At 72.1% G+C, this 56,577-nt stretch carries 54 protein-coding genes and 1 pseudogene (2 of these 55 running past the window's edge); 16 read left to right on the forward strand and 39 right to left on the reverse strand.

Annotated features, from left to right (window positions below):
- The 11 genes from ACIBG4_RS35815 to ACIBG4_RS35865 all read right to left on the reverse strand — a co-directional run.
- A protein-coding gene (locus ACIBG4_RS35815) for a DEAD/DEAH box helicase (protein WP_397206181.1) crosses the window boundary here: on the reverse strand, positions 1-1,760 show its 5' portion. Its footprint begins 307 nt before the window's first position; only the first 1,760 of its 2,067 coding nucleotides appear in the window; the start codon lies at positions 1,758-1,760; its stop codon lies beyond the left edge, outside the window.
- Positions 1,761-2,164: 404 nt separating this feature from the next.
- Positions 2,165-2,524, reverse strand: coding sequence for a metal-sulfur cluster assembly factor (locus ACIBG4_RS35820; protein WP_397206183.1), 360 nt, complete (start codon positions 2,522-2,524; stop codon positions 2,165-2,167).
- Complete coding sequence (gene sufU, locus ACIBG4_RS35825; protein ID WP_310708949.1) at positions 2,521-2,961, reverse strand: Fe-S cluster assembly sulfur transfer protein SufU; 441 nt, start codon at positions 2,959-2,961, stop codon at positions 2,521-2,523. The genes ACIBG4_RS35820 and sufU overlap by 4 nt, the downstream gene beginning before the upstream one ends.
- Positions 2,962-2,963: 2 nt before the next feature.
- Entirely contained in the window at positions 2,964-4,259 is a 1,296-nt protein-coding gene (locus ACIBG4_RS35830; protein WP_397206185.1) for a cysteine desulfurase, read from the reverse strand.
- The gene (gene sufC, locus ACIBG4_RS35835) at positions 4,256-5,002 is read right to left on the reverse strand and encodes a Fe-S cluster assembly ATPase SufC (protein ID WP_310708947.1); all 747 of its coding nucleotides are present in this window, start codon (positions 5,000-5,002) and stop codon (positions 4,256-4,258) included. Before sufC ends, ACIBG4_RS35830 begins: the two co-directional genes overlap by 4 nt.
- A 3-nt stretch (positions 5,003-5,005) precedes the next feature.
- A complete protein-coding gene (locus ACIBG4_RS35840; protein WP_310708946.1) occupies positions 5,006-5,323 on the reverse strand; it encodes a non-heme iron oxygenase ferredoxin subunit in 318 nt (105 codons plus the stop codon).
- Entirely contained in the window at positions 5,320-6,444 is a 1,125-nt protein-coding gene (gene sufD / locus ACIBG4_RS35845; protein ID WP_397206188.1) for a Fe-S cluster assembly protein SufD, read from the reverse strand. The genes ACIBG4_RS35840 and sufD overlap by 4 nt, the downstream gene beginning before the upstream one ends.
- A complete protein-coding gene (gene sufB / locus ACIBG4_RS35850; protein WP_397206190.1) occupies positions 6,444-7,856 on the reverse strand; it encodes a Fe-S cluster assembly protein SufB in 1,413 nt (470 codons plus the stop codon). The genes sufD and sufB overlap by 1 nt, the downstream gene beginning before the upstream one ends.
- Positions 7,853-8,563 (reverse strand): helix-turn-helix transcriptional regulator, encoded by a 711-nt coding sequence (locus tag ACIBG4_RS35855; protein ID WP_397206192.1) that lies wholly within the window; start codon positions 8,561-8,563, stop codon positions 7,853-7,855. The genes sufB and ACIBG4_RS35855 overlap by 4 nt, the downstream gene beginning before the upstream one ends.
- Positions 8,564-8,645: 82 nt before the next feature.
- Positions 8,646-9,947 carry a multidrug effflux MFS transporter gene (locus ACIBG4_RS35860; protein WP_397206194.1) on the reverse strand — a complete coding sequence of 434 codons (1,302 nt, stop codon included), beginning with the start codon at positions 9,945-9,947 and terminating at the stop codon, positions 8,646-8,648.
- A gap of 149 nt (positions 9,948-10,096) precedes the next feature.
- Positions 10,097-10,873 (reverse strand): VOC family protein, encoded by a 777-nt coding sequence (locus tag ACIBG4_RS35865; RefSeq protein ID WP_310708942.1) that lies wholly within the window; start codon positions 10,871-10,873, stop codon positions 10,097-10,099.
- Between the two features lie 221 nt (positions 10,874-11,094).
- Between ACIBG4_RS35865 and ACIBG4_RS35870 the strand changes: the two genes are divergently transcribed.
- Positions 11,095-12,003: an ABC transporter ATP-binding protein gene (locus ACIBG4_RS35870; protein WP_310708941.1), complete on the forward strand. Its 909-nt coding sequence runs from the start codon at positions 11,095-11,097 to the stop codon at positions 12,001-12,003.
- A complete protein-coding gene (locus tag ACIBG4_RS35875; protein ID WP_310708940.1) occupies positions 12,000-12,779 on the forward strand; it encodes an ABC transporter permease in 780 nt (259 codons plus the stop codon). Before ACIBG4_RS35870 ends, ACIBG4_RS35875 begins: the two co-directional genes overlap by 4 nt.
- Before the next feature lie 47 nt (positions 12,780-12,826).
- On the opposite strand, the gene ACIBG4_RS35880 is transcribed toward ACIBG4_RS35875, so the two are convergent.
- Positions 12,827-14,020 (reverse strand): MFS transporter, encoded by a 1,194-nt coding sequence (locus ACIBG4_RS35880; protein WP_397206197.1) that lies wholly within the window; start codon positions 14,018-14,020, stop codon positions 12,827-12,829.
- Positions 14,021-14,161: 141 nt separating this feature from the next.
- Here ACIBG4_RS35880 and ACIBG4_RS35885 point away from each other — a divergent pair, with 141 nt between their 5' ends.
- Positions 14,162-15,070, forward strand: coding sequence for an EamA family transporter (locus ACIBG4_RS35885; RefSeq protein ID WP_397206199.1), 909 nt, complete (start codon positions 14,162-14,164; stop codon positions 15,068-15,070).
- Positions 15,071-15,112: 42 nt separating this feature from the next.
- Here ACIBG4_RS35885 and ACIBG4_RS35890 read toward each other — a convergent pair whose 3' ends face one another.
- From ACIBG4_RS35890 to ACIBG4_RS35900, 3 genes are read right to left on the reverse strand one after another with little or no spacing between them, the layout of a single operon-like run.
- Positions 15,113-15,808, reverse strand: a complete 696-nt coding sequence (locus ACIBG4_RS35890) for a GntR family transcriptional regulator (RefSeq protein WP_397206201.1) — start codon at positions 15,806-15,808, stop codon at positions 15,113-15,115.
- Positions 15,809-15,812: 4 nt separating this feature from the next.
- A complete protein-coding gene (locus ACIBG4_RS35895; protein ID WP_397206203.1) occupies positions 15,813-16,826 on the reverse strand; it encodes an ornithine cyclodeaminase family protein in 1,014 nt (337 codons plus the stop codon).
- Between the two features lie 21 nt (positions 16,827-16,847).
- Positions 16,848-17,858 carry a proline racemase family protein gene (locus tag ACIBG4_RS35900; protein WP_397206205.1) on the reverse strand — a complete coding sequence of 337 codons (1,011 nt, stop codon included), beginning with the start codon at positions 17,856-17,858 and terminating at the stop codon, positions 16,848-16,850.
- Between the two features lie 138 nt (positions 17,859-17,996).
- Between ACIBG4_RS35900 and ACIBG4_RS35905 the strand changes: the two genes are divergently transcribed.
- Positions 17,997-18,983 carry a heme A synthase gene (locus tag ACIBG4_RS35905; RefSeq protein WP_397206207.1) on the forward strand — a complete coding sequence of 329 codons (987 nt, stop codon included), beginning with the start codon at positions 17,997-17,999 and terminating at the stop codon, positions 18,981-18,983.
- Between the two features lie 62 nt (positions 18,984-19,045).
- Positions 19,046-19,771, forward strand: a complete 726-nt coding sequence (locus ACIBG4_RS35910; RefSeq protein WP_397206209.1) for a vancomycin high temperature exclusion protein — start codon at positions 19,046-19,048, stop codon at positions 19,769-19,771.
- Here the strand turns inward: ACIBG4_RS35910 and ACIBG4_RS35915 are convergent.
- Both ACIBG4_RS35915 and ACIBG4_RS35920 read right to left on the reverse strand, forming a co-directional pair.
- Entirely contained in the window at positions 19,743-20,894 is a 1,152-nt protein-coding gene (locus ACIBG4_RS35915; protein WP_310708932.1) for a PrsW family intramembrane metalloprotease, read from the reverse strand. The genes ACIBG4_RS35910 and ACIBG4_RS35915 overlap by 29 nt on opposite strands.
- A 76-nt stretch (positions 20,895-20,970) precedes the next feature.
- Positions 20,971-21,927: a heme o synthase gene (locus ACIBG4_RS35920; RefSeq protein ID WP_397206211.1), complete on the reverse strand. Its 957-nt coding sequence runs from the start codon at positions 21,925-21,927 to the stop codon at positions 20,971-20,973.
- A 381-nt stretch (positions 21,928-22,308) separates the two neighbouring features.
- On the opposite strand from ACIBG4_RS35920, the gene tkt reads away from it, so the two are divergent.
- From tkt to pgl, 5 genes are all read left to right on the forward strand, one after another.
- The gene (tkt, locus tag ACIBG4_RS35925) at positions 22,309-24,339 is read left to right on the forward strand and encodes a transketolase (RefSeq protein WP_397206276.1); all 2,031 of its coding nucleotides are present in this window, start codon (positions 22,309-22,311) and stop codon (positions 24,337-24,339) included.
- Positions 24,340-24,341: 2 nt separating this feature from the next.
- Positions 24,342-25,433, forward strand: a complete 1,092-nt coding sequence (gene tal, locus ACIBG4_RS35930) for a transaldolase (protein WP_397206213.1) — start codon at positions 24,342-24,344, stop codon at positions 25,431-25,433.
- Positions 25,434-25,533: 100 nt separating this feature from the next.
- Positions 25,534-27,213: a glucose-6-phosphate dehydrogenase gene (gene zwf, locus ACIBG4_RS35935; protein ID WP_310708929.1), complete on the forward strand. Its 1,680-nt coding sequence runs from the start codon at positions 25,534-25,536 to the stop codon at positions 27,211-27,213.
- Complete coding sequence (locus ACIBG4_RS35940) at positions 27,213-28,127, forward strand: glucose-6-phosphate dehydrogenase assembly protein OpcA (RefSeq protein WP_355446077.1); 915 nt, start codon at positions 27,213-27,215, stop codon at positions 28,125-28,127. The genes zwf and ACIBG4_RS35940 overlap by 1 nt, the downstream gene beginning before the upstream one ends.
- A gap of 202 nt (positions 28,128-28,329) precedes the next feature.
- The gene (gene pgl / locus ACIBG4_RS35945) at positions 28,330-29,103 is read left to right on the forward strand and encodes a 6-phosphogluconolactonase (RefSeq protein ID WP_310708927.1); all 774 of its coding nucleotides are present in this window, start codon (positions 28,330-28,332) and stop codon (positions 29,101-29,103) included.
- A 15-nt stretch (positions 29,104-29,118) separates the two neighbouring features.
- On the opposite strand, the gene add is transcribed toward pgl, so the two are convergent.
- The 4 genes from add to ACIBG4_RS35965 form a co-directional block, all read right to left on the reverse strand.
- On the reverse strand, positions 29,119-30,243 hold the full coding sequence (gene add, locus ACIBG4_RS35950; protein WP_397206216.1) for an adenosine deaminase: 1,125 nt from the start codon (positions 30,241-30,243) through the stop codon (positions 29,119-29,121).
- Positions 30,244-30,315: 72 nt separating this feature from the next.
- Positions 30,316-30,936 (reverse strand): TetR/AcrR family transcriptional regulator, encoded by a 621-nt coding sequence (locus ACIBG4_RS35955; RefSeq protein WP_397206218.1) that lies wholly within the window; start codon positions 30,934-30,936, stop codon positions 30,316-30,318.
- A 65-nt stretch (positions 30,937-31,001) separates the two neighbouring features.
- A complete protein-coding gene (locus tag ACIBG4_RS35960) occupies positions 31,002-31,871 on the reverse strand; it encodes an oxidoreductase (RefSeq protein ID WP_397206220.1) in 870 nt (289 codons plus the stop codon).
- A 97-nt stretch (positions 31,872-31,968) separates the two neighbouring features.
- Entirely contained in the window at positions 31,969-32,871 is a 903-nt protein-coding gene (locus ACIBG4_RS35965; RefSeq protein ID WP_397206222.1) for a hypothetical protein, read from the reverse strand.
- A gap of 73 nt (positions 32,872-32,944) precedes the next feature.
- Between ACIBG4_RS35965 and ACIBG4_RS35970 the strand changes: the two are divergent.
- Positions 32,945-33,370, forward strand: a pseudogene (locus ACIBG4_RS35970) (Clp protease N-terminal domain-containing protein); the annotation flags it as partial.
- Between the two features lie 213 nt (positions 33,371-33,583).
- Here the strand turns inward: ACIBG4_RS35970 and ACIBG4_RS35975 are convergent.
- Positions 33,584-34,606 (reverse strand): GNAT family N-acetyltransferase, encoded by a 1,023-nt coding sequence (locus ACIBG4_RS35975; RefSeq protein WP_310708922.1) that lies wholly within the window; start codon positions 34,604-34,606, stop codon positions 33,584-33,586.
- Positions 34,607-34,777: 171 nt separating this feature from the next.
- Here ACIBG4_RS35975 and ACIBG4_RS35980 point away from each other — a divergent pair, with 171 nt between their 5' ends.
- The gene (locus ACIBG4_RS35980; protein ID WP_397206225.1) at positions 34,778-36,391 is read left to right on the forward strand and encodes an amidohydrolase; all 1,614 of its coding nucleotides are present in this window, start codon (positions 34,778-34,780) and stop codon (positions 36,389-36,391) included.
- A gap of 128 nt (positions 36,392-36,519) precedes the next feature.
- Here the strand turns inward: ACIBG4_RS35980 and ACIBG4_RS35985 are convergent, their stop codons facing one another.
- From ACIBG4_RS35985 to gap, 5 genes are all read right to left on the reverse strand, one after another.
- Positions 36,520-36,864, reverse strand: a complete 345-nt coding sequence (locus tag ACIBG4_RS35985) for an RNA polymerase-binding protein RbpA (protein WP_310708920.1) — start codon at positions 36,862-36,864, stop codon at positions 36,520-36,522.
- A 66-nt stretch (positions 36,865-36,930) separates the two neighbouring features.
- Entirely contained in the window at positions 36,931-37,161 is a 231-nt protein-coding gene (secG, locus tag ACIBG4_RS35990; RefSeq protein WP_310708919.1) for a preprotein translocase subunit SecG, read from the reverse strand.
- Positions 37,162-37,260: 99 nt separating this feature from the next.
- The gene (gene tpiA / locus ACIBG4_RS35995; protein WP_397206227.1) at positions 37,261-38,070 is read right to left on the reverse strand and encodes a triose-phosphate isomerase; all 810 of its coding nucleotides are present in this window, start codon (positions 38,068-38,070) and stop codon (positions 37,261-37,263) included.
- On the reverse strand, positions 38,067-39,260 hold the full coding sequence (locus tag ACIBG4_RS36000; RefSeq protein WP_397206229.1) for a phosphoglycerate kinase: 1,194 nt from the start codon (positions 39,258-39,260) through the stop codon (positions 38,067-38,069). The genes tpiA and ACIBG4_RS36000 overlap by 4 nt, the downstream gene beginning before the upstream one ends.
- A 69-nt stretch (positions 39,261-39,329) precedes the next feature.
- Positions 39,330-40,334, reverse strand: a complete 1,005-nt coding sequence (gap, locus tag ACIBG4_RS36005) for a type I glyceraldehyde-3-phosphate dehydrogenase (RefSeq protein WP_310708916.1) — start codon at positions 40,332-40,334, stop codon at positions 39,330-39,332.
- Positions 40,335-40,518: 184 nt separating this feature from the next.
- On the opposite strand from gap, the gene ACIBG4_RS36010 reads away from it, so the two are divergent.
- Positions 40,519-41,169, forward strand: coding sequence for a hypothetical protein (locus ACIBG4_RS36010; RefSeq protein WP_397206231.1), 651 nt, complete (start codon positions 40,519-40,521; stop codon positions 41,167-41,169).
- A gap of 272 nt (positions 41,170-41,441) precedes the next feature.
- On the opposite strand, the gene whiA is transcribed toward ACIBG4_RS36010, so the two are convergent.
- The 7 genes from whiA to ACIBG4_RS36045 all read right to left on the reverse strand — a co-directional run bounded on the left by whiA (position 41,442) and on the right by ACIBG4_RS36045 (position 48,595).
- Entirely contained in the window at positions 41,442-42,422 is a 981-nt protein-coding gene (whiA, locus tag ACIBG4_RS36015) for a DNA-binding protein WhiA (RefSeq protein ID WP_310708914.1), read from the reverse strand.
- A 71-nt stretch (positions 42,423-42,493) separates the two neighbouring features.
- The gene (gene yvcK, locus ACIBG4_RS36020; protein ID WP_355446103.1) at positions 42,494-43,408 is read right to left on the reverse strand and encodes a uridine diphosphate-N-acetylglucosamine-binding protein YvcK; all 915 of its coding nucleotides are present in this window, start codon (positions 43,406-43,408) and stop codon (positions 42,494-42,496) included.
- 350 nt (positions 43,409-43,758) lie between these two features.
- Entirely contained in the window at positions 43,759-44,643 is an 885-nt protein-coding gene (gene rapZ, locus ACIBG4_RS36025; protein ID WP_397206278.1) for an RNase adapter RapZ, read from the reverse strand.
- Between the two features lie 118 nt (positions 44,644-44,761).
- A complete protein-coding gene (uvrC, locus tag ACIBG4_RS36030; RefSeq protein ID WP_397206280.1) occupies positions 44,762-46,837 on the reverse strand; it encodes an excinuclease ABC subunit UvrC in 2,076 nt (691 codons plus the stop codon).
- Between the two features lie 178 nt (positions 46,838-47,015).
- The gene (locus tag ACIBG4_RS36035) at positions 47,016-47,480 is read right to left on the reverse strand and encodes a Rieske 2Fe-2S domain-containing protein (RefSeq protein ID WP_397206234.1); all 465 of its coding nucleotides are present in this window, start codon (positions 47,478-47,480) and stop codon (positions 47,016-47,018) included.
- Positions 47,481-47,526: 46 nt separating this feature from the next.
- Positions 47,527-48,009, reverse strand: coding sequence for a Rieske (2Fe-2S) protein (locus tag ACIBG4_RS36040; RefSeq protein ID WP_397206236.1), 483 nt, complete (start codon positions 48,007-48,009; stop codon positions 47,527-47,529).
- Positions 48,010-48,139: 130 nt separating this feature from the next.
- Positions 48,140-48,595: a Rieske (2Fe-2S) protein gene (locus ACIBG4_RS36045; protein WP_397206238.1), complete on the reverse strand. Its 456-nt coding sequence runs from the start codon at positions 48,593-48,595 to the stop codon at positions 48,140-48,142.
- Between the two features lie 154 nt (positions 48,596-48,749).
- Between ACIBG4_RS36045 and ACIBG4_RS36050 the strand changes: the two genes are divergently transcribed.
- On the forward strand, positions 48,750-49,535 hold the full coding sequence (locus ACIBG4_RS36050) for a DUF2306 domain-containing protein (RefSeq protein ID WP_397206240.1): 786 nt from the start codon (positions 48,750-48,752) through the stop codon (positions 49,533-49,535).
- 50 nt (positions 49,536-49,585) lie between these two features.
- Here the strand turns inward: ACIBG4_RS36050 and uvrA are convergent, their stop codons facing one another.
- The gene (gene uvrA / locus ACIBG4_RS36055) at positions 49,586-52,426 is read right to left on the reverse strand and encodes an excinuclease ABC subunit UvrA (RefSeq protein WP_397206242.1); all 2,841 of its coding nucleotides are present in this window, start codon (positions 52,424-52,426) and stop codon (positions 49,586-49,588) included.
- Positions 52,427-52,641: 215 nt separating this feature from the next.
- Between uvrA and ACIBG4_RS36060 the strand changes: the two genes are divergently transcribed.
- A complete protein-coding gene (locus ACIBG4_RS36060) occupies positions 52,642-53,457 on the forward strand; it encodes a maleylpyruvate isomerase family mycothiol-dependent enzyme (RefSeq protein ID WP_397206244.1) in 816 nt (271 codons plus the stop codon).
- Positions 53,454-54,122, forward strand: coding sequence for an MBL fold metallo-hydrolase (locus ACIBG4_RS36065; RefSeq protein WP_397206246.1), 669 nt, complete (start codon positions 53,454-53,456; stop codon positions 54,120-54,122). Before ACIBG4_RS36060 ends, ACIBG4_RS36065 begins: the two co-directional genes overlap by 4 nt.
- Positions 54,123-54,153: 31 nt before the next feature.
- Here the strand turns inward: ACIBG4_RS36065 and ACIBG4_RS36070 are convergent, their stop codons facing one another.
- From ACIBG4_RS36070 to ACIBG4_RS36085, 4 genes are all read right to left on the reverse strand, one after another.
- The gene (locus ACIBG4_RS36070; protein ID WP_310708904.1) at positions 54,154-54,426 is read right to left on the reverse strand and encodes a hypothetical protein; all 273 of its coding nucleotides are present in this window, start codon (positions 54,424-54,426) and stop codon (positions 54,154-54,156) included.
- 43 nt (positions 54,427-54,469) lie between these two features.
- Positions 54,470-55,288: a CDP-diacylglycerol--serine O-phosphatidyltransferase gene (gene pssA, locus ACIBG4_RS36075; RefSeq protein ID WP_310708903.1), complete on the reverse strand. Its 819-nt coding sequence runs from the start codon at positions 55,286-55,288 to the stop codon at positions 54,470-54,472.
- Complete coding sequence (locus tag ACIBG4_RS36080; RefSeq protein ID WP_310708902.1) at positions 55,275-55,916, reverse strand: phosphatidylserine decarboxylase; 642 nt, start codon at positions 55,914-55,916, stop codon at positions 55,275-55,277. The genes pssA and ACIBG4_RS36080 overlap by 14 nt, the downstream gene beginning before the upstream one ends.
- Before the next feature lie 105 nt (positions 55,917-56,021).
- Positions 56,022-56,577, reverse strand: the 3' portion of a protein-coding gene (locus ACIBG4_RS36085) for a TerC family protein (protein WP_310709216.1). Its footprint extends 431 nt past the window's final position; the window shows 556 of its 987 coding nt (coding positions 432-987); its start codon lies beyond the right edge, outside the window; the stop codon is at positions 56,022-56,024.

Below are 56,577 nucleotides of genomic sequence, written 5' to 3' on the forward strand. Positions count from 1 at the left end.
CCGCCGTCGCGCGAGCCCTGGCCGTCGCCGCGGTAGCCGCCGCCGCGCGGACCGCGGTCGTCGGAGCGGTAACCGCCGTCCCTGGGACCACGGTCGTCGGAGCGGAAGCCGCCGTCCCTGGGACCACGGTCGTCGGAGCGGAAGCCGCCGTCCCTCGGACCGCGGTCGTCGGAGCGGAAGCCGCCATCCCTCGGACCACGGTCGTCGGAGCGGAAGCCGTCCGTGCGCCGGCCACGGTCGTCGCGGCGGAAGCCGCCGGAGCGGCGGTCATCGCCGAACGAGCGCGGGCCGGAGCCCTGCTCGCCGCCGGAGGCCGGAGCGCCGTCGTCGTGGCGGCGGGGCCGCCGGTCGCCGTCGAAGTCACGGCGCCCACGACGGCCGCCACGACGGTCGCCGCCCTGCCCGCCACCGTTGCCGTGCTCGCGGCGCGGCCGCAGCGGCTTGCGGACGTCGGGCTCCCACACCGGGATGGACTCGCCACTCGGGACGCGGGCGCCCGTCACCTCGGCGACCCGCGGGTGCCCGGGGGTGGCCTTGAGGCGGAACGGCTGGATGCCGGCCCGGCGGGTGAGCTGGTCGGTGGAGCGGCGCTCGTTGGGCAGCACCAGCGTGACGACGGTGCCCTTCTCGCCCGCGCGGGCCGTGCGGCCGCCGCGGTGGAGGTAGCTCTTGTGGTCCTGCGGCGGGTCGACGTGCAGCACGAGGCTGATGTTGTCGACGTGGATGCCGCGGGCCGCGACGTCGGTGCAGACGAGCACGTTGACGGAGCCCTCGCGGAACTCGGCCAGGATGCGGGTGCGCTGGTTCTGGCGCTTGCCGCCGTGCAGGCCGCCCGACTTGACGCCGACCCGGGCCAGCTGCTTGCACAGCCGGTCCACGCCGTGCTGGGTGCGGACGAAGATGATCGTGCGGCCCTCGCGGTTGGCGATCTCGGCCGTGATGTCGAACTTGTCGTCACGCGTGACCTGCATCACGTGGTGCTCCATGGTGTCGACCGGGGAGGTCGCGGGGGCCACGGAGTGCGTGATCGGGTCCTTGAGGAAGCGCCGCACGAGCTTGTCGACGTCGCCGTCGAGCGTGGCGGAGAACAGCAGCCGCTGCCCGCCGGCCGGGGTCTGCGCGAGCAGCTCGGTGACGACGGGGAAGAAGCCGAGGTCGCACATGTGGTCGGCCTCGTCGAGGACGCTCACCTCGATGTCGGACAGCGAGCACTCGCCCTGGCGGATGAGGTCGCCGAGCCGGCCGGGCGTGGCGATGACGATGTCGACGCCGCGCCGCAGCGCCTCGATCTGCTTGCCCATGGACATGCCGCCGACGATGACCTTCATCCGCAGGCCGAGGCCACGGCCGAGCGGCTCCAGCGCGTCGTGGACCTGAAGGGCCAGCTCGCGGGTGGGGACGAGGATCATCGCGCGGGGACGGCCCGGCGCGGGCCGGACGCCGGCCAGGCGGGCCATGGTGGGCAGGCCGAAGGCGAGCGTCTTGCCGGAGCCGGTCTGGCCGCGGCCGAGGACGTCGGCGCCGGTGAGGACGTCGGGGATGGTCGCGGTCTGGATGGGGAAGGGGCTGTCGATGCCCTGGCGGGCCAGGCCGGTCACGAGCGGCTTGGGAAGACCCAGCAGCTCGAACTCGGAGATGCCCTGCTCGGAGGCGAGCTTGGCCAGGCCCTGCTCGGGGGCGAGCTCGGGCAGGCCCTGCTCGGAGGCGAGCTCAGGCAGGCCCTGCTCGGGGGCGAGCTCGGGCAGGACAGCGTCAAGCATGGTCACGAACGTCGTGCCTTTCAGTCGAAGTGGCGCGTCACTTCTGCGAAAGGACGAGCCAGGACGTGCGGCGCCGTGCCGCACTCATTGCCAGGCGCGGGTGATCGGCACCCGCTGGGGTGGGGACAGGCCCGGCCGGTGATCTCACCGGCACGCATCAGGGCCGTCTACGCGCACCCGCTTGCCGGCCGCAGGCGGCGAACGCACGCGATGGTGCGTTAGGTGCACGTGGTGCCAACGCGGGGAAGACCTCGGGTATTCCCCGGCCGGTCCGACTCTCGGACCGTGGCACGGACGCGGCCGGCACCGGGGTGCCGGCCGTACTGCTCAGAACGTACTGCTGGAACTGCTCAGAACGTGGTGCTGAAAGTTGATACTGCTGACTGATGCTGAAGGTCAGGAGATCAGACGTTGAAGCCTAGCATACGCAGCTGCTCACGGCCCTCGTCAGTGATCTTGTCGGGGCCCCACGGCGGGAGCCACACCCAGTTGATCTTCACATCGGAGACCATACCATCGAGCGCGGAGTGCGCCTGATCCTCGATCACGTCCGTGAGCGGGCAGGCCGCACTGGTGAGCGTCATGTCGATGGTGGCCACGGGGCGGCCGTCCTCGACGGGGTCGAGGTTGAGGCCGTAGATCAGGCCCAGGTCGACGACGTTGATGCCGAGCTCCGGGTCGACGACGTCCTTGAGCGCCTCCATGACCTCCTCGACGGTGGCCTCACCGTCGAACGTGGTCGGTGTCTCCACCGGCTTGCTCATCTGCTGGCACTCCTCACTACAGCGTCCTTGTAGGCCATCCACGACAGCAGCGCGCATTTGACCCTGGCCGGGAACTTCGCGACCCCGGAGAACGCCACAGCGTCGCCGAGGACGTCCTCGTCGGCCTCCACCTGGCCCCTGCCCTGCATGAGCCGGGTGAACTCGTCGACGACCGACAGGGTCTCCTCCACCGTGGAGCCGGCGGTCAGCTCGTGCAGGACCGACGCGGCGGCCTGGCTGATGGAGCAGCCCTGGCCGTCGTAGGAGACGTCCTCGATCCGGCCGGCATCGCCGAGCTTCACCCGGAGCGTGATCTCGTCGCCGCACGTCGGGTTCACGTGGTGGACCTCGGCGTCGTACGGGTCACGCAGCCCCCGCCCCTGCGGGTGCTTGTAGTGCTCCAGGATCAGCTCCTGGTACATCGACTCGCCGATCATGGCTATGCGAACACTTTCTGGACGTGGTGGAGGCCGCGCACCAGGGCGTCGATCTCGCCCGTGGTGTTGTACAGGTAGAACGACGCCCGCGTGGTCGCCGGTATTCCGAACCTGAGGTGCAGGGGGCGGGCGCAGTGGTGGCCGACGCGCACGGCGACGCCGAAGCTGTCGTCGAGGATCTGCCCCACGTCGTGCGGGTGGATGCCCTCCAGCGTGAAGGACAGGGTGGCGCCCCGCCGGTCCAGCGAGTCGGGCCCGATGAGCCGCAGCGTGGGCACCTCGCGCAGCGCGTCCAGCGCGTACGCCGTCAGCGTGCGCTCGTGCGCCTCGATGGCGTCCAGGCCGACGGCCTGGAGGTAGTCGACGGCCGCGCCGAGGCCGATGGCCTCGACGATCGGCGGGGTGCCCGCCTCGAACTTGTGCGGGATCGGCGCGTACGTCGAGTGGTCCATCCAGACCGCCTCGATCATCTCGCCGCCGCCCATGAACGGGGGCATGGCGTCGAGCAGCTCGCCGCGTCCCCACAGCACGCCGATACCGGAGGGGCCGAGCATCTTGTGACCGGTGAAGGCCACGAAGTCGACGCCCAGCTCGGCGACGTTCACGGGGTGGTGGGGCACGGACTGGGAGGCGTCGAGCATCACCAGGGCGCCCACCTCGCGGGCGCGCCGCAGCACGTCGGCGACCGGGTTGACGGTGCCGAGCACGTTGGACTGGTGGGCGATCGACACGATCTTCGTCCGCTCGGTGACCAGCTCGTCGAGGTTCGACAGGTCGAGCCGGCCCTCGTCGGTGACGCCGAACCACTTGAGCGTCGCGCCGGTGCGCTGGACGAGCATCTGCCACGGCACGATGTTGGAGTGGTGCTCCATCTCGGAGATGACGATCTCGTCGCCGGGGCCGAGCGCGAAGCGCGGGTCGGCGTCCTGGCCGGCGCCCTCGCCGCCCGGGGCCCACAGGTGGGGCCCGAAGGCGTGGGCGACCAGGTTGAGCGCCTCGGACGCGTTCTTGGTGAAGATCACCTCGTCGCGTGAGGGCGCGCCGACGAACGCGGCCACCTTGTCGCGCGCGCCCTCGTACGCCTCGGTCGACTCGGCGCCGAGCACGTGCATGGCGCGCCCGACGTTGCTGTAGTGCATCGCCAGGTGCTCGCGCACCGTCTCGACGACCGGCGTGGGCTTCTGCGATGAGTTGCCCGAGTCGAGGTAGACGAGCGGGCGCCCGCCGGGCAGCTCGCGGGAGAGAACCGGGAAGTCCTTCCTGATCCTCTCCACGTCGAAGCTGGTGGGATAAGTCATGCAGTCGCCTTCGTGTACTGCTCGTAGCCCTCGGACTCGAGCTTGTCGGCCAGCTCCGGCCCACCCTCCTCGACGATCCGGCCGGCCGCGAAGACGTGGACGAAGTCCGGCTTCACGTAGCGCAGGATGCGGGTGTAGTGGGTGATGAGCAGCACGCCCGTCTCGCCGGAGGCGCGGAAGCGGTTGATGCCCTCCGACACCACGCGCAGCGCGTCGACGTCGAGGCCGGAGTCGGTCTCGTCGAGCACCGCGATCTTGGGCTTGAGCAGCTCGAGCTGGAGGATCTCGTGGCGCTTCTTCTCACCGCCGGAGAAGCCCTCGTTGAGGTTGCGCTGGGCGAAGGCCGCGTCGATGGACAGGGCGTCCATGCCGCCCTTGAGGTCCTTGGCGAACTCGCGCAGCTTGGGCGCCTCGCCGCGCACCGCGGTGACGGCCGAGCGCAGGAAGTTGGACACCGAGACGCCGGGGACCTCGACGGGGTACTGCATGGCGAGGAACAGGCCGGCGCGGGCGCGCTCGTCGACCGACAGCTCCAGCAGGTCGACGCCGTCGAGCAGCACCTGACCGCCGGTGATCGTGTACTTGGGGTGGCCGGCGATGGCGTAGGCCAGGGTGGACTTGCCGGAGCCGTTGGGGCCCATGATGGCGTGGGTCTCGCCGGAGCTCACGGTGAGGTTGACGCCGCGCAGGATCGCCTTGTCGTCGACGGCGACCTGGAGGTCACGGATCTCAAGGGTGGACATTGTTTATGACTCCTTCGAGAGCGAGACGAGGACGTCGTCGCCGTCGATCTTGACTGTGTAGGTGTTCACGGGCCTGGTGGCGGGGGGGCCGGTGGGCTTGCCGGTCCGGACGTCGAAGCACGAGCCGTGCAGCCAGCACTCCAGCGTGCCGTCGTAGACCTCTCCCTCGCTGAGCTTGACCTCGGCGTGGGAGCAGATGTCGTGCAGGGCGAAGACCTCCTCGCCCTTGCGGACGAGCGCGACCGGGGTGTCGTCCACCTCGACGCCGATCACCCCGCCGTCGGGGATGTCGGTGACGCTGCACACCTTCTCGAAACTCATCGGGCCAGCTCCGCCTCCACCGCGCTCATCACGCGCTCGCGGATCTCGTCGATCTGGATGCGCTCGATGAGCTGGCCGAGGAAGCCCCGGATGACCAGGCGGCGCGCCTCGTCGAAGGGGATGCCGCGGGCCTGCAGGTAGAAGATGTGCTCGTCGTCGAGGCGGCCCGACGTCGAGGCGTGACCCGCGCCGGCGACCTCGCCGGTGAGGATCTCCAGGTTGGGCACCGAGTCGGCGCGGGCGCCGTCGGTGAGGATGAGGTTGCGGTTGAGCTCGTAGGTGTCGGTGCCCTCGGCCTCGACCCTGATGATCACGTCGCCGATCCAGACGGCGTGGGCGTTCTCGCCCTGCAGGGCGCCGCGGTAGTCGACGTTGCTCTTGCAGTTGGGCTGCGAGTGGTCGACCAGGAGGCGGTGCTCCAGGTGCTGGCCCGCGTCGGCGAAGTACACGCCGGACAGGTCGGCGTCGCCGCCCGGGCCGGTGTAGGACACGCTGGGCGACAGCCGGACGAGGTCGCCGCCGAGGGTCACCGCGAAGCTGCGGAAGGTGGCGTCCTTGGCCAGCTGGGCGTGGTGGTGCGACACGTGGACCGCGTCGTCCTCCCAGTCCTGGAGGCTGACGACCTTGAGGGAGGCGCCGTCGCCGACGACGAACTCGATGTTGTCGGCGTAGACCGCGCCGCCCTGGTGCTCGATGACGACCACGGCCTCGGCCAGCGGCTCCACCTTGACCACGGTGTGGCCGTAGGAGGCGCCGTCGGTGCCGCCGCCGCGCACCTCGACGCGGATCGGCTCCTGCGGGGTGGCCTCTTTCGGCACCGTGATGACCAGGGCCTTCTCGAAGGCGTTGTAGGCCTGGGCGCTGACCCGGTCGGCCGGCACGTACGCCTGGCCGATGCGCGGGTCGTCGCGGCCGACCCACTCGGCGCTCACGCCGGCCGGGGTGTAGGCCTGGACGACCACCTGCCCGGTGGCCTCGGCCTTGCCGTTGTGCAGGCCCTTGAGGCGCGACAGCGGGGTGAAGCGCCATGCCTCCTCGCGCCCGGTGGGCACGTCGAAGTCGCCCAGGTCGTACGACGCCTTCTCGTGCAGGGTCGACAGGGGCTTCTCGTTCAGGCCCATCAGCCGACGGCTCCTTCCATCTGCAGCTCGATCAGCCGGTTGAGCTCGAGCGCGTACTCCATCGGCAGCTCACGCGCGATCGGCTCGACGAAGCCGCGCACGATCATCGCCATCGCCTCGTCCTCGCCGAGCCCGCGGCTCATGAGGTAGAACAGCTGGTCCTCGCTGACCTTGGAGACCGTGGCCTCGTGCCCCATCGACACGTCGTCCTCGCGGACGTCGACGTAGGGGTAGGTGTCGGAGCGGCTGATCTGGTCGACGAGCAGCGCGTCGCACTTGACGGTGCTGGCGCTGCCGTGGGCGCCCTCCTCGATCTGCACGAGACCGCGGTAGGAGGTGCGGCCGCCGCCGCGCGCCACCGACTTGGAGATGACGCTGGAGCTGGTGTGGGGCGCCAGGTGCACCATCTTGGAGCCGGCGTCCTGGTGCTGGCCCTCGCCGGCGAACGCGACGCTCAGGGTCTCGCCCTTGGCGTGCTCGCCCATGAGGTAGACGGCCGGGTACTTCATCGTGACCTTGGAGCCGATGTTGCCGTCGATCCACTCCATGGTGGCGCCCTCGTAGGCGACGGCGCGCTTGGTCACCAGGTTGTAGACGTTGTTCGACCAGTTCTGGATGGTCGTGTAACGGCAGCGGGCGTTCTTCTTCACGATGATCTCGACGACCGCGGAGTGCAGCGAGTCGGACGAGTAGATCGGCGCGGTGCAGCCCTCGACGTAGTGGACGTAGGAGTTCTCGTCCACGATGATCAGGGTCCGCTCGAACTGGCCCATGTTCTCGGTGTTGATCCGGAAGTACGCCTGGAGCGGGATCTCGACCTCGACGTTCGGCGGCACGTAGATGAACGAGCCACCGGACCACACGGAGGTGTTGAGAGCGGCGAACTTGTTGTCGCCGACCGGGATGACCGAGCCGAAGTACTCCTTGAAGAGCTCCTCGTGCTCCTTCAGGCCCGTGTCGGTGTCGACGAAGATGACACCCTTCTCCTCGAGGTCCTCACGGATCTTGTGGTAGACGACCTCGGACTCGTACTGGGCGGCGACGCCGGCGATGAGGCGCTGCTTCTCCGCCTCGGGGATGCCCAGCTTGTCGTAGGTGTTCTTGATGTCCGCGGGCAGCTCGTCCCAGGAGGCGGCCTGCTTCTCCGTCGAGCGGACGAAGTACTTGATGTTGTCGAAGTCGATGCCGGTGAGGTCGGAACCCCAGGTGGGCAGCGGCTTCTTGTCGAACAGACGGAGGCCCTTCAGGCGAAGGTCGAGCATCCACTCCGGCTCGTTCTTGAGCCCGGAGATGTTGCGCACGACTTCCTCGGACAGGCCGCGCTTGGCTGCCGCCCCGGCGGCATCCGAGTCGGCCCAGCCGAACTTGTAACTTCCGAGGCCTTCCAGCTCCGGGCGGTCGGTGACAGTCACCTTCCGGTCTCCTTGCTCTTGTCTCTATGTACGGGATCACCCAGCGATTGCGGGCTGACGTGCGTGGTGCAGACCCCGTCGCCATGGGCGATCGTGGCCAGGCGCTGCACGGGGGTGCCGAGGAGTCGCGCGAACGCCTCCGTCTCGGCCTCGCAGAGCTGCGGGAACTCCGCCGCCACGTGCGCCACGGGGCAGTGGTGCTGGCAGAGCTGGTCACCGCCCGACTTGGCCTTGGTGGAGGAGGCGGCGTAGCCCTCCGCGGAGAGCGCCTGCGCCAGCACCTCGACGCGCCGCTCCGGGGGCACCGAGCTCATGACCGGCTCCAGCCGCCGCAGCAGGCCGGAGACCTGTGTGCGGGCGAAGTCGGTCACCGCTTCGTCCCCCATGCGCTCGGCCAGGAAGCGCAGGGCGCTCCCGGCCAGGTCGTCATAGGCGTGCTCGAAGGCACTGCGCCCCGCGTCGGTGATGGCGAACAGCTTGGCCGGTCGCCCTCGCCCGCGCTGGCCGCGTGGCCGTACCGTGCGAGGCTCTATCATCCCGTCGGACAGCAGCGCGTCGAGATGGCGGCGGACGGCGGCCGGGGTCAGCCCGAGCCGTTCGCCCAGCGCGGCGGCCGCGATGGGACCGTGCTCCAGGATGAGCCGGGCCACGCGCGCACGGGTGCTGCGCTCACTGCCTGGCTCGATCGTGGTGGGCACGTTTTTCACAACATCAGTGTGCCGTAATTCCTTCCCGCCCCACAAATGGATCCGTGGAATGGGTCAATGCAATTTCTCACTCAGGTAAGGCTTACCTAATCCCCTGCTCGGCGGCCTGGAGGGACCCACGGGGCCGTCCCCGCAGAACGGTGAAGACGAGGGCAGCGAGAACGAGCAGCACCAGCATGACGGCGGCCATCGGCGTCGCCGAGCCGGACCCCACGAGACCCACCAGCGGGGCCGCCAGCGCGCCCAGCGCGAACTGCAGCACCCCGAGCAGGGCGGAGGCGCTGCCCGCGACCTGCGGCGGCTGCCCGGCCAGGGCGAGCGCGCCGGTGCCCGGCAGGACGAGGCCCTGCCCGCACATGATGACGAACAGCCCCGCCACGATCCCGGCCAGCCCGAGCCCGGTGGCCGCGGCCACCAGCAGCAGCGCGGCGCCCGCGACGGCGACGGCCAGGCCGGTGAAGACCAGCCGCGCCGGCGCCACCCGGCCCGCGAGCCGCCCGCCGACCTGCGCCATGACGGTCAGGCCGAGCGCGTTGAGCCCGAAGATGAGGGAGTACTGCGAGGGCGTGGCGTGGTACACCTCCTGGATCACGAACGGCGATCCGGAGATGTAGGCGAACATCGCGGCGAACCCCAGCCCGGCCGTCAGGGCGGAGCCCATGAACGGGCGGTCGCGCAGCAGCCGGCCGAAGGTGCGCAGGGTGTGCCGCAGGCCGCCGCTCTCCCGGCTTCCCGCCGGCAGCGTCTCGCGCACCCCGAAGACCACGGCCAGCAGCAGCACCACCCCGGCGACGCTGAGCGCGACGAACACGCCCCGCCACGAGGTGAACTCCAGCAGCTGGGCGCCGGCCACGGGCGCGAGGATCGGCGCGAGGCCGCTGACGAGCATGAGCGTGGCGAAGATGCGGGCGATCGCGGGGCCGTCGTACAGGTCGCGCACCACGGCGCGGACGATCACCAGGGCCGCGCCGCCGAGCACGCCCTGCAGCAGCCGCAGCCCGATGAGCACGGGCACGGACGGGGCGAACGCGCACAGCAGCGAGGACAGCGCGAATCCGGCGACCCCGACCAACAGCGGCATCCTGCGCCCGCGCACGTCGCTCACGGGCCCGGCGACCACCTGGCCGGCGGAGACGCCGATGAGGCAGGCCGTCAGCGTGAGCTGGACCTGGGCGGGCGTGCTGAGCAGCTCGCCGGTGATGGCGGGCAGCGCGGGCAGGTACATGTCGATGGACAGCGGGCCGATGGCCGACAGCGCGCCGAGCACGAACAGGAGCAGGGCGGTGCCCCGCTTCGCCCGGCGGTCGTCCCCCTCGGTCCCCGCCGGTTCGGCTGCCGTCGGCGACCCTGATACGGACGGCCCGTTCACGGACGACCCGGTCACGGACGACCCCGTTACGGACGACGCTGATGCGGACGATGCCGCCGGCGCCACGGACATGCGTGTACCCCTCTCCCTCGCAGGCTGCGGCCCACGAGGGCCGAGGGAGTCCAACAGCGGTAAAGTCCTCCTAATTCCCGGTTATCTGATTTTTACTGATTCTCGGTGAGCTGGATCACCGACAGGGCCGCCCCCTGCGGGTCCGTGAGCATCCCGAACCGGCCCGGCGGCGCGTCCATGGAGTCCACGAGGATCTGCGCGCCGCCGCGCCGGGCCGCCGCGATGGTCGCGTCGAGGTCGGCGACCGCGAAGTAGACCATCCAGTGCGACGGCGTCTCCGGCGGGTACATGGGGCTCATCTCGATCATGCCGGCGACGCCCCGGCCGCCGGAGTGCCACTCGGTGTAGGTGACGCCGTCCATCTGCTGCGGCTGCGGGGTCCAGCCGAACACCGTCCGGTAGAACCGCTCCGCCGCCCCGGGGTCGCGGGTGACCAGCTCGGCCCAGCAGAACGAGACCGGCTCGTTGACCAGCTCGGCGCCGGGGTGGCGGCCCGCCTGCCAGATCGACGCGTACGCGCCGTCGGGGCTCTGCAGGACCGCCATCCGGCCCTCCTCCATGACCTGCATCGGCCCGGCGACGACGGCCCCGCCGGCGTTCTTGACCCGGTCGACGGTCGCGTCGGCGTCCTCGACGGCCACGTAGGTGTTCCAGTGGGGCGGCATGCCCTCGCCGTACAGGGGGCCCACGCCGGCGACCCGCTTGTCACCGTGGAAGAACTGGCCGTAGCCCCCGGCCGCGGGGTCGTCGGCCATCTCGGCCCGCCAGCCGAAGACCTCGCCGTAGAAGCGCACCGACGCGCCGACGTCGGAACTCGACAGATCCACCCAGCACGGGACACCCGGCTCGTAGGCGCTGCGCTCTGACATGGGAACCCTCCTTGCCGTCCTCGCCGGCCGCCGTCGCCGTCGACGGCCGCCCGGCTCTCCCCCGTCATCAGGCTTTCACCCGGTCCGTGCCCCTGCCGGGAAACGCCGGGCAAACAGGTGGCCATATCCGGCCAGGGGCCGGGGCGGGTGATCCGGCGGGTGATCCGGCAGCGGCCGGGCTGCGCACGAGACCGCCGCCCGCAGTCCTTAGACTCGTGGCCATGGACTCCCCAGCCGTCGAGATCATCGGCCTGGTCAAGCGCTACGACGGCACGACCGCGGTCGACGGCCTGTCGCTGCGCGCCGGCCGCGGCGCGGTGACGGCCGTGCTCGGCCCCAACGGCGCGGGCAAGACGTCCACGGTGGAGATCTGCGAGGGGTTCCGCAAAGCCGACGGGGGGACCGTGCGGGTGCTGGGCCTGCCGCCCGACGCCCCCGCGCTGCGGCCCCGGGTGGGGGTCATGCTCCAGTCGGGCGGCGTGCCGCCCGCGACGCGCTGCGGCGAGTGGCTGCGCCTGGTGTCCCGCTTCTACGCCCGTCCCCTCGACGTCGAGGCCCTGCTCGTACGGCTCGGCCTGGCCGCCCACGCCCGCACCCCGTACCGCCGGCTGTCAGGCGGGCAGCAGCAGCGGCTGTCGCTGGCCGCGGCGGTCGTCGGGCGGCCGGAGCTGGTGTTCCTCGACGAGCCGACGGCCGGGCTCGACCCGCAGGCCCGGCACGCCTGCTGGGACCTCGTGGCCGACCTGCGCGCGGCGGGCGTCTCGGTGGTGCTCACCACGCACCACATGGACGAGGCCGAGCGGCTGGCCGACCACGTCGTGATCATCGACGGCGGACGGGTGGTGGCCGAGGGCAGCCCGGCCACGCTGACCGGCGCCGAGCGGCAGCTCCGCTTCCGCGCCCGCCCCGGGCTGGCGCTGGAGGAGCTGCTCAACGCCCTGCCGTCGGGCAGCGCGGCCAAGGAGTCGCCGGCCGGCCACTACATCGTCGAGGGGCAGGTGGGCCCCGAGCTGCTGGCCACCGTGACCGCCTGGTGCGCGGCCGAGGGCGTCACGGCCGACGACCTGCGCATCGAGCGCCGCACGCTGGAGGACGTCTTCCTGGAACTGACGGGCAGGGAGCTGCGATGACGGCGCCGCACACGACCACGCTGGACCTCACGCCCGCGCCGGGGGCGGCGCCGTTCCCGCGCATGGTGCTCGCCCAGGCGGGCGCGGAGGTGCGCGCGACGCTGCGCAACGGCGAGCAACTCCTGCTCACCCTCGTCATCCCGGTGCTGCTGCTCGCCGGGTTCACGGTGGCGCCGCTCATCGACGTGGGCGGGGGCAGCCGGGTGGCGTTCCTGGCCCCTGGCGTGCTCGCGCTGGCGGTCATGTCCACGGCGTTCACCGGGCAGGCGATCGCGACCGGGTTCGAGCGGCGCTACGGCGTGCTGAAGCGGCTCGGCGCGACCCCGCTGTCGCGGGCCGGGCTCATGCTGGCCAAGACGGCGGCGGTGCTCGTGGTGGAGCTCCTCCAGGTGGTGGTGGTCACGGCGGTGGGGCTGGCGCTCGGCTGGCGGCCGCACGGGTCGTTCGCGGCGGCGGCGCTGCTCGTGGTGCTGGGCACGGCGGCCTTCAGCGGGCTCGCGCTGCTCATGGCCGGCACGCTGCGGGCCGAGGCGACGCTGGCCGCGGCCAACCTCGTCTACCTGGTGCTGCTGGGGGCGGGCGGGGTGATGTTCCCGCTGTCGAAGCTGCCGGAGGCGGTGCGGCCGGCGCTGGAGGTGCTGCCCATCTCGGCGCTCACCGGGGGGCTGCGGACGGTGCTGTCGGGCGGGGCGCTCCCGCTGGGCGCGCTGGGGGTGCTGGCCGCGTGGGCGGTGCTGTCCCTCGGGCTGGCCTCGCGCACGTTCCGCTGGGAGTGACGCCCGGCACCGGTGACGCCCGCACGTCCCGCGGCCGGTGCGAACGGTCAGGCCGGTGGCGGCGGGGCGTCCGGCGGGGGCGTGCCGTACCTGTGGCGCCCCACGACGGCGACGGCCGTGAGCGGCAGCGCCACCGCCGCAGCCACCCCGAACAGCAGCCCGTACGACCCGTCGCCGGCGAGCGGCCCGCCCGCCCAGGACGAGGCCGCCCCGCCGATGAACAGCGCCGCCGCGAAGAACGCCACGGCCGTCCCCCTGGCGCGGGGCGCGACGCTGGTCGCCCAGTTCTGCAGTGACGAGTGCATGAACGACCAGCCGCCCCCGAACAGCAGCGCGGCCGCCATCACCGTCACCAGGCTCACGTGGACGGCGACGAGCGCGTGCCCGAGGCAGAGCTGCGTGCCGCCGACCGCGATGAGCAGCGGCGCCGGCCAGGTCCGCGACAGCCGCTTGACCAGCCGGCTCAGCAGCCACAGCCCCACCCCGTACACCGCCGTGGCCAGGCCCGCCACGGCGGCCGTGACCCCGTGGTGCTGGAGCGCGGTGGCCAGGAACGGCAGCAGCCCCAGCAGGACGGCCCCCTCCACGAACGCCAGCCCGAACACCAGCAGCGCCCACCGCTCCCGCAGCACCGCGCCCACGTGCGCGCCGAGCCCGCCGACGGCGCCCCGGGACGGCTCCGGCACCGAGCGGAGGCCCAGCGCGCACGCCAGGGCGCACAGGGCGGCCGTGACGAAGACGACGCGCCAGCTCACCAGGTCGGCGAGCACGCCGCCGAAGCCGGTCGCCACGGCGGTGCCGAGCGCGGCCGTGCCCATGAGGTCCGTCAGGGCGCGCTGGCGGATCGGCGCCGCGACGGTGTCGCCGACGTACGTGAGCGAGGTGGGGATCACGGCGCCGAAGCAGGCGCCCGCCACGACGCGGAGCGCGACCAGCGGGACGAGCGAGGGCATCAGCGCGGAGGCCAGGCCCGCCGCGGTGGCGCCCAGCAGCGCGGCCCGCATCACCGGCATGCGCCCGAACCGGTCGGACAGCACCCCCCACAGCGGCTGGGACAGGCCGTAGGCGAGGTAGTAGCCGCTGGCCGCCGCGACGGCCGCGGCGAGCGTGACGCGGAGGTCCAGGGCGATCAGCACCAGCATGGGGCCGACGGCGAAGCGGTCGAAGCTGCTGACGAAGGACGCCGCGGACAGCGCGAACGGCGGCCGCACCAGGCTGACGGGCGGAGCGGGTGCGGTCATGTCTCCATCGCGGGACGGGGAGGTGTTCGGGTGACGGACATTCGTCCTACCACCCCAAGTGGGGAAATGTCGAGGTCGGCGACTATCCTCAGCTATCGCCCTGTTCCGGCCGCGCGCCTGACCAGCTCCCCGAGGAGTACCGTGACCGCCTTCGCCCTCGACGACCCCTTCGACCGCAGGTCAGGAGTACCGCGGCCGGGAAGTCTCCTGCGCTCGGCGGCCGACTCCATGCCGCCGTCGGGGCTCGTCCTGCTGGCGATCTTCTCCGTGCAGCTCGGCGCGGGGTTCGCCAAGGAGCTGTTCGCGGCGCTGCCGCCGAGCGCGGTGGTGTTCCTGCGGATCACGGCGGGCGCGATCATCATGGGCGCGGTGGCCCGGCCGAAGCTCCGGGGGATGTCCTGGCGCCACTGGGCGGTCGGGCTCGGCTTCGGCGCGACGCTCGGCCTGATGAACCTGTCGTTCTACGAGGCGCTGTCGCGGCTGCCGATGGGGATCGCGGTGGCGATCGAGTTCCTCGGCCCGCTCGGCGTGGCCGTGGCCGCCTCGCGGCGGCGGCTGGACCTGCTGTGGGTCGGGCTGGCCGGGCTGGGCGTGGTGCTGCTCGCGCCGTGGGGCCAGTCGCAGAGCGTGAGCTGGGCCGGCATCGGGTTCGCCCTGGTGGCCGGCGTCTGCTGGGCGGCCTACATCGTGCTGTCGGCCGCGGCGGGGCGGCGCTTCCCCGGGACGTCGGGGCTGTCGTTCGCGATGATCGTCTCGGCCGTGGTGGTGGCGCCGGTGGGCGTCGTGACGGGCGGTGCCGACCTGCTCCAGCCCGAGCTGGTGCTCATCGGGCTCGGGGTGGGGCTGCTGTCGTCGGTGATCCCGTACTCGCTGGAGCTGCAGGCGCTGCGCCGGATGCCCAAGCACGTGTTCGGCATCCTCATGAGCCTGGAGCCGGCCGTGGCGGCGATGATCGGGCTGGTGGTGCTGGGCGAGGTGCTGCACATGCAGCAGTGGGCGGCCATCGCCTGCATCGTGGCGGCGAGCCTGGGCGCGACCCGCTCCCGCTGAGCCCGCCCTCCCGGACACTCCAGGGCCTTCCAGGGCGTTGTTCTAGGCGCCGGCAGGCTCGGGCCCGGTCTGCTCGGGGCCGGCCCAGATGCCGCGGACGTGGCCGATGTGCTCGGCCATGATGTGCCCCACCGCGTCGCGGTCGCCGGCCTCCAGCGCGTCGAGCAGGGCCAGGTGCTCGCGCGCCGACCCGGCCAGCTTGTCGCCCGGCAGCGTCGACAGCCCGTACAGGCGGGCGCGGGTGCGCAGGTCCGTGACGATCGACACCAGGCGAGAGTTGCCCGACAGGGCCAGCAGCTCCACGTGGAAGCGCAGGTCCGCGTCCACGTACGCGAGCAGGTCGCCCCGCTCGGCGGCCGCGACGATCTCCTCGGCCAGCGGCCGGAGCCGGGCGAAGCCCGTGGCGGGGGCGCCGCCGGCCAGCCGCGTCACGGTCGGCACCTCGATCAGCCGCCGCAGCTCGGTCAGCTCGTCCAGGTCACGGGCGGACAGCTCGGCGACGCGGAAGCCCTTGTTGCGCACGGCCTCGACGAGGCCCTCCTTGGCCAGGTCGAGCATCGCCTCGCGGACGGGCGTGGCCGAGACGCCGAACTGCTGCGCCAGCGCGGGCGCGGAGTAGACCACCCCGGGGCGCATCTCGCCCGTGACCAGCGCCGCGCGCAGCGCGTGGGCCACCTGCTCGCGCAGGCTCTGCCGCTCTCCGACGGCCGGCAGGTCGAGCCGGTGCTCCGCGCCCATGCGCTCATCCCTTCGCTACGTCCCACGCCTCGTACGCGGCGGCCGCCACCACCAGGTCCTCCCACGCCATGCCCGTGCTCTTGAAGACGCGGGGCCCGGGACCCGGGGCGACCCGGCCGGCGATCAGCTCGGCGAGGTTTCCGGCGAGATGACCAGTGGTGATCGTACCGTGGCGGATCGGCGCCATCACGTCCCCCGCCTCGGCCAGGGCGGAGGAGCGGGCCTCGACGACCACGGTGGCGCGGGCGACGAGCTCGTCGTCGAGCTCGCGGGCGTCGGGCTCGTGGGAGCCGACGGCGACGACGGTGGCGCCGTCGCGGGGCAGGGCGCCGGGGAACAGCGGCAGCCTGGCGGTGGTGCAGCAGGCGACGAGGTCGGCCCGGCAGAGCGCCTCGCGCAGCGCGCCCGGCTCCGGGCCGGAGCCCGTCACGGGCAGCGCGCGGGCGCGCAGGCCCAGCTCACGGCAGTGGGCGGCCAGCGCCTCGGCGCGGGCGGGGTCGCGGCCGGCGACGGTGACGGTCTCGACGGGGCGTACCGCGGCGAACGCCTCGACGTGCCCGTACGCCTGCGGCCCCGTGCCGAACACCAGCAGGTCGCGCGCGTCCGGCTCGGCCAGATGGCGCACGGCCAGCGCGGAGACGGCCGGGGTGCGCAGCGAGGTGAGCGCGACCCCGTCGAGGGCGGCCAGCGGCGTCAGGGTGCCGCCCTCGAACAGCAGGTACGTCCCCTGGATGCGGGGCAGCCCGCGCTCCGCGTTGCCCGGGGCGACGGTGACGGCCTTGACCCCCGCGTACCGCCCCGCGGCGGCGGGCATCAGCAGAAGCTGGCCGCCGGGCAGGTCCGCGGCGGTGCGCAGGGGCGTGTCCTCGGGGTCCAGCCCCGCCCGCAGCGCGTCCTCCAGGATGCCCACCGCCCGCGCGACGGGCACCAGCCGTCGCAGCGTGCCGGCGTCGAGGTAGGGCAGCGCCGCAGCGGACGGGCCCGGACTCCGCGGGGCGGGACCGGGCCGGGGGTCCATGCTCGGATCATCCTGCACGCGTCACCTCAGCACGAACCCGGTGCCGAGCGGGTCGTCCGGATCCAGCTCGAAGGCGTGCCGGCCGGTGCGGTACGCCATTCCCTCGACCTCCGGCACCACCCCCTCCCCCGTGACCCGGGCGACGCGGGCCCGGAAGGTGGAGCCCACGACGCTGTCGTGGATCAGCGGCTCGCGGACGCCGTCGTCGTGCAGCAGCGCCAGGCGCGCGGCCGTGCCGGAGCCGCACGGCGAGCGGTCCACCTCGCCGTCGGCGAAGACGGTGACGTTGCGCTGGCGGACGTGGCCGTCCTCGCCGGGCAGGTCGTCATGGAAGATCACGCCGTAGACGCCGGACAGCCGCTGGTCCTCGGGGTGCCGCGTGGCCGGGTGCCCCTCCAGCGCCCGCTTGATCCGGCGGGCGCGGGCGATCAGCTCGGTCAGGTGCTCGGGCCGCGCCTCCAGCCCGGCGGCGCGGGCCGGCAGGCTGGCGTAGACGGCGCCGCCGTAGGCGAGGTCCACGCGGGTGCCGTCCGCGGGGACGCCGCGGGCGAGCACGAACGACGGGACGCCGACGAACGTGACGGCCACGATCCGCCCGGCCGCGCGGCGGACCCGGGCGGTGACGCGCCCCGACGGCACGTCCACCACGACGTCGGTCTCCCCGTCGGGCGCGGCGGGCACCAGGCCCTCGCGGACGGCGTGGACGCCGAGCGCGATCGTGCCGTGCCCGCAGGCGGTGGAGAAGCCGTCCTTGTGCCAGAACAGCGCCCCGAGGTGGGCCCCCGGGTCGTCCGGAGGGACGAGGAAGCAGCCGTACATGTCGGCGTGGCCGCGCGGCTCGTGGCAGAGCAGCCGCCGCAGCCGGTCGGCCTCGCCGCCGGGGCGGCGCGCGTGCTCGCGGCGGTCGAGCACGGTCGCGCCGGGGATCTCCGGCCCGCCGCCGGTGACGACGCGGAACGGCTCGCCGCCGGTGTGGTAGTCGACCGTGGTGACCACGCCGTTCTCGCCCTGCCCTGGCCGGCGATGGGTCATGACCAGTCCTCCAGACCGGGGCTCGGAGCGCTCCTGCGCGGGCTGCTGCGTCGTCAGTAATGTGTCACATACCGCCCGGCTTGAGAAGGGCGTTCCCCGGTGACGGGACCGGCCGGTACGGCCCATACCATCGATGACGTGAAGGTACCCACGGACCACCCGAACCCCCTCGTCCGGAGCCTGCTGTCGCCCTGGGCGCCCACGGCGGCGTCGTTCCGGGCGTGGGCGCTGGCGTCCGTGGCGGCCAACGCCGGCATCACCGTGAGCGGCGCCGCGGTGCGCGTCACCGGCTCCGGCCTCGGCTGCCCGACCTGGCCGAGGTGCACACCCGACAGCTTCGTGCCGGTGCCGCATCCCGAGGTCGCGATGGCCAACATGCTCGTCGAGTTCGGCAACCGGCTGGTCACGTTCCTCGTGCTGGCCGTGGGGGTGGCCTGCGTGCTGTCGGCGCTGCGGCTGGCGCCGCGCCGCCGCTCGCTGCTCGGGCTGGCCCTGCTCCAGCCGCTGGGCGTGCTGGCGCAGGCCCTGTGGGGCGGCCTGGTGGTCAGGTCCATGCTCAACCCGTTCACGGTGGCCGTGCACTTCCTCATCTCGATCGCGCTGGTCGCCGCGTGCTGGATGCTCTACCAGCGCACCCGCGAGGGCGACGGCCCGATCCGGCGGGTGGTCCACCGCGACATCCGCCGGCTCGGCCACGTCCTGATCGCCGCGGTGTCCGTCCTCCTGCTGGCCGGGGTGGTCGTGACCGGCACGGGCCCGCACTCGGGCGACGTCCTGGCCTCGCGCTTCGACCTCGACATCGAGAGCGTGGTGCGGCTGCACGCGGACATCGCCTACCTGGTGGTGGGGCTCTCCTTCGCGCTGGCGTTCGCGCTGCACGTCACCGACGCGCCTCGCACGGCCCGCCGGGCGGCGCTGGCCCTGCTCGGCATCGAGCTGCTCCAGGGCGTGATCGGCTACGTCCAGTACTTCCTCGCCGTGCCCGCGTTCCTGGTGGGGCTGCACGTCCTCGGCGCTACCCTGGTGTGGATCTTCGCGCTGCGTGCCGTCACCGCCCTGCGCGTGCGCGGCCCGGTCGAGAAGGCGCCCGCCCCCTCCCCCACCGAAGTGGCCGCCGTCCACTGATCGGTTATGCCAGGGTATGGGGTGAGAAGTCGGCCACTCCCCCACCGATGTGAGGTTCCGTTTTGCGGCAGTTCGTCCGCTCCTTCTGGAAGTCCTCGCGACTGCGCCGCCCCTCCCGGAAGACGCTGCGGCGGGCCTACCAGGGGTCGGTGCTGGCCAGCGTGCTCGCGCTGGCCCCGATGACCTGGGCCTGGCACGGCAGCGCGCCGCACCGCGCGGTGGCCGGCGCCCCGGGCTGGGAGGCGCGGGTGCCCGCCGCCGAGACCGCGCTCGTGCTCGGCGCCGGCCTGTACCAGGGCAGGCCCACCGGCATGCTGGCCGGCCGGCTCGACATCGCCGCCCGGCTGTACCGCACGGGCAAGGTCAAGGCCGTCCTGCTGTCGGGCGACAACAGCAGGAAGGACTACGACGAGCCGTCGGCGATGGCCGCCTACCTGCGCGCCCACGGGGTGCCGGACGACGTCATGGTGCTGGACTACGCCGGCTTCGACACCTGGGACTCCTGCGTACGGGCCCGCCGGGTGTTCGGCGCCGCCCGGGTGACCGTGGTGACCCAGGCCTTCCACCTGCCCCGCGCGGTCTCGCTGTGCCGGGCGGCGGGCCTGGAGACGTTCGGCGTGGGCGAGGACTCGACCCGCCAGTGGGCCGCCACCACCTACGTCTACGCCACCCGGGAGCTCGCGGCGACCGCCAAGGGGCTCGCCGACGCCCTGCTGCTCCACTCCGACCCGGTCTTCCCCGGGCCGCGGGAGACGTCGCTCACCACGATCCTGGCGCGCTCCCGCTGACCGACGGGAAGCGCGCGCGGGACATGCTCATGATCTCCAGCAGGGCCCGCTGCTCCTCGTGGAAGGCCTGCTCGTCGACGACGTGGCGGGCGGCCCGCTCGTGCAGCAGGCCCAGCTCGGTGGCGGCGAGCTGGTAGTCGCGCATGGCCCGCAGCCCCCGCTTGCCGCCGTAGGCCCTGGCCCACTGCCGGGCCTTGCGCCGGCGGGGCAGCGCGGACAGCATGCGGATGTCGGCCGCGTCGACCAGCCGCGTCGGCTCGTACGGCGGCAGGTAGCGCTGCAGGAGCGCGACGATGCGCCGCCGGTCGCGGAAGACCACCGCGATCAGCACGGCCAGCACCACCAGCAGCGTCGCGTACGCGACGACCAGGCCGGCCAGCCCGCCGTAGGACACCATCCCGTTCCACAGGCCGTGCAGGACCATGGCCCCGGTCCAGCCGGCCAGGATGTAGAACACCCGCTCGGGCCCGTGCCGCTGGGCGGCGTAGGCGACCGCGACCCCGATCATCGAGGTGAACAAGGGGTGCGCGAACGGCGACAGCACCCCGCGCAGCACCACGGTGACGGCCAGGCCGACGCCGCCGGCCTCGGAGTTGAGCGCCTGGACGTAGTAGCTGACGTTCTCGCTCATCGCGAAGCCGAGGCCCACCATGCTGGCGTAGATGACGCCGTCGGTGGGCCCGTCGAGCTCGGCCCGCCGGAACCTGAGCAGCCCGAGCAGCACCAGGCCCTTCATGGTCTCCTCGACCACGGGGGCGCCGAAGGTGGCGGTGAGGTTGCGGGCGCTGGCCGCGGACAGGTTGGCCGTGTCGATGATGTAGTGCAGGTTGAGCGAGTTGATCAGGCCGGCGACCAGCACGGCGACGCCGGCGCCCCAGGCGAAGGCGAAGACCAGGTTGCTGCGCGGCTCGGGCTCCATCCGGTCGAGCGCCAGCACGGCGGCCAGCAGCAGCGGCACGGGCGCGAGGGCCAGCACGAGCGCGATGAAGAACTGCACGGGCGCCCCGTTGATCACGTCGAAGGAGAACGAGACGAGGGCGCAGATGCCGGTGACGACCAGCCCGGTGATCAACGCGAACGACGGGCGGTCCTTCAACACCCAGCGTGGATCACGGGACGTCATACGGTGACTTTAACGGATCACAGGGCAGGTGTCCCGCGCGGGGACCTGCCCCGGGACGGCCCCGCACGACCGTCGCTCAGGACAGCAGCGGGTCGATCGCGACGGCGAGGAAGAGCAGCGCGAGGTAGGCGTTGGACCAGTGGAAGAAGCGCATGGGCCGCAGCGCCACCCCCGTCTTGCCGGCGTTGAGCCGGGCCAGCAGGCGGTGCACCTCCCACAGGCACATGACGCCGAGGACGGCGGCCACGACGGGGTAGAACAGCGTGGTGCCGGCCACCGGCCACAGCGCCAGCGAGCACAGCACGGTCGCCCAGGTGTAGGCGATCGACTCCAGGATCACCCGGCGCTCGGTGGCCACGACGGGCAGCATGGGCACCTCGGCCGCCGCGTAGTCCTCCTTGTAGCGCATGGCCAGCGTCCAGGTGTGCGGCGGCGTCCAGAAGAACACCACGCCGAACAGCACCAGCGGCGCCCAGTCGAGCCGGTCGGTGATGCCGGACCAGCCGATCAGCACGGGCATGCAGCCGGCGATGCCGCCCCACACGATGTTCTGGGCGGTGCGCCGCTTGAGGATCATCGAGTAGACGAGCACGTAGAACAGGATCGCGCCCGTGTTCAGTGCGGCGGCCAGCAAGTTGGTCGACAGCCACAGCCCCAGCGTGGACAGGATGCCGAGCACGATGCCGAAGATCAGGGCGCCCCGTGGGGAGACCTGGTGACGGGCCAGCGGGCGGCGCCGGGTGCGGCGCATCTTCTGGTCGATGTCACGGTCGACGTAGCAGTTCAGGGCGTTGGCGCTGCCCGCCGACAGGGTGCCGAACACCATCACCGCGACCGACGTCCACAGCGGTGGCAGCCCTCCGGCGGCCAGGAACATCACCGGCAGCGTGGTGATGAGCAGCAGCTCGATGATCCGCGGCTTGGTCAAGGCGATGTAGGCCTTGACGATCATGCCGATCGAGCGGCCGCTCGGGCGCGGCGCATCCTCCGCCGGAGCGGGGGCCGTCGCCTGCCTGTTCGTCAGCACCGTCAAGGCGCTTCCAGCACGTGCGGAGTCAACGCGTAACCTCTGATTAGAGCGGATCCGTGGACGGGGCGCCGTGGCGGCCCTGCGGACAACAACCAAAACTGTAGTCGCAGGGTCGGCCGGTCCGGCCAATGGGGGGCTCGGGCCACGCGCCGCCGGCGCACGGATCACTGACGGAACATGTACGGAGCATGCATGGGAGGGAGTGGGGAAGCTTCGCCTCCCCCACTCGGTTAGGGTCCGGTGTGGGCGGGATATGCCAGACCGGCACCATCCACCAATGACAACTAGATTCCGGAGATCGAGCACTTGAGCACCGAACTCGTGCCAGCCCTCGAATGGACCGACCTCGACAAGAAGGCGGTCGACGTCGTTCGAGCCCTGGCCATGGACGCAGTGGAGAAGGCGGGCTCGGGCCACCCCGGCACCGCCATGAGCCTGGCACCCGCCGCATACCTGCTTTTCCAGCGTACGATGCGCCACGACCCGACGGACCCGAGCTGGATCGGTCGTGACCGATTCGTGCTGTCCTGCGGTCATTCGAGCCTGACGCTGTACATCCAGCTCTACCTGTCGGGTTACGGTCTCTCGCTGGGCGACCTGGAGCGGCTGCGCCAGTGGGACAGCCTCACCCCCGGCCACCCGGAGCACGGCCACACGCTCGGCGTGGAGACCACGACGGGCCCGCTGGGCCAGGGCCTCGGCAACGCCGTGGGCATGGCCATGGCCGCCCGCCGCGAGCGCGGCCTGTTCGACCCGGACGCCGCCCCCGGCGCCTCGCCGTTCGACCACCACATCTGGTGCTTCGTCAGCGACGGCGACATCGAGGAGGGCATCAGCCACGAGGTCAGCGCGCTCGCCGGTCACCAGAAGCTGGGCAACCTGACGGTCGTCTACGACGACAACCACATCTCGATCGAGGACGACACCCTCATCGCCAAGTCCGAGGACGTCGTCAAGCGTTACGAGGCGTACGGCTGGCAGACGCTGAGCGTCGACTGGACCGAGACCGGCGACTACGTCGAGGACGTGCAGGCGCTGCACGCGGCGCTGGAGGCCTCCCGCGCCGAGACGGACCGGCCGACGTTCATCCGGCTGCGCACGATCATCGGCTGGCCCGCGCCCAACAAGCAGAACACCGGCAAGATCCACGGCTCCGCGCTCGGCGCCGAGGAGGTCGCCGCCACCAAGCGGGTGCTGGGCATGGACCCCGACAAGAGCTTCGACGTGCCCGCCGAGGTGCTGGAGCACGCCCGCGGGGTGGCCCGGCGCGGTCACGAGGCGCGCGCCGCCTGGCAGAAGTCCTACGACGCCTGGCGCGAGGCCAACCCGGAGCGCGCGGCCGAGCTCGACCGCATCTCCGCCCGCGAGCTGCCCGCCGGCTGGGCGCAGGCGCTGCCGCAGTTCGAGAAGGGCGCCTCGATGGCGACCCGCAAGGCGTCCGGCGAGGTGCTGAGCTCGCTGGCGCCGGTGCTGCCGGAGCTGTGGGGCGGCTCGGCCGACCTGGCCGAGTCCAACCTCACCACGATGAAGGGCGAGCCGTCGTTCATCCCGGAGGAGTACCAGACCAAGGACTTCCCCGGTAACCGCTACGGCCGCACGCTGCACTTCGGCATCCGCGAGCACGGCATGGGCGCCATCCTCAACGGCATCGCCCTGCACGGCGGCACCCGCCCCTACGGCGGCACGTTCCTCGTCTTCTCCGACTACATGCGCCCGTCGGTGCGGCTCGCCGCGCTGATGAAGCTGCCGGTCACGTACGTGTGGACGCACGACTCGATCGGCCTCGGCGAGGACGGCCCGACGCACCAGCCGATCGAGCACCTGTGGGCGCTGCGCGCGATCCCCGGCCTCGACGTGGTCCGTCCCGGCGACGCCAACGAGACGGCCTACGCCTGGAAGGCGGTGCTGGAGCACACCGACCGGCCGGCCGCGCTGGCGCTGACCCGGCAGAACCTCCCCGTCTTCGAGGGCACCAGCGCCGACGGCGTCGCCCGCGGCGGCTACGTCCTGCGTGAGGCGTCCGACGGGCAGCCGAGGGTGATCCTCATCGCCACCGGCAGCGAGGTCGAGGTGGCCATGGGCGGCCGCGACCTGCTGGAGTCCCAGGGCATCCCGACGCGGGTCGTGTCGATGCCGTGTGTCGAATGGTTCCACGGGCAGGACTCCGCGTACAGGCAGAGCGTGCTGCCGTCGGACGTCAAGGCCCGCGTCGCGGTCGAGGCGGGCGTCGCCCTGGGCTGGCGCGAGTTCGTCGGCGAGGCGGGGGAAGTGGTGAGCCTCGAACACTTCGGCGCCTCCGCGCCGTACAGGACGCTGTACGAGCAGTTCGGGCTGACGGCCGAGCGTGTGGCGGCGGCGGCCAAGTCCAGCCTGGCCAAGCTGGGCCAGGACAAGGGTGAGACGACGGGAAACTGAAGATGAGCGAGATCCTCAACAAGCTGTCGGGCCAGGGCGTGTCCATCTGGCTCGACGACATCAGCCGCGAGCGGCTGCGCACGGGCAACCTCGAGCAGGTGATCCGCGAGAAGAACGTGGTCGGCGTGACCTCCAACCCCACGATCTTCGCCAGCGCCCTCAGCAAGGGCGACGCCTATGACACACAGATGCACGACCTGGCCGTGCGCGGCGTCGACGTGGGCGAGGCCGTCCGCGCCATCACCACGTACGACATCCGCTGGGCGGCCGACGTGCTGCGCCCCGTCTACGACGCCACGGGCGGCTCCGACGGGCGCGTCTCGCTGGAGGTGGACCCGCGCCTGGCGCGTGACACCGACAAGACCGTCGCCGAGGCGCGCGCGCTGTGGTGGCTGGTGGACCGGCCCAACCTGTTCATCAAGATCCCGGCGACGCTGGAGGGCCTGCCCGCGATCACGCAGGCCATCGGCGAGGGCATCAGCGTCAACGTCACGCTGATCTTCTCGCTGGAGCGCTACCGCGCCGTCATGGAGGCCTGGCTGGCCGGCCTGGAGGCCGCGCAGGCCAAGGGCCTCAACCTGGCCACGATCGAGTCGGTGGCGTCGTTCTTCGTCAGCCGCGTCGACACCGAGATCGACAAGCGGCTCGACCAGCTCGGCAAGCCGGAGCTCAAGGGCAAGGCCGGCATCGCCAACGCGCGTCTGGCGTACGCGGCGTTCGAGGACGTCATGGCCTCGGAGCGCTGGCAGCGGCTGCGCGCGGCCGGCGCGCGCCCGCAGCGCCCGCTGTGGGCCTCGACCGGCGTCAAGAACCCCGAGTACTCCGACACCATGTACGTCGACCAGCTCGTCGCGCCGGGCACGGTCAACACGATGCCGGAGAAGACGCTCGACGCGACCGCCGACCACGGCCAGGTCTCCGGCGACACCGTCCGCCCGTACTACGAGCAGTCGTGGAACACCATGGCCGCGCTCAAGGAGGCCGGGGTCGACTACGACGACGTCGTCCGGGTGCTCGAGGAGGAGGGCGTCGAGAAGTTCGAGGCGTCCTGGAACGAGCTGCTCGAGAGCGTCACCAAGAACCTGGTCCCCTGATGCCCGGTCCTTCGATGGACGTCAACGACCGCGAGGAGGCGGCCGCGGTGCGCCGCCTCCTGCGGCGGAGCACCGCCCGCGGTAGCACAGGAGGCTTGAGATGACAGATCCGCAGGCGCCCGCGGAGGAGGCGCAGGCTGTGGAGAGCACGGTCGACGGCGTGATCCAGGGAGCCGCCCGGCCGGCGGCCGGCTCGGTCCGGGCCTCGGCCTCGGCCGCGGCGACCTCGGCCGCGGGCACGTCCACCACGATCGAGGCGGCGGCGGCCAACCCGCTGCGCGACCCGCACGACAAGCGGCTGCCGCGGGTGGCGGGGCCGTGCGTCATGGTGCTGTTCGGCGTGACGGGAGACCTGGCCAAGCGCAAGCTGCTGCCGGCGATCTACGACCTGGGCAACCGGGGGCTGCTGCCGCCCGGCTTCTCCCTGGTCGGCTTCGCCCGGCGCGACTGGAAGAACCAGGACTTCGCCCAGCTCACGCACGACGCCGTCAAGGAGCACGCGCGGACGCCGTTCCGCGAGGAGGTCTGGAAGCAGATCCGCGAGGGCATCCACTTCGTGCCCGGCGACTTCTCCGACGACGGCGCCTTCGACGCGCTGGCCATGGCGCTCAAGGAGATCGACGAGACCCGCGGCACGGGCGGCAACTATGCCTTCTACCTGTCGGTGCCGCCGAAGTTCTTCCCCGTGGTGGTGGAGCAGCTCAAGCGGACCGGCCTGTCGGACGCCCCGCCCGGATCGTGGCGGCGCGTGGTCATCGAGAAGCCCTTCGGGCACGACCTGCAGTCGGCCCACGAGCTGAACGAGATCACCACCTCCGCCTTCCCGGAGAGCTCGATCTTCCGGATCGACCACTACCTGGGCAAGGAGACGGTCCAGAACATCATGGCCCTGAGGTTCGCCAACAACCTCTACGAGCCGATCTGGAACCGCAGCTTCGTCGACCACGTGCAGATCACGATGGCCGAGGACATCGGCATCGGCGGCCGGGCCGGCTACTACGACGGCATCGGCGCGGCCCGCGACGTGATCCAGAACCACCTGCTCCAGCTCCTCGCCCTGGTCGCCATGGAGGACCCCACGTCCTTCGAGGCGCAGTCGCTGCGGCGGGAGAAGGAGAAGGTGTTCAAGGCGGTCCGGCTGCCGGCCGACCTGGCGGCCAACACGGCGCGCGGGCAGTACGCCGCCGGCTGGCAGGGCGGCCAGAAGGTCGTCGGCTACCTGGAGGAGGACGGCATCTCGCCCGAGTCCGTCACCGAGACGTACGCCGCCGTCAAGCTGGAGATCGCCAACCGGCGCTGGGCTGGCGTGCCGTTCTACCTGCGGACCGGCAAGCGGCTCGGCCGGCGGGTGACCGAGGTGGCCGTGGTGTTCCAGCGGGCGCCGCACCTGCCCTTCTCCAAGGACGACACCGAGATCCTCGGGCAGAACGCGCTCGTCATCCGGGTGCAGCCGGACGAGGGCATCACGGTGCGGTTCGGCTCGAAGGTGCCGGGCACGGCCATGGAGGTGCGCGACGTGTCCATGGACTTCGCCTACGGCGAGTCGTTCATGGAGTCGTCCCCCGAGGCGTACGAGCGGCTGCTGCTGGACGTGATGATCGGCGACCCGCCGCTCTTCCCGCACCAGCGCGAGGTCGAGCTGTCGTGGAAGATCCTCGACCCGATCGAGGAGTTCTGGGCCACGCAGGGCCAGCCGGAGCCGTACCCGTCGGGCTCGTGGGGTCCGCCGGCGGCCGACGAGATGATGGCGCGTGACGGCCGCGTGTGGAGGAGGCTCTGATGACGACGTTCATGCTGAGCGACACGACGGCCGGGAAGATCTCCAACCAGCTCACCATGCTGCGTCACCAGATGGGCGCGCCCGCCATCGGCATGGTGCTGACGCTGGTGGTGGTCTGCGAGGAGCGTGACCAGTACGACTCGCTGCGGGCGGCCACGGAGGCGGCCCGCGAGCACCCGTCGCGCATCCTCGTGGTGATCAACCGGGAGACCGACGAGGCCACCCGCCTCGACGCGGAGCTGCGCATCGGCGAGTCCACGCCGGGCGAGGTGGTCGTGCTGCGCCTGTACGGCGAGCTGACCGACCACGCCGATTCGGTCGTGAGCCCGCTGCTGCTGCCGGACACGCCGGTGGTGGTGTGGTGGCCCGGGACGGCGCCGGACGTGCCGTCCAAGGACCCGATCGGGATGCTCGCCCAGCGGCGCATCACCGACGCCCGCGCCATCGCCGACGGCGGCGTCAGGACGCTGGCGACGCGGGCCAAGGGCTACGCGCCGGGCGACACCGACCTGGCCTGGGCCCGGCTGACGCCGTGGCGGAGCCTGCTGGCGGCCGCCTTCGACCAGCCGGTCGGCAAGGTCCGCAAGGGCGTGGTGGAGGCGGCCGCGGGCAACCCGAGCGCGCCGCTGCTGGCGGCCTGGCTGTCGGAGCGGCTGGGCGCCACGGTGAAGGTCGCGGAGTCGGCCGGTCCCGGCCTGACCTCCGTACGGCTGTCGACGCCCGAGGGCGACCTGTCGGTGGCCCGCGCCGACGCCCGGCTGGCGACGCTGTCGCGGCCGGGGCAGCCGGACCGGAACGTGGCGCTGTCGCGCCGGCAGACCCCCGAGCTGCTGGCCGAGGAGCTGCGGCGGCTCGACTCCGACGAGATCTACGAGGCGGCCGTCAAACGGCTGGCCCGCTCGTACAAGTCCTGACGCCCCGGCGTCAGGAAGACGGTGTGACGGCCGGGTGCCCCTCCCGGGCGCCCGGCCGTTTCGCGCTCCCGGCTCTCGCTCGCCCTGCCGGCGGCTCTTCGGGCGTCCGGCCGTCGGCTATCCCGGCGCTGACGCGACTCCCAGCCGCCGCGCGGGGACGGCCGTGGCGTGGTCGTGGTCGCGGGGGTGGAAGACTGGTCCCGTGAGCGTTCCAACCGTAGTCGTCCACCGCGACGCCGACATCCTGGCCAAGGCCGTGGCCGCGCGGATCATCACCCGCCTCGTCGACGCCCAGTCCGCCAAGGGCACCGCGTCGCTCGTGCTGACCGGAGGCACGGTCGGCATCGCCACGCTGGCGGCCATCGCGGGCACGCCCGCGCGCGACGCCGTCGACTGGCGCCGCCTCGACATCTGGTGGGGTGACGAGCGTTTCCTGCCCGACGGCGACCCCGAGCGCAACGAGACGGGCGCCCGGCGGGCCCTGCTCGACCACGTCGACGTCGATCCGGAGCGGGTCCACGTCATGCTCGGCCCCGACTCGGGGCTGACGGCGGAGGAGTCGGCCGACGCCTACGCCACCGAGCTGGCCAAGGCGGCCCGCCCGGAGGACCACGGGCCGTCGCCGTCGTTCGACGTGACGCTGCTCGGCATGGGGCCCGACGCGCACGTGGCCTCGCTGTTCCCGGGCATGCCCGCGCTGTACGACACGCGCCCGGCGGTGGCGGTGCACGGCTCCCCCAAGCCGCCGCCCACCCGGATCTCGCTGACGCTGCCGGCGATCCAGGCCTCGCGCGAGGTGTGGGTGATCGCGGCCGGGGCGGAGAAGTCCGCCGCGGTGCGGCTGGCGCTGTCCGACTCCGGCCCGGTGCAGGTGCCGGCGGCGGGGGCCCGGGGGCGGTCGCGCACGCTGTTCCTGCTGGACCGCACGGCCGCCGGCAAGATCCCGCCCGGCCTCGGCCGGCTCGCCTCCCCCTGAGGCTCCCTGATCTCGTCAGGCGGGCCCGGCCGTGACCGGGCCCGCCTGCCCGGCCTCCAGCGCGCCGATCTCGGTCAGGAGCTCCCGCTTGCGCTCGGGGGCGAGGTAGGAGGCGGTCACGCCGTTGCGGGCCAGCTCGGCCAGCTCCCCACGGCCGAGGCCGAAGACCCGCGCCGCGGTCCGGTACTCCCCCGCCAGCGTGGTGGCGAACATCGGCGGGTCGTCACTGTTGAGGGTCACGAACAGTCCCTCCTCCAGCAGCCGCGGCAGCGGGTGGTCCTCGATGCGGGCCACCTGCCCGGTGCACACGTTCGAGGTGGGGCAGACGTCGAGCGGCAGCCGCGTCTCGCGCAGGTGGGCCACGAGCCGCTCGTCCCCGAGGCAGGAGATGCCGTGGCCGACGCGCTCGGCGCCGAGCCCCTCGATGACCTCCCAGATGGTCTCCGGTCCGGTCATCTCGCCGCCGTGCGGGACGCTGTGCAGGCCGGCGTTGCGGGCGGCGGTGAACGCGTCGCGGATCGCGTCGCGATAACGGACGCGCTCCTGCTCGATGCCGCCCAGCCCGAAACCTACCAAAGCAGCGGGAGGTTCTTCCAGGGCGTGGGCGATGGTGATCTCCGCGGCCTCGACGCCGTACTCGCCGGGGATGTCGAAGATGTACGCCATCTCCACGCCGTACTCCTCCGGGGCGCGGCGGGCGGCCAGGTCGAGGGCCTCGGTGACCTCGCGCCGCGGCATGCCGACCATGTGGTGGGCGTACGGGGTGACCTGGAGCTCGGCGTAGCGGGCGCCCTGCGCGGCGAGGTCGCGGGCCAGCCCGAGCACCAGGGTGGCGACGTCCCCGGGCTCGCGCACGAGCGCGTTGACGGCGCGGTAGACGCGCGCGAAGTGCGGGAAGTCGGTGAAGGTGTAGAAGGCGCGCAGCTCCTCCTCGTCCGTCGGGACACCGCTGCCGGGGTGGCGGCGCGCCAGCTCCAGGACCGTGGGTACGGACGCGGAGCCGATGAGGTGGACGTGCAGCTCGACCTTGGGCAGCGCGTCGATGAACGCGTCGAGCGCGGCGTCGCCGGAGGAGCCGGCGACGGGCGCACCCGTGGTGGAGGCGCCCGTGGTGTCGGTGATGGAGGCGTCGGTGGTCATGGCGCCGACCCTAGGACGATCCTTTGCCCCGGAACAGATGTGGAGCCCAAATCTCACACAAACACGTTAGATTTACTCGGCCGGTGCGGCGACCCAGGCCCGGACCAGCGGCAACAGCACCTCGCGGACCGACTCCTCCACGAACGCCTCATCCAGCGGCGGCCCGACGAAGATCAGGCGATGCCACACCAGGGCCTCCGCGACGCCGGCGAGCCGGGCGGCCTCCACCGCGCGCGGCGGCCCCTTCATCGGCCCGCCCGCCGGCTGCCCGGCCGGCTCACCGCGCTCCCGGGCCCGCTCCAGCAGGGCCTCCACACCGTGGAAGTCCCTGCTCAGCATGTGCGCGCGCAGCGTCCTCGCCAGCTCCTGGTGCGAGACCAGCGTCGAGGACAGGCCCATGATGAGCGTGTGCTTGCGCTCGGCCGTCTCGCACAGTCCCCGCAGGAGCTCGGCCAGGTCGCCCCGGAGCGAGCCCGTGTCGCAGGGGCGCGGCGCGTCCGCGTCGAAGCGGCGGCAGATGACGTCCACCACCAGCTCGGGCTTGCCCGCCCAGCGCCGGTAGATCGTGGCCTTGCTGGCCCTGGCGCGCCTGGCGATCTGGTCGACCGACATCCGGTCGTAGCCCATCTCCGACAGCAGCTCCAGCGTGGCGTCGAGGATGGCCCTCTCGCGCCCGGGGTCGAGTGGGGCCACGTACACGTCCTCCGGTCCTGCCCGGCCGGGTCCTGCCCGGCGGCGTTCGTCAGGTGCTCACGGCGTCACCGAGCGGCGAGCCGATCGAATCGTACGCCGGTGAGTTCGGTGGACACGTCCCAGAGGCGCGCGGCGAGCTCCTCGGAAGCGGCGTCGGCGGACGGGGTGAGGAGGCGCAGCTTCGGGCCGACGAACTCGCCGCCGCGGATGTCCGGCGAGGTGGCGGCGTACAGGGACGGCAGCGCGCCGGTCTCGGGGCTCAGCAGGAACAGCCCCAGGAGGGGCTTGAGCGGCCCCACCTTGACGATGTTCGTCGCTGTGGCACCCGGATGCGTGGCCACGCTCTTGAGGTCCGCCTGGGCCCGCTCAGCGCGCCGCTGGAGCTCCAGGGCGAACAGGAGGTTGGCCAGCTTGGAACGGCCGTAGGCGCTCATCCGGCCGTAGCCGCGCTCCAGGGTGAGGTCGTCGAAGTCGAGCCGGCCGCGGCTGTGGGCGTCGCTGGAGACGGTCACCACGCGGGCGCCCGGGCGGGCGAGCAGCTTCGGCAGGAGCAGCCCGGTCAGCGCGAAGTGGCCCAGGTGGTTGGTGCCGAACTGCAGCTCGAACCCGTCCTTCGTCAGGCTGCGGGGCGTCATGCCGACGCCGGCGTTGTTGATCAGCAGGTCCACTTCGTCCACGCCCTCGGCGAACGCGCGCACCGAGGCCAGATCGGCGAGGTCGAGCAGGGCCCGCTCGACGCGGGCGCCGGGCACGGCGCGCCGGACGGCGGCCACGGCCTCCTCCCCCTTCGCCTCGGACCGCGCGGTGGCGATCACGCGGGCGCCGTGGCGGGCGAGCTCCAGCACGGTGGGCAGGCCGATGCCGCTGTTGGCGCCGGTGACGATCGCCGTCCGGCCGTCCAGGGCGGGCATGTCGGCGGGGGTCCAGGGTGTCATCGCCACTCCAGAGAGGTGTACGGAACCGTTTCGTACACCATAACCCGCCACGTCCGCGCGCGCGATCTTCCCGGGAACCCGGCGCGGCACCGCGGCCTCAGCTCTCCAGGCGGTGGCGGGCATGGCGCTCCTCGCGGCGGGCGACCTCCAGCCGCTGCTCGCTCTCCCGCAGCCGCTTCTGCGCCTTGGTCAGCTTGCGCTCCAGCCGCGCCACCTTCTCCGCGCGCTTGTCGTGCTCCCGTACGGCCTCGGCCAGCGCGTCGCGCCACTCCAGGTAGGCCGCCTCCGCCTCGACCCGCTCCTGCGCCTTGCGCGCCTCCCGCGCGGCCCGCGCCTCGGCCTGCTGCCTGGCCCGCTCCTCGGCCGCCGCCTTACGCTCCGCCCGGCTCTCTTCGGGCGCCCTGCGGTCCGCCCGGCTCTCTTCGGGCGCCTCCCGGTCCGCCCGTTCCCCTTCCTGTCTCCTGCGGTCCGCGCGGCCCTCGCCGGACGCCTCCGGCGACCCGGCGCCGGCCGCCGGCGCCGGGCGAGCGGCGGGAGCCGGGGCCGGGGCGAAGCCGCTGTACTCCAGGGGCCGGACCAGGCGCCCCCGCCGCACCTCGTCCGCCGCGCCCTCGTCCACCACGGCGGCGTCCAGCGTCCGGTCCACCTCCGCCGCGGCGGCCGCCGACAGCCCGGCGTCCTCCTTGACCAGCCGGGCGACCCGCTCCGAGACCGCGCCGCGCCGCCGGGTGACCTCGGTGAGCGCGCCCGCGTCGTGCGCCTCCCAGGCCCGCCGCAGCTCCTCCCCCACCGCCAGCAGCTCGCGCAGATCGTCCGCGTGCTCGCGCACAGCCCGGTTCACGGCCCACGCCGAGACCGTGGGCTTGCGCAGGCGCCCGATCTCGCGCGACAGCCGTACGTCGCCCGCGTCCTTGGCCGCCCGGGCCTCGGCGGCGCGCGCGGCGGTGAACTCGGACGGCGGCAGGCCATAGAGGCGGTCGGCCACCTCGTCAAGATCCACACCAGTGAGATACCCCACATGACCGGGTTTGTAGCGCATAGTGGAGGCAAGGCCAGCCGAACGGAGTCTCCTCGTGTTCGAGCGTTTCACCGATCGCGCGCGCAAGGTGGTCGTCCTCGCCCAGGAAGAGGCGCGCATGCTGAACCACCACTACATCGGCACCGAGCACATCCTGCTCGGCATCCTGCACGAGGGCGACGACGTCGCGGCGCGGGCGCTCGCGAGCTGCGGGGTGGAGCTGGGGCCGGTGCGCCGGTTCGTGGAGCAGGAGGTGGGGCGCGGCGCCAAGGGGCCCACCGGGCACATCCCGTTCACTCCGCGGGCCAAGAAGGTGCTGGAGCTGTCGTTGCGGGAGGCGCTCCAGCTCCGGCACCACTACATCGGCACGGAGCACATCCTGCTCGGCCTCGTGCGGGAGGGGGAGGGGCTGGCGTCGCAGGCGCTCGTGGCCGCGGGGGCGCCCCTGCAGCAGGTACGGGACCGCGTCATCACGCTGATCACGGCGGGGCCGAGGGACAGGCCGGGCGAGGAGTACTACCCGACGGGCGGCCCGGCGGTGGCCGAGCGGCTGACGCGGATCGAGGAGAGCCTGGAGCGCATCGAGCGCCATCTCGGCATCCCCCGCGCGCCCGGGGACACCGGCGAGCCCCCCGCCGGTGGCCCCACCGAGGTGCCCGGCGAGGATGCCGGCGAGGAGCCCCGCGCCGAGGGGTCAGGTTGAGACCATCGCGCCCACGGGCAGCCGCGACTCCAGCACGCCCGGGTCCTCGGTGTAGGTGATCGAGGCGCCGAGCGACAGCATGAGCCGCCGCATGCGGACGTTGTCCGAGAGCATGGTCGCCCGCACCTCGGCGTACCCGAGGTCGCGCGCCGCCCGGATCAGCGCCCTGGCCATCGCCGAGCCCAGACCGCGCCCCTGCCAGCGGTCCTCGACCAGGAAGGCCATCTCGGCGATGCCGGGGTCGGAGGTGAACATCAGGTTGGCCATGGCCACGACCTGCCCGTCGTGGCCGCCCACGAGCGAGTGGCCGCGGCTGCGGTCGCACAGCGTGTCGAACATGCGCGGCGGCAGCGCCGGCATCGAGGTGAAGTAGCGGAACCGGCGGGCCTCGGGCGAGCACCTGTCGTGCAGGTCGCGGACGGCCTCACGGTAGATGGAGGTGAGCGGGCGGATGGCGACCTCGACGCCCTCGGCCAGCTTCACGGAGCGGTCCCCGGAGCCCTGCTCCGCCGGCGGCTGGGCCAGCCGGGCGAAGGAGGCGGCGCGGGCGGCCTCGGTGAGCGTGAACGGCAGCTCGGCGCGGCGCAGCCGTACGGCGCGGCGGGGCGCCACGGGCACGACGAGCTGGGTGGGGTCGGGAAGATCACTCACGGCCTCACCATAGATCCACCGGGCGTCGTCCGCGCGCAGCAGCTCGGCCAGCAGCTCGGGCAGGCGCCACGGCATGGAGCGCAGCCGGGAGGCCAGCAGCAGGGCCCGGGTGGGCTCGTCAGTCAGCTCGTGCGCGGTCGCCGGGACGACCTGGACGCGGCGGCCACCGGCCGCCTCCAGGGCCTCGCGCACGGTCTCGGGGCCGGCGGGGATGTCGGCGACGAACTCGTCCACCGTGCCGTCTGCGTCGGACTGGACGCTCAGGCCCAGGATGTTGCCGCCCCTGTCGGCCAGGGCGGCGGCCAGTGAGGCGAGTCGTCCCGGCCGCTCGTCCACCGTGGTGCGGATGCGCAAGAATCCCATGGGCATCAGCATGACGGGGCCCTGTTACACAGCCGCTACCGTCGCGTTTCATGTAGCAAGATATGCGCCTATGAACGCACATGTTCTGGTTTCGCCGGTCTTGCCGGTTTTGACGATTGTTGGCGGAGGCCGTCCCGGACGCCTCCGAGGCGGACGGGCCGGGGAGGGCCGATGACGACGCTGTTCCGAGGCGGGCGGGTGTTCACCGCGACCGGCGGGTTCGCTGAGGCCGTGCTGGTGCGTGACGGGGTCGTCGCCGCCGTCGGCGCCGAGCGCGACCTGGCCCGTGAGGCGGGTCTCCACGAGACCGTGGACCTGGAGGGCGGCCTGCTGACGCCCGGGTTCACGGACGCGCACATCCACCCGGTGCAGGCGGGGCTGGAGCGCTCGAAGTGCGACCTGTCCGAGGTGTACGGACTCGACGCGTATCGAGCCAAGATCTCCGACTATGCCGCGCAAAATCAGGACAAGGAGTGGATCGACGGGGGCGGCTGGGACATGTCCGCCTTCCCGGGCGGCCTCCCCCACCGCACCCAGCTCGACTTCGTCGACCGCCCCGTCTACCTGATCCAGCGCGACCATCACGCGGCCTGGGTCAGCACCCGCGCCCTGGAGCTGGCGGGCGTCACCCGCGACACGCCCGACCCGGCCGACGGCCGCATCGAGCGCGACGCCGACGGCACCCCCAGCGGCGTGCTGCACGAGGGGGCGATGGACCTCGTGGGCCTGCTCACCCCCCGCCCGACCGCCGCCGACCTCGACGCGGCGCTGGCCGACGCCCAGCGGCACCTGTTCTCCCTCGGCATCACCGGCTGGCAGGACGCGATCGTCGGCTCCTACGCGGGCTCGGACGACCAGCTCCCCACCTACCTGTCGGCGGCCCGCTCCGGCACGCTGCGGGCGCGCGTGGTGGGCGCGCTGTGGTGGGACCGCACGCGCGGCGCCGACCAGATCGCGGAGCTGGTCGAGCGGCGGGCCTCCGCCGAGGGCCTGGAGCGGTTCGCCGCCACCTCCGTCAAGATCATGCAGGACGGCATCACCGAGAACTTCACCGCCGCCACGCTGGAGCCGTACTGCCTGTGCGGTGGCACGGGCCTGTCGTACGTGGACCCCGGCAAGCTCAAGGAGTACGTCGCCGAGCTGGACCGGCTCGGCTTCCAGGTGCACTTTCACGCCATCGGCGAGCGGGCGGTGCGCGAGGCGCTCGACAGCTTCGAGGGCACCGACTCGGCCAACCGGCACCACATCGCGCACCTGCAGATCATCGAGCCGTCCGACGTGCCGCGCTTCGCCCGGCTCGGCGTCGCGGCCAACCTGCAGCCGCTGTGGGCCACGCACCACGCCCAGATGGACGAGCTGACGCTGCCGTTCCTGGGCGAGCCGCGCTCGTCGTGGCAGTACCCGTTCGCCGACCTGCTGGCGCACGGCACCCGGTTCTGCGCGGGCAGCGACTGGCCCGTGTCGGACGCCGACCCGCTGCAGGGCATGCACGTCGCGGTCAACCGCACGGAGCCGGGCGGCTCGGTGCACGCCGGCTACCCGACCGCGGGGACGCCGTTCCTGCCGGGACAGCGCCTCGACCTGGCCACGGCGATGACCGCGTACACGGCCGGGTCGGCCTGGATCAACCGCTCCCCCGCCGGGGTGATCGAGCCGGGCCGCCCGGCGGACCTCGTCGTGCTCGACCGCGACCCGTTCGCGCTGCCCGCCGAGGAGATCTGGACGACCCGGGTGGCCCGGACGTTCGTGGACGGCGAGCAGGTGTACCGGCGAGCGGGCTCCTGAACCAGAGGGTTCTCACGCCGAAGGGCCCCGGCGTGCTGCCGGGGCCCTTCGAGGCACGTCATGCCGCGCGGACGTGATGTCCCGCCCTGCCGGCCCCGCAGGCGGAGCCGCTCGTCACCGTAGCGGGACTACCAGGGGGACCTGTTGTTGCGCAGGCGCTCGAGCGCCTCCTCGAGGATGGCCTTGCCGTCCTTGTCGCTCCTGCGCTCCTTCACGTAGGCCAGGTGCGTCTTGTACGGCTCGTTCTTGGGCGGGGCAGGCGGGGCCTGCTCGTCCTGTCCTGCCGGGAGGCCGCAGCGCGGGCAGTCCCAGGTCTCGGGGACCGCCGCGTCACTGGCGAAGCTGGGGCGCGTCTCGTGCATGTTCGCGCACCAGAACGAGACCCGCACTCTCGGAGCTGCCTCACCGCGCTCGGCCTCCCCCATCGGGCCGGCGCCGACACGGCTGCCACGGATCGCGTTGCCACTACCCACGGATGAACTCCTCGCTCGATCGCCCCGCGGGACACGGGGGGAGAATCACTGTCACGCGCCGAATCGCTACGGCTTCAGCAGCAGGCCGAGCGCGATGATGCAGACGAACCAGATCACGCCCGTGATGACCGTCAGCCGGTCAAGGTTGCGCTCCACCACGGACGAGCCGCCGAAACTCGACGAGAAACCTCCGCCGAACATGTCCGACAGACCGCCACCCTTGCCCTTGTGGAGCAGCACGAGCAGGACCATGAGACAGCTCGCCAGGATGAGGGCGATGGAGATTCCGATTTCCACGGTATGCCTGTTCCTTCAGTGCTCTGTGACGCGTGACGATTCAAACTTGCCTCTAGAGGGTACGACTTGCTGTCAAGTCGCGCCCCAGGAACGGCTCAGCTAGCCGGGCATATCGGAAAAACGGCAGATCTTGACGAACTCGCCGGCGTCGATGCTGGCACCGCCCACCAGAGCGCCGTCGACGTCGGACTGCGCCATGATGCCGGCGATGTTGCCCGACTTCACCGATCCTCCGTACAGGATACGGACACCTGAGGCCACTTCGTCGTCGTACAGCTCAGCGAGTCGCCCGCGCAGGGCCGAGCAGACCTCCTGCGCGTCCTCCGGCGTCGCGACCTCGCCGGTGCCGATCGCCCACACCGGCTCGTAGGCCACCACGATCGACTTGACCTGCTCGGCGGTGACCTTGCGCAGCGCGCCCTCCAGCTGAGCCAGGGTGTGCGCCACGTGGCCGCCCTCCCGGCGGACCTCCAGCCCCTCGCCCACGCACAGGATCGGCGTCAGCGAGTGGCGGTAGGCGGCGTGCACCTTGGCGTTGACCAGGTCGTCGTCCTCGCGGTGGTGCTCGCGCCGCTCGGAGTGGCCGATCACCGCGAAGGTGCAGCCGAGCTTGGCCAGCATCGCCCCGGAGATCTCCCCGGTGTAGGCGCCCGCGTCGTGCCGGGACAGGTCCTGCGCGCCGTACACGATGCGCAGCTTGTCGCCGTCCACGAGCGTCTGCACGCTGCGCAGGTCCGTGAACGGCGGCAGGACGGCGACCTCGACCTTGTCGAAGTCCTTGTCGCTGAGCGCGAAGGCGAGCTTCTGCACCAGGGCGATGGCCTCGAGGTGGTTGAGGTTCATCTTCCAGTTGCCCGCGATGAGCGGCTTGCGGCCGGCCCCCGAGGGGCGGTCACCCTGTCGCGTCACTCCGCATCCTCCAGGGCGGCGAGTCCGGGAAGGGTCTTGCCCTCCAGGTATTCGAGGCTGGCCCCGCCACCGGTGGAGATGTGGGAGAAGCCGTCCTCGGGGAGGCCGAGCCGGCGCACGGCCGCGGCCGAGTCACCGCCGCCGACCACGGTGAAGGCGTCGGAGCCGATGAGCGCCTCCGCCACCGCGCGCGTGCCGCCCGAGAACGCGTCGAACTCGAACACGCCCATCGGGCCGTTCCAGAAGACGGTCCGGGCGTCGGCCAGCTTGCCCGCGAACAGCTCGCGGGTCTTCGGGCCGATGTCGAGCCCCTGCCGGTCGGCCGGGATCGCGGTCGCCTCGACGACGTCGTGGGGCGCGTCCTTGCCGAACTCGGTCGCCGCCAGCACGTCCACCGGCAGCACCAGCTCGACGTCGCGCTCGGCCGCCTGGTCGAGGAAGCCGCGCACCTGGTCGAGCTGGTCCTCCTGCAGCAGCGACTGGCCGACCTCGTGGCCCTGGGCCTTGAGGAAGGTGTAGGCCATGCCGCCGCCGATGAGCAGCCGGTCGACCTTGGTGAGCAGGCTGGCGATGACGCCCAGCTTGTCGGACACCTTGGCGCCGCCCAGCACCACCACGTACGGCCGCTCGGCGTGCTCGGTGAGGCGCTTGAGCACCTCGACCTCGGCCACGACGAGCCCGCCCGCCGCGTGCGGCAGCAGCCGGGGCACGTCGTAGACGCTGGCGTGCTTGCGGTGCACCGCGCCGAAGCCGTCACCGACGTACAGCTCCGCCAGGCCGGCCAGCTTCGCGGCGAACTCGCCGCGCGCCTGGTCGTCCTTGGACTCCTCGCCCGGCTCGTACCGGAGGTTCTCCAGCAGGGCCACCTGGCCGTCCTGGAGCCCCGAGACGGTGGCCTGGGCGCTGTCGCCGACCACGTCGGTCGCGAACGCCACGTCCTGGCCGAGCAGCTCGCCCAGCCGCGCGGCGACCGGCTTCAGCGAGTACTTCGGCTCGGCCTTGCCCTTGGGGCGGCCGAGGTGGGCGCAGACGACGACCTTCGCGCCGCGCCCGGCCAGGGCCTGGATCGTCGGAACCGACGCTCTGATGCGGCCGTCGTCGGTGATCGTCTCACCGTCGAGAGGGACGTTGAGGTCGGCGCGCACGAGCACGCGCCGGCCCTTCACGTCGAGATCGTCGATCGTGCGCAACTGTGCTCCTTCCGCCGAGCGCGGCTCGGACGGTCCCGGGTGATGGATGTCTCGCTCAGCGCGGACCCGTCACAGGTCGGCGCCCACCAGCTCGATGAGGTCGGCCAGGCGGTTGGAGTAGCCCCACTCGTTGTCGTACCAGCCGACGACCTTGACCTGGTTGCCGATGACCTTGGTGAGGCCGGCGTCGAAGATGCAGGAGGCCGGGTCGGTCACGATGTCGGAGGAGACGATCTCGTCCTCGGTGTAGGTGAGGATGCCCTTGAGCGGACCCTCGGCGGCGGCCTTGAGCGCGGCGTTGACCTCCTCGACGGTGACGTCGCGGCTGACGTCCACGGTCAGGTCGGTGGCCGAGCCGGTGGGGATCGGCACGCGCATCGCGAACCCGTCGAGCTTGCCCTTCAGCTCCGGCAGCACCAGGCCGATGGCCTTGGCGGCGCCGGTGGAGGTGGGCACCACGTTGAGCGCGGCGGCGCGGGCGCGGCGCAGGTCCTTGTGCGGGCCGTCCTGCAGGTTCTGGTCCTGCGTGTAGGCGTGGATGGTGGTCATCAGACCCTTCTCGATGGTGAAGGTGTCGTGGAGGACCTTGGCCAGCGGAGCCAGGCAGTTGGTGGTGCAGGACGCGTTGGAGATGATCGTGTGGTTGGCCGGGTCATAGGAGTCGTGGTTGACGCCCATGACGATGGTGACGTCCTCGTTCTTGGCCGGGGCCGAGATGATGACCTTCTTGGCGCCGTTGTCGGCGTGCACCTTGGCCTTGGCGGCGTCGGTGAACAGGCCGGTCGACTCGAGCACGACGTCCACGCCCAGGTCGCCCCAGGGCAGCTTGGCCGGGTCGCGCTCCTCGAAGACCTTGATGGCCTTGCCGTCGACGGTGATCTCGTCGCTGGTCGCCTTCACCTCGTACGGCAGGCGGCCCAGGATGCTGTCGTACTTCAGCAGGTGGGCGAGCGTGGCGTTGTCGGTCAGGTCGTTGACCGCAACGATCTCGATGTCCTTGCCGCCGGCGGCGACCGCACGCCAGAAGTTACGACCGATGCGGCCGAAGCCGTTGACGCCTACGCGGATGCTCACGGAAACCGATCTCCTCGTACGTGATGCGGGCTGAAACCTCAACCCCCAACCCTATCGGACCTAAATTGGTTTAGACCACTGCAACCCCCGGCCTGCGTATCACCATTCCGGAGGCGTGATTTGCAGCGTTCGAGTAAAGTGCCCGACTCGTTGGTGTAAATTCGGGCATTCTCTGGGGGCTGAGATGTCACAACGCAGGTCCGGCCTGCTGTCCGGCCTGATCGTGGGCTTCGTCGCGATGATCATCGGAGCGGCGGGATACGCGGCCATGGCAACGTTCTATTACCGCCTGCCCTACGAGGTGCGCTGGTTCGCAGGGGACCCGACCTTCGCCTTCCCCGTCGCCTGCTGCCTCCTGGCCGGGCTGATCCTCGGTCTCGCCATGTGGACCGTTCGGCCGCGCAGCCTGCTCCTTCCGCTGCTGCTGGTGCTCTACGCCTTCGGGGTCCGCGCGATCGGCGGCGTCGCCGGCTCCATGGGCTTCGTCGTCGAGCGTGGGTTCCCCCTGTCCTCCGTCGACGAGCAGCTCGTCTTCGGCGCGCAGGGCGTGTGGCTGGCCATCCGGTCGTCCTGGCACTTCTGGGCCGCCGTCGCCGCCGCGGCCGTGCCCGCGTTCCTGCTGTCGCTCGTACGGGTCGTACGGGTGCGCCGGCGGTGGCGGGCCGAGGACGGGGCGGCCTCCCACCGCAGGCGTGGCGGCGGCGAGCCGGTCGCGGACGCGACGGAGCCCGAGCCGGAGTACCGGGCGCCGTTCGAGCCGCTCCAGCCGCCCAAGCCGGCGCCCACCGCCACGACGGCCAACCTCTTCACTCCCCGCGACCCCGCCCAGGACTGACCGCCCCGGCCCGCCTCACGCCGACGCGCTCGCCCCGCGAGGCGGGGCCGCGCACACGGGGCCCACACGCCCGTCCCGCGCCCCGCCAGACACGTCCCCAGGTGTTCCCGGGACGCGCCTCCAGGGCCTTCAGGCGTGGACACGCATGCACGCACGAGCCTGCGGGCAGCGGCCCGCGACCGCGCGGGCATGCCTTCAGGGGCCTCCCGGGCGCGGGTCGCGGGTGGCCGTGCCTCAAGTGCCTCCCGAGCGCGGGTCGCGGGTGCCGTGCCTCAGGGGGCGAGCATGTCGACCGTGAGGTTGGCCTCGGTGTTGGGGACGCCGAGGTCGGAGGCGCGCTTGTCGGCCATGGCCAGCAGCCGCCGGATCCGGCCCGCGATCGCGTCCTTGGTCAGCGGCGGGTCGGCGATCTGCCCCAGCTCCTCCAGCGACGCCTGCTTGTGCTCCACCCGCAGCCGCCCGGCCACCACCAGGTGCTCCGGCGCCTCGTCACCCAGGATCTCCAGGGCCCGCTGCACCCGGGCGCCCGCCGCCACGGCGGCGCGGGCCGAGCGCCGGAGGTTGGCGTCGTCGAAGTTGGCCAGCCGGTTGGCGGTGGCGCGCACCTCGCGGCGCATGCGGCGCTCCTCCCAGGCCAGCACGCTGTCGTGCGCGCCGAGCCGGGTGAGCAGCGCGCTGATGGCGTCACCGTCGCGCACCACGACCCGGTCGACGCCGCGTACCTCGCGCGCCTTGGCATGGATCTTCAGCCGCCGGGCGGAGCCGACCAGCGCCAGCGCCGCCTCCGGGCCCGGGCAGGTGACCTCCAGCGACATCGACCGGCCCGGCTCGGTGAGCGAGCCATGTGCCAGGAAGGCCCCCCGCCAGGCCGCCTCGGCGTCGCAGGCCGCCCCCGCGACGACCTGGCGCGGCAGCCCGCGCACGGGCCGCCCGTGGTTGTCGATCAGCCCCGTCTGCCGGGCGAGCGCCTCACCGTCGCGGTAGACGCGCACGACGTACCGTGATCCCTTGCGCAGGCCGGCCGGCGCCAGCACGAGGACCTCCGCCTTGTGGCCGAACACCTCGCCGATGTCCTTGATCAGCCGCCGCGCGGTGGCGTTGGTGTCGAGCTCCGCCTCGATCACGATGCGCCCGCCCACCAGGTGCAGGCCGCTGGCGAACCGCAGCAGCGTGGACACCTCGGCCTTGCGACAGCAAGGCTTCAGCACCGGCAGTCGGCTCAGCTCGTCCTTGACCACACCCGTCATCGCCATAAGCGTTAGTCCTCCCCCATTCAGACCGGCTCCCAGCAGTCTCTCGCACCTTCGCACCCCGCCGACCAGGATCAACGCTTCTGGAGGAAAATCTCGTCCAGGACGGAGGCAAGACGTCGTGGGTCATGCCGGGGCGAGCCGTCGGCGGCGGCCACGTCGGCCAGCACGAGACGACCGCCGAGCGCGGCGGCCGCCTTCTCCAGCGCGTCGAGGTCGTCGACCATGCCCGTGTCGGCCAGGACGACGTCCACCATGAGCTCGGGCGCGTGCTGCCTGAGCACCTCCAGGTGCTGCTGGGGGGAGAAGTCGTCGGTCTCGCCCGCCTGCGGGGCGAGGTTGAGCGTGACGAGCCGCCTGGCCCGGGTCTCGTGCAGGGCCCTGGCCAGCTCGGGCACCTTCAGGTGCGGCAGCACGCTGGTGAACCACGACCCCGGCCCGAACACCACCCAGTCGGCCTCCAGGACCGCCTCGATGGCCTCCGGCCGGGCGGGAGGGTCCTCGGGGACCAGGGAGATCGCCTGCACGCGCCCGGGGGTGAGAGCGCACGCCACCTGGCCGCGCACGGTCGAGGTGACGCCGTCGAGCTCCACCTCGGCGACGATGTCGAGCGGCACCGAGGCCATCGGCAGCACCCGTCCGTTGGCTCCCAGCAGCCGCCCCACCCAGTCGAGGCCCGCCACGGGATCGCCGAGCAGCTCCCAGAGCGCCACGATGAGGAGGTTGCCGACGGCGTGGCCGTGCAGGTCCCCCTCGCTGCGGAAGCGGTGCTGGACCACCTCGCTCCAGGTGATGCCCCACTCGTCGTCGCCGCACAGCGCGGCCAGCGCCATGCGCAGGTCGCCGGGCGGCAGGACGCCGAGCTCGCGCCGCAGGCGGCCGCTGGAGCCGCCGTCGTCGGCCACGGTCACGACGGCCGTGAGCGTGTCGGTCACGGCCCGCAGCGCGGACAGGGAGGCGTACAGGCCGTGCCCGCCGCCGAGGGCCACGACACGCGGCCCCCGAGGCCGGCCCTCGCCCGCCGCCACCCCGCTCGCGGACGCCCCGCTCCGAGACACCCCACTCGCCGGTGCCCCACTCCGAGGCACCCCACTCGCCGGTGCCCCACTCCGAGGCACCTCACTCGTCGGTGCCCCACTCGGAGGCGCTCCACTCGCGGACGCCCCGCTCCGAGGCACCGCACTCGCGGGCGCCCCGTCTGCGGACGCCCCGCTCCGGGACGACTCACCAGCGGTCGAGAGGTTCGCGGATGACGCCTGGACCGACGAGGCGGCTGCGGGAGATGCGGCTACGGACGACGCGTCCGGGGACGGAACACCCTGGTCCTGGTTGTCATCGGTCACTCCCGCCCCACATCCCGATGGCTCACCTGGACCTCCATCCCGCGGTCGCGCAGGCGGCCCGCGACCTGCTCGGCCATGGCGACGCTGCGGTGCTTGCCGCCCGTGCAGCCGACCGCCAGCGTCGCATAGCTCTTGCCCTCGCGGGCATAACCCGCCGCGACCACCTTCAGGACCTCCTCGTACGCGTCGAGGAACTCCTTGGCGCCGGGCTGGCCCAGCACGTACTCGCGGACCGGCGCGTCCAGCCCGTTCATCGGCCGTAGCTCGGGAACCCAGTGCGGGTTGGGCAGGAACCGGCAGTCGACCACGAGGTCGGCGTCGACCGGCAGGCCGTACTTGAAGCCGAAGGACACCACGTTGACCCGCAACCCGGGACGGTCCTCGCCGCCGAAGAAGGCGACGATCTTGTTGCGGAGCTCGTGCACGTTGTGGGAGGAGGTGTCGATCACGAGGTCGGCGTTGGCCCGCACCTCGCGCAGGATGCCGCGCTCCCGGGTGATGCCGTCGACGAGCCTGCCCTCGCCCTGCAACGGGTGCGGGCGGCGGACGTTCTCGAAGCGGCGGACCAGCTCCTCGTCGCTGGCCTCCAGGAAGACCACGCGCACGCGTACGCCGCGGCCTTCGAGCTCCTCGATGGCGGCGTTGAGGTCGGTGGTGAAGGCGAGACTGCGCACGTCGACCACGGCCGCCACCTTGTCGGCGGCGAGCTTGACCTTGCCGGCCTCCTCGGCCATGGCGAACAGCAGGCCCGGCGGCAGGTTGTCGATGACGAACCAGCCGAGGTCCTCCAGCGCCTTGGCCGCGGTGCTGCGTCCCGCCCCGGACATGCCGGTGACGATGACGAACGCGGGCTCCCTGCTCTCGGCCACGCCCCGCTCCACGGCGGCTGCCGCGGCCGCGGCGACCTGGGCCGCCGGGCCTTCCGGAACGCCCTCGGCCGCCCCACCACTCGGGCGTGCCGCGCCCAGCTGATCGTTATCTTCGGCGGCGCTCATCGTCTCACTCCGTTCGGCCGCTCGGTCGGTCAGGCCCGCCGGCTTCGCCCGGCGCCGTGACGGCTGCCCCGCCCCCGGTGACGCCGTTCAGGGCGCCGGCACCGTCACCGGCACGCGGGCCGAGGGTGCCGTCGGCGTCGCCGGCGACCCGCTGTGCGGGCGCCGCCTCGCTGGTGGTCACGGGTGACTCCCCCTTCAGCGTCGATGCGATCACCTCCGCGGTCGACCGGCCGATGCCGGGGACCTCGCAGATCTCCGCCACGGTGGCCTCGCGCAGCCGTTTGACGGAGCCGAAGTGCTTGAGCAGCGCCTGCCTCCGTGCCGGGCCGAGACCCGGCACGCTGTCGAGCGCGCTCTCCTTCACGGTCCTGGACCTCTTGGACCGATGGTAGGTGATGGCGAACCGGTGCGCCTCGTCGCGGACACGTTGCAGCAGGTAGAGCCCCTCGCTGGAGCGCGGCAAGATGACCGGCTGGTCGTCGCCGGGCAGCCACACCTCCTCCAGCCGCTTGGCCAGGCCGCACACGGCGACGTCGTCGATGCCGAGCTCGTCGAGCGCCCGCTGCGCGGCGGCGGCCTGGGGGCCGGCGCCGTCGACGACGACGAGGTTGGGCGGGTAGGCGAACTTGCGCGGCTTGCCGGTCTCGGGGTCGATGAGGCCGTGGGCCTCGTCGTCGGCGGCCAGCTCGCCGGTGGCCGAGCGCTCCTCCAGGTAGCGGCGGAACCTCCGCATGATCACCTCGTGGATCGAGGCGACGTCGCCCTCCTTGGTCTTGACGGCGAAGCGGCGGTACTCGCTCTTGCGGGCCAGGCCGTCCTCGAAGACGACCATCGAGGCCACGACGTTCTCGCCCTGGAGGTGGGAGACGTCGTAGCACTCGACGCGCAGGGGCGCCTGGTCGAGGCCGAGCGCGTCGGCGATCTCCTGGAGCGCCTTGCTGCGCGTGGTCAGGTCACTGGCGCGGCGGATCTTGTGCTGGGCGAGCGACTCCATGGCGTTGCGCCCGACGGTCTCCAGCAGCGACTTCTTGTCGCCGCGCTGCGGCACCCGTACCTCGACCCGGGCCTTGCGCTGCTCGGACAGCAGCTCGGCGACCGCGGCCGCGTCGGGCGGCAGCTCGGGCACGAGCACCTCGCGGGGCATCGAGTCGGGGCTCGCCTCGCCGTACATCTGCAGCAGGAACTGCTCGACCAGCTCGCCCGGCGAGGTCTCCTCGACCTTGTCGACGACCCAGCCGCGCTGGCCGCGGATGCGTCCGCCGCGCACGTAGAAGACCTGGACGGCGGCTTCGAGCGGGTCCTCGGCCAGGGCGATGACGTCGGCGTCGGTGCCCTCGCCGAGCACGACCGCCTGCTTCTCCAGGGCGCGCTGGAGCGCCTGGATGTCGTCGCGCAGGCGCGCGGCGCGTTCGTACTCCTGCTCGCCGGCGGCCTCGCGCATCTCCTTCTCCAGCCGCTTGATGAAGCGACCGGTGTTGCCGGCCATGAAGTCGCAGAAGTCCTCGGCGAGCGCGCGGTGCTCCTCGGGGGTGACGCGGCCGACGCACGGCGCGGAGCACTTGTCGATGTAGCCGAGCAGGCAGGGCCGGCCGATCTGCCCGGCCCGCTTGAACACCCCGGCGCTGCACGTGCGCACCGGGAAGACGCGCAGCAGCAGGTCGACGGTCTCGCGGATGGCCCAGGCGTGGGAGTAGGGGCCGAAGTAGCGGGTGCCCTTGCGCTTGGCGCCGCGCAGCACCTGGACGCGCGGGAAGTCGTCGCCCATGGTGACGGCGAGGTACGGGTAGGACTTGTCGTCGCGGTACTTGACGTTGAAGCGGGGGTCGAACTCCTTGATCCAGGAGTATTCGAGCTGCAGTGCCTCGACCTCGGTGCCGACGACGGTCCAGTCGACGTCGGCCGCCGTGGTCAGCATCGTCTGGGTGCGCGGGTGCAGGGCGGAGAAGTCGGCGAAGTACGAGTTGAGCCGCTGCCGCAGGCTCTTGGCCTTGCCGACGTAGATCACCCGGCCGTGCGCGTCCCTGAACCGGTAGACCCCCGGGGACTCCGGGATGGACCCGGGCCGGGGCCGGAAACTCAAGGGGGTGCCCGCTGATCTCGCCACGTTCAAAGACTAACGGCCCCCACCGACAGACCCCGCCGCCGACCGACCGGTCCCGGGCCGCCGGGGCGAAGGGCGTGGGTGTGGCCCCGCACAGGCGCCTCGCGGGTGTGGCGTGGGCCCGGCGAGGGGCCTGTGCGGGGCCGTACGGAACGGGTCAGGCCAGGGTGATCTGGTCGCCCTCCACCTTGATCTGCTTCTCGGGAAGCGGCTCCGTGGCCGGCCCGTCGGCGACCGCGCCGTCCTGCACCTTGAACTTGCTGCCGTGGCACGGGCAGTCGATCAGCCCGTCGGCCACCTTGTTCACCGTGCAGCCCTTGTGGGTGCAGATCGCGCTGAACGCCTTGAACTGGCCCGCCGTGGGCTGCGTCACCACGATCTTCTGCTCCTTGAAGACCGTGCCTCCGCCCACCGGGATGTCGGCCGTCCTGGCCAGGGCGCCGCCCGCGGACGAGCCGGTGCTCCCGGCACTCGGCTGCCCGCTTCCGCTCGTGGGCGGCGCGCCGGTCTCGGTGCCGGTGGACGTGCCGCTCTCGCCGCCACAGGCGGTCAGCGCCAGCGCGAGGCCACCGACGCCCACTCCCGCGATCACCGCTCTGCGACTCTGAAGGTCTTCTGCCATGGGTCCCACCCAACCGCACTCAGGTGAGAAAAGCATGAAAGTTGAATCAAGCGAGCATGATCTTATCGCCGTCCACCTTGATCTTCTTCTCGGCGAGCGGCCGGCCCGCGGGGCCGTCCGCCACGGAGCCGTCCTCGATCTTGAACTTGCTGCCGTGGCAGGGGCAGTTGATCGTGCCGTTCGAGACGCTGGCCACCGTGCACCCGGCATGGGTGCAGACCGCCGTGAAGGCCCTGAACTCGCCGTCCTGCGGCTGCGTGACGACGATCTTCTGGCTCTCGAAGACCTTCCCGCCCCCCGAAGGGATGTCGGCGGTGTCGGCGAGCGCCTTGCCGCCGCCCGTCGTCTTCTCCTTCTTCTTCGTCGGCTCCGCGGACGAAGAAGACTCCTCGGCCTGGGGTTCCTCCTCGGCGGGCGGCAGGCTGCCCTGGGTGGCGGGGTCGCCGTAGCTGGCGCAGGCGGTCAGAACCGCGGCCAGTCCGGCGCCGCCGGCTCCCAGTACAACCGCCCGGCGCGTCGTATCGGTCATGGTGCGTTCCTCCAGGTTCGGGTCTCATCCCCAGGTACGGCGTCACCCGCCGGCCGGTTCAGCGTCACGTACGCCGATCGGGAGAACCACGCACAATTACCGGTTCGGACGCACCCGCAGGGGTGAACCCTCAGACGACGACGATGCCGTCGCCCTCGACCTTGACCTGGTACGCCGCGAGGGGCGCCGTGGCGGGCCCCTTGAGGCACTTGCCGGTGTCGGCGGCGAACTCGCTGCCGTGGCAGGGACACGTCATGACGGAGTCCTGCGGCGAGCCGACGGAGCAGCCGCGATGCGGGCAGATCGCGCTGAACGCCTTGAAGACGCCCGCTGCGGGCTGCGTGATCATGATCTTCCACTGCTCCACGAAGGTGCCGCCGCCGACCGGCACGTCGGCCGTCCTGGCGAGGACCTGCCCCTTGATGCTCTGCGCCGGGGCCGCCTCCTCGCCGCCGGCGCCGCAGCCGGCGAGCGCCAGCCCGCACACGGCCGCCCCCGCCACGCCGATCGCCTGACGACGTCCCACCGCATCCCCGCGCGACTCCTCGATCGCGGGCATGGCGAAGCCCCGCTCCGAACCCCTCATGTGCTGCCGACCCTTCCGCGTCGCCGCCGACCCCCCGCAGGTCAGGTCCCCTGAAGACCGTGCTCCTGCGCGTTCATCACTGTAGGGGCGGTGGGCGTCGGTCCCGTCAGCGGGTGGTGCGCGATCGGTCAGCGGCACCGGCGAACCTACCGCCATGACCGTTCTCAGCGACTCGCCCGAGCCCTCTTCCCCGCCGCCGGGCCATCTCCCCTCCGCCGGGTCCCCGCCGCCGCGCGCCGGCGCGCGTCCTCGCTGGTGGCGGCGGCCGTGGGTGGCGCCGCTGGCCGTGGTCGCGCTGGCGTTCGTGGCGTTCTCACTGCCGCCGTACGTCTCGTTCGACCCGTCGCAGTCGCGGGTGCCCGCGCCGGCGTTCTTCCCGCCCCACTACGTGGTGCTGTCGCTGCACGTGGTGTTCGGCTCGGTGGCGATGCTGACGTGCTGCCTGCAGATCTGGCCGTGGTTCAGGGAGCGCCATCCGCGGGCGCACCGGCTGGTCGGCAGGGTGTACGTGTTCGGCGGCTGCCTGCCGGCGGGGCTGATGGGCCTGGTGGCGGGCCTGGCCACGCCGTTCGGGCACGTGATCCGGGTCAGCAACGTGCTGCTCGCGCTGCTGTGGCTGGGCTGCACGATCGCCGGATGGCGGATGGCCCGGCGGCGCCGGTTCGTGGAGCACCGCAGGTGGATGGTGCGCAGCTTCGCCCTCACCATGTCGATCATCACGAACCGCATCTACGGCGTGGCGCTGGTCATACTCCTGCAGCCGGAGCTGGAGACCACCTTCCACGGCGACCAGGCGTTGCTGACTCAGACGGCGGCGGGCCTGGGGGGATGGCTCGGCTGGGTGCTGCCGCTGCTGGCGGCTGAGTGGTGGCTGGAGCGCGGCGACGCCAGGCGCCGCGCCCGCCGCCGCGCCGCCGCGCGCCCGTCCTCCGCGGCCTGACCGGCCAGGGGCCGGTACTGCCTGACCGGCCGGGATTCGCCCTCCGCGGGCTAGAGCTGGAGGATCTTACGGAGGAAGCGGCCCGTGTGACTCTCCTCGACCACGGCGATCTCCTCGGGCGTGCCCGTGGCGACCAGCGTGCCGCCCCGGGAGCCGCCCTCCGGCCCCATGTCGATGATCCAGTCGGCGGTCTTGATGACGTCGAGGTTGTGCTCGATGACGATCACGGTGTTGCCGCCGTCGACCAGCCGGCCGAGGACGCCGAGCAGCCTGCGGATGTCCTCGAAGTGCAGGCCCGTGGTCGGCTCGTCGAGGACGTAGATCGTCCGCCCGGTCTGCCGCCGCTGGAGCTCCGAGGCGAGCTTGACCCGCTGCGCCTCGCCGCCGGACAGCGTGGTGGCGGGCTGGCCGAGCCGGACGTAGCCGAGGCCGACGTCGTGCAGCGTCTGCAGGTGCCGCTTGATCGCCGGGATCGCGTCGAAGAAGGCGAGCGCCTCCTCGATCGGCATGTCCAGGACCTCGGAGATGGTCTTGCCCTTGTAGTGGACCTCCAGCGTCTCCCGGTTGTAGCGGGCGCCGTGGCAGACCTCGCAGGGGACGTAGACGTCCGGCAGGAAGTTCATCTCGATCTTGATGGTGCCGTCGCCCGCGCACGCCTCGCACCGGCCGCCCTTGACGTTGAAGCTGAAGCGGCCGGGCTGGTAGCCGCGGACCTTCGCCTCGGTGGTGGCCGCGAACAGCTTGCGTACGTGGTCGAACACGCCGGTGTAGGTGGCGGGGTTGGAGCGCGGGGTGCGCCCGATCGGCGACTGGTCGACGTGGACGACCTTGTCGACGTGGTCCATGCCGTTGATCCGGGAGTGGCGGCCGGGCACCGTGCGGGCGCCGTGCAGCTCCTTGGCCAGGGCGGCGTACAGGATGTCGTTGACCAGCGTCGACTTGCCCGACCCGGACACGCCGGTGACGGCGGTGAACAGGCCCAGCGGGAAGTCGATGTCGACGCCCTTGAGGTTGTGCTCGCGGGCGCCCTTGACCGTGATCTGCCGCTTGCGGTCGCGCTTGCGGCGCTGGGCCGGGATGGCGATGCTGCGGCGGCCGGACAGGTACTGGCCGGTCAGCGACTCCTCGCTGGTCAGCAGGTCCTGGACGGTGCCGGAGACGACGACCTGACCGCCGTGCTCGCCGGCGCCCGGCCCGATGTCGACCACCCAGTCGGCGGCGGCGATGGTGTCCTCGTCGTGCTCGACGACGATCAGCGTGTTGCCCATGTCCCGCAGCCGGACCAGCGTGTCGAGCAGGCGCATGTTGTCGCGCTGGTGCAGGCCGATCGAGGGCTCGTCCAGGACGTACAGGACGCCCACGAGACCGGAGCCGATCTGCGTGGCCAGCCGGATGCGCTGCGCCTCGCCGCCCGCCAGGGTGGCGGCGGCGCGGTCCATGGTGAGGTAGTCGAGGCCGACGTCGAGCAGGAAGCCCAGGCGGGCGTTGATCTCCTTGACGACCCGCTCGGCGATCTGCATGTCACGGTCGGACAGCTTGAGCTCGGACAGGAACGCCGCGCACTCGCCGATCGACATGGCCGACACCGCGGCGATCGACTGGCCGGAGACGGTCACGGCCATCGAGACCGGCTTGAGCCTGGCTCCCTTGCAGGCGGGGCAGGGGATCTCCCGCATGTAGCCCTCGAACCGCTCGCGGGTCGCGTCGCTCTCCGCCTCGGCGTGCCGGCGCTGCACCCACGGGATGACGCCCTCGTAGGCGGTGTAGTAGGAGCGCTGGCGGCCGTAGCGGTTGCTGTAGCGGACATGGACCTGCTCGTCGTGGCCGAACAACAGCGCCTTCTGGGCCTTCTTCGGCAGCTTCTCCCAGGCGGTGTCGAGCGTGAAGCCCATGGTGTGGCCGAGCGCCTCGACCAGCCGGACGAAGTACTCGCTGGTGTGGCCGCCCGACCAGGGGTGCAGGGCGCCCTCGCGCAGCGTGCGCTCGGGGTCGGGGACGACCAACTCCGGGTCGACCTCCATCTTGGTGCCGAGGCCGGTGCACTCGGGACAGGCGCCGAACGGGGAGTTGAACGAGAACGAGCGGGGCTCCAGCTCCTCGAACGACAGGTCGTCGTACGGGCAGTAGAGGTGCTCGGAGTAGAACCGCTCGCGGCCGGGGTCGTCGTCGGGCAGGTCGACGAAGTCGAGGGTGATCGTGCCGCCGGACAGCTGCAGCGCGGTCTCGACCGAGTCGGTGAGCCGCCGCCGCGACGACTCCTTGACCGACAGGCGGTCGACGATCACCTCGATGTCGTGCTTCTCGTACTTCTTCAGCGTCGGCGGCTCCTCCAGGCGCACGACGGTGCCGTCGACCCGCGCCCGGGCGAAGCCCTTGGTCTGCAGCTCGCGGAACAGCTCGGTGTACTCGCCCTTGCGGCCGCGGATGACCGGGGCGAGCACCTGGAAGCGGGTGCCCTCCTCCAGGTCCATCACCCGGTCGACGATCTGCTGCGGCATCTGCCGCGCGATCGGGCGGGAGCAGACCGGGCAGTGCGGCTTGCCGATGCGCGCCCACAGCAGCCGCAGGTAGTCATAGACCTCCGTGATCGTGCCGACCGTGGAGCGGGGGTTCTTGCTGGTGGCCTTCTGGTCGATCGACACCGCGGGCGACAGGCCCTCGATGAAGTCGACGTCGGGCTTGTCCATCTGGCCGAGGAACTGGCGGGCGTAGGCCGAGAGCGACTCGACGTAGCGTCGCTGGCCCTCGGCGAAGATCGTGTCGAAGGCCAGGCTCGACTTGCCCGAACCGGACAGGCCGGTGAAGACGATCAGAGCGTCTCGCGGCAGGTCAAGCGAGACGTCCTTGAGGTTGTGTTCGCGCGCACCACGCACGATGAGGCGGTCTGCCACGGCGATCCCGATGTCAAGAAGGCGGATAGGTCCACGGGGATGGTAGACGGGGGCACCGACAATTTCGGGCGGCCCGTTTGCCGCCCCCGAAAATCCGTCCCTCTCAGATTACGGCCTGCTCCCACCTCAGCAGGTGGCCTTCCGATGTCAACGTCATGACCTGCCCTTTTATGCCTGCCGCCCGGCCCGCCGCAGCAGGTGCTGAAATATGTGGCATGACGGTAGTGGTGACCTTACGGAGTGAGCTGGCCTCGGCGACCTCCGCGCTCCTGAACACTGTGGCGGCGCTCGGCGACGCTGACGTGGCCGCGCCGTCCCGTCTGCCCGGGTGGACGCGCGGCCACGTCCTCGCCCATCTGGCCAGGAACGCCGACGGGCTCGTCAACCTGCTGACCTGGGCCAGGACGGGCGTGCGCGTCCCGCAGTACGGCAGCGCCGCCGCCCGGGACGCCGGGATCGAGGCCGGCGCCCACCGGACGGCCGCCGAGCACCTGGCCGACCTGCAGGAGAGCGCGGCCCGCATGGACGCCGTGATCGAGAACCTGCCGGAGGAGGCGTGGCGGGCCCCGGTGGAGGGGATGCGCCCGCCGCCGCACCCGGCCTGGTACGTGCTGGTCCGGCGGATCCGCGAGCTGGGCATGCACCACGTGGACCTCGGGGCGGGGTACGGCCCCGCGGACTGGAGCGAGCGGTTCGTCCGGCGGGAGCTGCGCGACTGCCTGCGGACGTGGCCGCACGACAGCAGCACGGTCGGCGGGATCCGCCTGCTGGACGTTCCGGACGGCGGGGCGCGGGACCTCCCGGCCGTCTGGCGCGACCTCGGCGAGGGCCCGGTCGTGGAGGGCCGGCCGGCGGACATGCTGGCCTGGCTGACAGGCAGATCAACGGGCGAGGGGGTTAGGGTGGTGTTGCTGGAGGGGCGGTCGCCCGCGCCCGGCACGGCGGACCCGCAGGTTCCCGCGGCACCGCCGTGGCTGACGATGCCCGCCCCGGCTGACCTGCCCGCGACGCCCCCGGAGGACTACCCATGACGTACACAGGCGACGTCCAGGTCGGCGGTCCGGCCGACGTGCGCGAGCTGCCCAAGCTGACGATCAGCAAGCTCGCCGTCGGACCGTACGACAACAACGCCTACCTGCTGCGCTGCGCCGAGACCGGCGACGGGCTCCTCATCGACGCGGCGGCGGAGGCGGACCGGCTGCTCGCGCTGGTGTCCGACCAGCCGCTGAGCTCCATCGTGACGACGCACCAGCACGGCGACCACTGGCAGGCCCTGGAGCAGATGGTCAAGGTGACGGGCGCCCAGGTGATCGCGCATCCGCTGGACGCACCGGCCCTGCCGGTGCCGGTGGACCGCGAGGTCGAGCACGGCGACCGGATCACGGTCGGCGTCGTGACGGTGGAGGTGATCCACCTGCGCGGCCACACGCCGGGCTCGATCGCACTGCTGTACGACGGCGGGGACACGGAGAAGCACGCGGAGAAGCACCTGTTCACGGGTGACTCGCTGTTCCCCGGCGGCGTGGGCAACACGTGGAAGGACCCCGAGCGCTTCGCGCAGCTCTACGCCGACGTGGTCGAGCGGATCTTCGATCGGCTGCCGGACGAGACGTGGGTCTACCCGGGCCACGGCAAGGACACGACGCTGGGGGCCGAGCGGCCCGCACTGCCGGCGTGGAAGGCCCGCGGCTGGTGAACCGCGGGCGGGTGGGTGCTCCGGCGTCCGGTCAGCGGCCGGTGAGCACCTGGGCGATGCGGTTCGCCGCCAGCTCCGGGTCGTCGGCCAGCCCGACGATCTCGCCCCACGACCAGCGGTAGAACCATCCGTCCGACAGCGGCACGCAGTCGACGGTCTCGGCCAGCATCGCCGTGTCGGGATCGCTGATCCGCAGCGCCGGCGGGTAGGCGCGCAGCGTGGCGGTCAGGCCGCGCGCCTCCAGCTCCTGTGCCAGCTTGCCCAGGAAGTACGTCCGGGTGTGCTCACGGGGTGTGGCCGACATGGCGGCTCCATCCATCCGGGGCCGGGACGGCGGCCGGCCGCCGTCAGCTGACGCGCTCGGCTTCCTTCCGCTGCTCCCGCTTGTAGAACAGCACCCTCAGCGGGATCGCCGCGACGAGCGCGATCTGCATCGAGGCGCCGATCTTGATGGGCAGGTCGCCGCCTTCCGGCCAGGCCACCCAGAAGGTGAGGAAGGCCACGTTGACCATGATCCAGCCCAGGACGACGGCGGCGAGCTGGCCCTTCGGCTTCGGGTACTCGATGCGGCTGACCATCAGCCAGGCCACGCCGAGCACGGCCAGCAGGGCCAGGATGTTCGGCTCGAACAGCAGCACGATCGAGATCACGGTCATGGCGCCCATGGGGATGGGCAGGCCCATGAAGTCGCCGCTCTTGGTCTTCACGCAGGCGAACCTCGCCAGCCGTACAACGCCCGCGATGAGCACCGCCGCGGCGGCCGCGAGCACGGCGGGGAACGGAACCCTGTCGGTGAAGCCGCCCCAGATCACGATCATGAACGCGGGCGCGAACCCGAAGCTGATCACGTCGGCCAGGTTGTCCAGCTCGGCGCCCATCGCCGAGGCGCGGAAGCGCCGAGCGACCAGGCCGTCGAACAGGTCACAGGTGGCGCCGATGAGGAGCAGCACCACCGCGGTCGCGAAGTAGCTCGGCGCGGGCCGGAACCCGTCGCCCTCCTGCAGCGAGCGGATCGCGGAGGAGGCGAGAACGCAGACCGCGAGGAACCCGCAGAGCGCGTTGCCGAGAGACAGCGAGTCGGCCGCCGAGAGACGGAACGCCTTGCCGACGGGGCCCTGAGGCTCCTCCTCCTCGGCCTGCCAGCTGCCTGCGTCAGCCGTGGTCAATTCTGGTCACCCCCGCAACCGTCTTCTGGCCCACCGAGACGGCGGGCGAGATGCCTTCCGGAAGGTAGATGTCCACCCGGGAGCCGAACCTGATGAGACCGATGCGATCGGTCTGCTCGACCTTGGCGCCCGCGGTCAGGTACGGCACGATCCTGCGCGCCACCGCGCCCGCGATCTGCACCATCTCGATGTCGCCGAGCGCGGTTTCGAAATGCCACACCACGCGTTCGTTCTGGTCGCTGTCCTTGTTGAAAGCCGGCAGGAACCCACCCGCCACATGCTGCACGGAGGTGACATTTCCCGCAAGAGGCGCCCGGTTGACGTGCACGTTCAGCGGGCTCATGAAGATGGCCACCCGGGTGCGGCCGTCAGGCCACGGGTCGATGCTCTGCACGACACCGTCGGCGGGCGACAGGATCCGGCCGAACCCGGGGATGCGGTCGGGGTCGCGGAAGAACCAGAGCATGCCACCGGTCAGCGCGCTCAACGGCACCGCCGCGAGCGCCCATCGCCGGTCCCGGCGCGCCAGCAGCGCGGTCGCGGCCGCGGTGGCCGCAGTCGGGAGGAGCCACGGGGACACCCCGCGTGCGAGCCGGAACCGGCTCGTCTTAGCAGAATCGTCTGACACGGACAACCTTTGGTGAATGACTGGAGTGGGCGCTTTGCCGTGATGTTACAGAGTCAGCAACTATTACACGGCGCGACTACACAAGCAAAGCGCCTCGAAAGCCATTTAGCTAGCCCTGGTAGGACTGCTTTCCTCGCTCCGGCGCGTGTCGACGCGGGCCTTGATCAGGCTGGCCACGGTCGTGATGACCATGGTGCCGCCGATGACCGTGAGTGAGAGCCAGATGGGGATCTCGGGCGCCCAGGAAGCCCCACTGGCGTGCAAGGCCTCCGATATCAGCTTAACCCCGATGAACCCAAGGATGAACGCCAAACCGTAGCTGATGTAAACAAGCCGCTGCAGCAGGCCACCCAGCAGGAAGTAGAGCTGACGCAGTCCCATCAGGGCGAACGCGTTGGCGGTGAAGACGATGAACGGGTCGGTGGTGAGCCCGAAAATCGCCGGAATCGAGTCGAGCGCGAACAGCAGGTCGGTGGAGCCGATCGCGATCATCACGATGAGCATCGGGGTGACCATGCGGCGGCCGTCGATCTTGGCGGTGATCTTCGAGCCGACGTACCCCTCGGTGGTCGGGAACGCCTTGCGCACCCAGCGGAGCAGGATGTTCTCGTTGAACTCCTCCTCGTCGCCCTTCAGGTGCTGGCGGACGAGGTTGACCGCG

This window comes from Nonomuraea sp. NPDC050383, assembly GCF_044459125.1.
GTDB lineage: Bacteria > Actinomycetota > Actinomycetes > Streptosporangiales > Streptosporangiaceae > Nonomuraea.

Bases quoted from the DNA above. Each gene is read 5' to 3' on its own strand.
- whiA (WP_310708914.1), bottom strand. From the start codon at position 42,422: ATGGCGATGACGGGTGTGGTCAAGGACGAGCTGAGCCGACTGCCGGTG.
- ACIBG4_RS35890 (WP_397206201.1), bottom strand. From the start codon at position 15,808: ATGGGCGCGGAGCACCGGCTCGACCTGCCGGCCGTCGGAGAGCGGCAG.
- sufC (WP_310708947.1), bottom strand. From the start codon at position 5,002: ATGTCCACCCTTGAGATCCGTGACCTCCAGGTCGCCGTCGACGACAAG.
- ACIBG4_RS35915 (WP_310708932.1), bottom strand. From the start codon at position 20,894: ATGACGTCCCGTGATCCACGCTGGGTGTTGAAGGACCGCCCGTCGTTC.
- ACIBG4_RS35880 (WP_397206197.1), bottom strand. From the start codon at position 14,020: ATGACCGCACCCGCTCCGCCCGTCAGCCTGGTGCGGCCGCCGTTCGCG.
- ACIBG4_RS35865 (WP_310708942.1), bottom strand. From the start codon at position 10,873: ATGTCAGAGCGCAGCGCCTACGAGCCGGGTGTCCCGTGCTGGGTGGAT.
- ACIBG4_RS35875 (WP_310708940.1), top strand. From the start codon at position 12,000: ATGACGGCGCCGCACACGACCACGCTGGACCTCACGCCCGCGCCGGGG.
- add (WP_397206216.1), bottom strand. From the start codon at position 30,243: ATGACCACCGACGCCTCCATCACCGACACCACGGGCGCCTCCACCACG.
- ACIBG4_RS35975 (WP_310708922.1), bottom strand. From the start codon at position 34,606: ATGGGATTCTTGCGCATCCGCACCACGGTGGACGAGCGGCCGGGACGA.
- ACIBG4_RS36065 (WP_397206246.1), top strand. From the start codon at position 53,454: ATGACGTACACAGGCGACGTCCAGGTCGGCGGTCCGGCCGACGTGCGC.
- ACIBG4_RS35820 (WP_397206183.1), bottom strand. From the start codon at position 2,524: ATGAGCAAGCCGGTGGAGACACCGACCACGTTCGACGGTGAGGCCACC.
- ACIBG4_RS36070 (WP_310708904.1), bottom strand. From the start codon at position 54,426: ATGTCGGCCACACCCCGTGAGCACACCCGGACGTACTTCCTGGGCAAG.
- ACIBG4_RS35840 (WP_310708946.1), bottom strand. From the start codon at position 5,323: ATGAGTTTCGAGAAGGTGTGCAGCGTCACCGACATCCCCGACGGCGGG.
- tal (WP_397206213.1), top strand. From the start codon at position 24,342: ATGAGCGAGATCCTCAACAAGCTGTCGGGCCAGGGCGTGTCCATCTGG.
- ACIBG4_RS35960 (WP_397206220.1), bottom strand. From the start codon at position 31,871: ATGACACCCTGGACCCCCGCCGACATGCCCGCCCTGGACGGCCGGACG.
- tkt (WP_397206276.1), top strand. From the start codon at position 22,309: ATGGACGCAGTGGAGAAGGCGGGCTCGGGCCACCCCGGCACCGCCATG.
- ACIBG4_RS36045 (WP_397206238.1), bottom strand. From the start codon at position 48,595: ATGAGGGGTTCGGAGCGGGGCTTCGCCATGCCCGCGATCGAGGAGTCG.
- sufU (WP_310708949.1), bottom strand. From the start codon at position 2,961: ATGATCGGCGAGTCGATGTACCAGGAGCTGATCCTGGAGCACTACAAG.
- ACIBG4_RS35830 (WP_397206185.1), bottom strand. From the start codon at position 4,259: ATGACTTATCCCACCAGCTTCGACGTGGAGAGGATCAGGAAGGACTTC.
- ACIBG4_RS35980 (WP_397206225.1), top strand. From the start codon at position 34,778: ATGACGACGCTGTTCCGAGGCGGGCGGGTGTTCACCGCGACCGGCGGG.
- zwf (WP_310708929.1), top strand. From the start codon at position 25,534: ATGACAGATCCGCAGGCGCCCGCGGAGGAGGCGCAGGCTGTGGAGAGC.
- ACIBG4_RS36060 (WP_397206244.1), top strand. From the start codon at position 52,642: ATGACGGTAGTGGTGACCTTACGGAGTGAGCTGGCCTCGGCGACCTCC.
- ACIBG4_RS36035 (WP_397206234.1), bottom strand. From the start codon at position 47,480: ATGGCAGAAGACCTTCAGAGTCGCAGAGCGGTGATCGCGGGAGTGGGC.
- ACIBG4_RS36040 (WP_397206236.1), bottom strand. From the start codon at position 48,009: ATGACCGATACGACGCGCCGGGCGGTTGTACTGGGAGCCGGCGGCGCC.
- ACIBG4_RS36050 (WP_397206240.1), top strand. From the start codon at position 48,750: ATGACCGTTCTCAGCGACTCGCCCGAGCCCTCTTCCCCGCCGCCGGGC.
- ACIBG4_RS35895 (WP_397206203.1), bottom strand. From the start codon at position 16,826: ATGGACCCCCGGCCCGGTCCCGCCCCGCGGAGTCCGGGCCCGTCCGCT.
- ACIBG4_RS35900 (WP_397206205.1), bottom strand. From the start codon at position 17,858: ATGACCCATCGCCGGCCAGGGCAGGGCGAGAACGGCGTGGTCACCACG.
- ACIBG4_RS35870 (WP_310708941.1), top strand. From the start codon at position 11,095: ATGGACTCCCCAGCCGTCGAGATCATCGGCCTGGTCAAGCGCTACGAC.
- ACIBG4_RS36010 (WP_397206231.1), top strand. From the start codon at position 40,519: ATGTCACAACGCAGGTCCGGCCTGCTGTCCGGCCTGATCGTGGGCTTC.
- ACIBG4_RS35940 (WP_355446077.1), top strand. From the start codon at position 27,213: ATGACGACGTTCATGCTGAGCGACACGACGGCCGGGAAGATCTCCAAC.
- sufD (WP_397206188.1), bottom strand. From the start codon at position 6,444: ATGGGCCTGAACGAGAAGCCCCTGTCGACCCTGCACGAGAAGGCGTCG.